The organism is Brevundimonas sp. Root1279, from assembly GCF_001425945.1.
Classification (GTDB): Bacteria; Pseudomonadota; Alphaproteobacteria; order Caulobacterales; family Caulobacteraceae; genus Brevundimonas.
In genome coordinates, this window is sequence record NZ_LMEB01000006.1 from 165,150 (window position 1) to 220,484 (window position 55,335).

General features: G+C 69.6%; 55 protein-coding genes (2 of these 55 running past the window's edge). 20 read left to right on the plus strand and 35 right to left on the minus strand.

What is annotated here, in order from left to right:
- The 11 genes from nadC to ASC65_RS08860 all read right to left on the minus strand — a co-directional run.
- A protein-coding gene (gene nadC / locus ASC65_RS08810) for a carboxylating nicotinate-nucleotide diphosphorylase (RefSeq protein ID WP_056451743.1) crosses the window boundary here: on the minus strand, positions 1-10 show its 5' end (the start). 842 nt of this gene lie to the left of the window's left edge; only the first 10 of its 852 coding nucleotides appear in the window; the start codon lies at positions 8-10; its stop codon lies beyond the left edge, outside the window.
- A 5-nt stretch (positions 11-15) separates the two neighbouring features.
- A complete protein-coding gene (locus ASC65_RS08815; RefSeq protein WP_056451745.1) occupies positions 16-1,521 on the minus strand; it encodes an L-aspartate oxidase in 1,506 nt (501 codons plus the stop codon).
- The gene (locus tag ASC65_RS17125; RefSeq protein WP_056451747.1) at positions 1,518-2,387 is read right to left on the minus strand and encodes a metalloprotease; all 870 of its coding nucleotides are present in this window, start codon (positions 2,385-2,387) and stop codon (positions 1,518-1,520) included. Before ASC65_RS17125 ends, ASC65_RS08815 begins: the two co-directional genes overlap by 4 nt.
- Positions 2,388-2,496: 109 nt before the next feature.
- Entirely contained in the window at positions 2,497-3,576 is a 1,080-nt protein-coding gene (nadA, locus tag ASC65_RS08825) for a quinolinate synthase NadA (protein ID WP_056451749.1), read from the minus strand.
- 223 nt (positions 3,577-3,799) lie between these two features.
- A complete protein-coding gene (locus tag ASC65_RS08830) occupies positions 3,800-4,318 on the minus strand; it encodes a methylated-DNA--[protein]-cysteine S-methyltransferase (RefSeq protein ID WP_056451751.1) in 519 nt (172 codons plus the stop codon).
- Entirely contained in the window at positions 4,299-5,402 is a 1,104-nt protein-coding gene (locus tag ASC65_RS08835; protein ID WP_056451753.1) for a bifunctional transcriptional activator/DNA repair enzyme AdaA, read from the minus strand. Before ASC65_RS08835 ends, ASC65_RS08830 begins: the two co-directional genes overlap by 20 nt.
- Positions 5,403-5,464: 62 nt before the next feature.
- Positions 5,465-6,370 (minus strand): DUF6999 family protein, encoded by a 906-nt coding sequence (locus ASC65_RS08840; RefSeq protein WP_235561451.1) that lies wholly within the window; start codon positions 6,368-6,370, stop codon positions 5,465-5,467.
- Positions 6,367-7,050 (minus strand): iron-containing redox enzyme family protein, encoded by a 684-nt coding sequence (locus ASC65_RS08845; protein WP_056451755.1) that lies wholly within the window; start codon positions 7,048-7,050, stop codon positions 6,367-6,369. Before ASC65_RS08845 ends, ASC65_RS08840 begins: the two co-directional genes overlap by 4 nt.
- Complete coding sequence (locus ASC65_RS08850) at positions 7,050-8,198, minus strand: StlD/DarB family beta-ketosynthase (RefSeq protein WP_056451757.1); 1,149 nt, start codon at positions 8,196-8,198, stop codon at positions 7,050-7,052. Before ASC65_RS08850 ends, ASC65_RS08845 begins: the two co-directional genes overlap by 1 nt.
- Before the next feature lie 59 nt (positions 8,199-8,257).
- Positions 8,258-9,385: an HAAS signaling domain-containing protein gene (locus ASC65_RS08855; protein WP_056451760.1), complete on the minus strand. Its 1,128-nt coding sequence runs from the start codon at positions 9,383-9,385 to the stop codon at positions 8,258-8,260.
- Positions 9,386-9,395: 10 nt separating this feature from the next.
- A complete protein-coding gene (locus tag ASC65_RS08860) occupies positions 9,396-9,725 on the minus strand; it encodes a PadR family transcriptional regulator (protein WP_156459623.1) in 330 nt (109 codons plus the stop codon).
- 203 nt (positions 9,726-9,928) lie between these two features.
- On the opposite strand from ASC65_RS08860, the gene ASC65_RS08865 reads away from it, so the two are divergent.
- On the plus strand, positions 9,929-11,779 hold the full coding sequence (locus tag ASC65_RS08865; RefSeq protein WP_082525953.1) for a type I secretion system permease/ATPase: 1,851 nt from the start codon (positions 9,929-9,931) through the stop codon (positions 11,777-11,779).
- Positions 11,776-13,188, plus strand: coding sequence for an HlyD family type I secretion periplasmic adaptor subunit (locus tag ASC65_RS08870; protein WP_235561452.1), 1,413 nt, complete (start codon positions 11,776-11,778; stop codon positions 13,186-13,188). The genes ASC65_RS08865 and ASC65_RS08870 overlap by 4 nt, the downstream gene beginning before the upstream one ends.
- Before the next feature lie 74 nt (positions 13,189-13,262).
- On the opposite strand, the gene ASC65_RS08875 is transcribed toward ASC65_RS08870, so the two are convergent.
- Positions 13,263-15,374, minus strand: coding sequence for a malate synthase G (locus ASC65_RS08875; RefSeq protein WP_442854121.1), 2,112 nt, complete (start codon positions 15,372-15,374; stop codon positions 13,263-13,265).
- Between the two features lie 116 nt (positions 15,375-15,490).
- Between ASC65_RS08875 and ASC65_RS08880 the strand changes: the two genes are divergently transcribed.
- The 3 genes from ASC65_RS08880 to ASC65_RS08890 all read left to right on the plus strand — a co-directional run bounded on the left by ASC65_RS08880 (position 15,491) and on the right by ASC65_RS08890 (position 18,889).
- Positions 15,491-16,126 carry a DUF1345 domain-containing protein gene (locus tag ASC65_RS08880; RefSeq protein WP_056452595.1) on the plus strand — a complete coding sequence of 212 codons (636 nt, stop codon included), beginning with the start codon at positions 15,491-15,493 and terminating at the stop codon, positions 16,124-16,126.
- A gap of 297 nt (positions 16,127-16,423) precedes the next feature.
- Positions 16,424-17,905 (plus strand): DEAD/DEAH box helicase, encoded by a 1,482-nt coding sequence (locus ASC65_RS08885; protein ID WP_056451764.1) that lies wholly within the window; start codon positions 16,424-16,426, stop codon positions 17,903-17,905.
- Between the two features lie 57 nt (positions 17,906-17,962).
- The gene (locus ASC65_RS08890; protein ID WP_156459603.1) at positions 17,963-18,889 is read left to right on the plus strand and encodes an oxygenase MpaB family protein; all 927 of its coding nucleotides are present in this window, start codon (positions 17,963-17,965) and stop codon (positions 18,887-18,889) included.
- 1 nt (position 18,890) lies between these two features.
- On the opposite strand, the gene ASC65_RS08895 is transcribed toward ASC65_RS08890, so the two are convergent.
- Positions 18,891-20,195 carry an OmpP1/FadL family transporter gene (locus ASC65_RS08895; protein ID WP_056451766.1) on the minus strand — a complete coding sequence of 435 codons (1,305 nt, stop codon included), beginning with the start codon at positions 20,193-20,195 and terminating at the stop codon, positions 18,891-18,893.
- A 292-nt stretch (positions 20,196-20,487) separates the two neighbouring features.
- Between ASC65_RS08895 and ASC65_RS08900 the strand changes: the two genes are divergently transcribed.
- Positions 20,488-21,159 (plus strand): dioxygenase family protein, encoded by a 672-nt coding sequence (locus tag ASC65_RS08900; protein WP_056451768.1) that lies wholly within the window; start codon positions 20,488-20,490, stop codon positions 21,157-21,159.
- Here ASC65_RS08900 and ASC65_RS08905 read toward each other — a convergent pair.
- Positions 21,152-21,715, minus strand: a complete 564-nt coding sequence (locus tag ASC65_RS08905; protein ID WP_082525954.1) for a winged helix-turn-helix domain-containing protein — start codon at positions 21,713-21,715, stop codon at positions 21,152-21,154. The genes ASC65_RS08900 and ASC65_RS08905 overlap by 8 nt on opposite strands.
- A 92-nt stretch (positions 21,716-21,807) precedes the next feature.
- Here ASC65_RS08905 and ASC65_RS16735 point away from each other — a divergent pair, with 92 nt between their 5' ends.
- Positions 21,808-22,179 carry a UrcA family protein gene (locus ASC65_RS16735; protein WP_162245665.1) on the plus strand — a complete coding sequence of 124 codons (372 nt, stop codon included), beginning with the start codon at positions 21,808-21,810 and terminating at the stop codon, positions 22,177-22,179.
- A gap of 71 nt (positions 22,180-22,250) precedes the next feature.
- On the opposite strand, the gene ctrA is transcribed toward ASC65_RS16735, so the two are convergent.
- Positions 22,251-22,958: a response regulator transcription factor CtrA gene (gene ctrA / locus ASC65_RS08915; protein ID WP_056451774.1), complete on the minus strand. Its 708-nt coding sequence runs from the start codon at positions 22,956-22,958 to the stop codon at positions 22,251-22,253.
- Between the two features lie 299 nt (positions 22,959-23,257).
- On the opposite strand from ctrA, the gene ASC65_RS08920 reads away from it, so the two are divergent.
- Both ASC65_RS08920 and ASC65_RS08925 read left to right on the plus strand, forming a co-directional pair.
- Complete coding sequence (locus ASC65_RS08920) at positions 23,258-23,614, plus strand: chromosomal replication initiator DnaA (protein WP_235561453.1); 357 nt, start codon at positions 23,258-23,260, stop codon at positions 23,612-23,614.
- Positions 23,611-24,309 (plus strand): DUF6456 domain-containing protein, encoded by a 699-nt coding sequence (locus tag ASC65_RS08925; RefSeq protein WP_056451776.1) that lies wholly within the window; start codon positions 23,611-23,613, stop codon positions 24,307-24,309. Before ASC65_RS08920 ends, ASC65_RS08925 begins: the two co-directional genes overlap by 4 nt.
- Before the next feature lie 11 nt (positions 24,310-24,320).
- On the opposite strand, the gene ASC65_RS08930 is transcribed toward ASC65_RS08925, so the two are convergent.
- The gene (locus ASC65_RS08930; protein WP_056452605.1) at positions 24,321-24,755 is read right to left on the minus strand and encodes a SufE family protein; all 435 of its coding nucleotides are present in this window, start codon (positions 24,753-24,755) and stop codon (positions 24,321-24,323) included.
- A 154-nt stretch (positions 24,756-24,909) separates the two neighbouring features.
- Between ASC65_RS08930 and ASC65_RS08935 the strand changes: the two genes are divergently transcribed.
- Complete coding sequence (locus ASC65_RS08935; RefSeq protein WP_235561454.1) at positions 24,910-26,613, plus strand: sensor histidine kinase; 1,704 nt, start codon at positions 24,910-24,912, stop codon at positions 26,611-26,613.
- 15 nt (positions 26,614-26,628) lie between these two features.
- On the opposite strand, the gene ASC65_RS08940 is transcribed toward ASC65_RS08935, so the two are convergent.
- Positions 26,629-27,777, minus strand: coding sequence for an acyl-CoA dehydrogenase family protein (locus ASC65_RS08940; RefSeq protein WP_156459604.1), 1,149 nt, complete (start codon positions 27,775-27,777; stop codon positions 26,629-26,631).
- Positions 27,778-27,927: 150 nt separating this feature from the next.
- Between ASC65_RS08940 and ASC65_RS08945 the strand changes: the two genes are divergently transcribed.
- Positions 27,928-28,632 (plus strand): winged helix-turn-helix transcriptional regulator, encoded by a 705-nt coding sequence (locus ASC65_RS08945; RefSeq protein WP_056451780.1) that lies wholly within the window; start codon positions 27,928-27,930, stop codon positions 28,630-28,632.
- On the opposite strand, the gene flhB is transcribed toward ASC65_RS08945, so the two are convergent.
- The 3 genes from flhB to fliQ are packed head-to-tail and all read right to left on the minus strand — an operon-like array spanning position 28,607 to position 30,718.
- The gene (flhB, locus tag ASC65_RS08950; protein ID WP_056451782.1) at positions 28,607-29,683 is read right to left on the minus strand and encodes a flagellar biosynthesis protein FlhB; all 1,077 of its coding nucleotides are present in this window, start codon (positions 29,681-29,683) and stop codon (positions 28,607-28,609) included. The two genes, ASC65_RS08945 and flhB, sit on opposite strands and share 26 nt — an antisense overlap.
- Complete coding sequence (fliR, locus tag ASC65_RS08955; RefSeq protein WP_056451784.1) at positions 29,676-30,446, minus strand: flagellar biosynthetic protein FliR; 771 nt, start codon at positions 30,444-30,446, stop codon at positions 29,676-29,678. The genes flhB and fliR overlap by 8 nt, the downstream gene beginning before the upstream one ends.
- Positions 30,447-30,454: 8 nt before the next feature.
- Complete coding sequence (gene fliQ, locus ASC65_RS08960) at positions 30,455-30,718, minus strand: flagellar biosynthesis protein FliQ (protein WP_056451786.1); 264 nt, start codon at positions 30,716-30,718, stop codon at positions 30,455-30,457.
- Between the two features lie 1,467 nt (positions 30,719-32,185).
- Between fliQ and folE the strand changes: the two genes are divergently transcribed.
- A complete protein-coding gene (gene folE / locus ASC65_RS08970; RefSeq protein ID WP_056452610.1) occupies positions 32,186-32,749 on the plus strand; it encodes a GTP cyclohydrolase I FolE in 564 nt (187 codons plus the stop codon).
- A gap of 231 nt (positions 32,750-32,980) precedes the next feature.
- Here the strand turns inward: folE and ASC65_RS08975 are convergent, their stop codons facing one another.
- Positions 32,981-33,805 (minus strand): alpha/beta fold hydrolase, encoded by an 825-nt coding sequence (locus ASC65_RS08975; protein ID WP_056451790.1) that lies wholly within the window; start codon positions 33,803-33,805, stop codon positions 32,981-32,983.
- 241 nt (positions 33,806-34,046) lie between these two features.
- On the opposite strand from ASC65_RS08975, the gene ASC65_RS08980 reads away from it, so the two are divergent.
- Positions 34,047-36,359: an arylsulfatase gene (locus ASC65_RS08980; protein WP_056451793.1), complete on the plus strand. Its 2,313-nt coding sequence runs from the start codon at positions 34,047-34,049 to the stop codon at positions 36,357-36,359.
- Positions 36,360-36,362: 3 nt separating this feature from the next.
- Here ASC65_RS08980 and ASC65_RS08985 read toward each other — a convergent pair whose 3' ends face one another.
- Entirely contained in the window at positions 36,363-37,601 is a 1,239-nt protein-coding gene (locus ASC65_RS08985; RefSeq protein ID WP_056451795.1) for an ankyrin repeat domain-containing protein, read from the minus strand.
- A 471-nt stretch (positions 37,602-38,072) separates the two neighbouring features.
- On the opposite strand from ASC65_RS08985, the gene ASC65_RS08990 reads away from it, so the two are divergent.
- A complete protein-coding gene (locus ASC65_RS08990) occupies positions 38,073-39,179 on the plus strand; it encodes an acyltransferase family protein (RefSeq protein WP_235561455.1) in 1,107 nt (368 codons plus the stop codon).
- Here ASC65_RS08990 and ASC65_RS08995 read toward each other — a convergent pair.
- The 6 genes from ASC65_RS08995 to flgB all read right to left on the minus strand — a co-directional run bounded on the left by ASC65_RS08995 (position 39,176) and on the right by flgB (position 41,772).
- On the minus strand, positions 39,176-39,625 hold the full coding sequence (locus ASC65_RS08995) for a GFA family protein (RefSeq protein ID WP_056451798.1): 450 nt from the start codon (positions 39,623-39,625) through the stop codon (positions 39,176-39,178). The two genes, ASC65_RS08990 and ASC65_RS08995, sit on opposite strands and share 4 nt — an antisense overlap.
- The gene (locus tag ASC65_RS09000) at positions 39,625-40,017 is read right to left on the minus strand and encodes a VOC family protein (protein WP_056451800.1); all 393 of its coding nucleotides are present in this window, start codon (positions 40,015-40,017) and stop codon (positions 39,625-39,627) included. Before ASC65_RS09000 ends, ASC65_RS08995 begins: the two co-directional genes overlap by 1 nt.
- A gap of 78 nt (positions 40,018-40,095) precedes the next feature.
- On the minus strand, positions 40,096-40,482 hold the full coding sequence (locus ASC65_RS09005; protein ID WP_056451802.1) for a VOC family protein: 387 nt from the start codon (positions 40,480-40,482) through the stop codon (positions 40,096-40,098).
- Between the two features lie 136 nt (positions 40,483-40,618).
- The gene (locus ASC65_RS09010; RefSeq protein ID WP_056451804.1) at positions 40,619-40,918 is read right to left on the minus strand and encodes a flagellar hook-basal body complex protein FliE; all 300 of its coding nucleotides are present in this window, start codon (positions 40,916-40,918) and stop codon (positions 40,619-40,621) included.
- Between the two features lie 9 nt (positions 40,919-40,927).
- Complete coding sequence (flgC, locus tag ASC65_RS09015) at positions 40,928-41,347, minus strand: flagellar basal body rod protein FlgC (RefSeq protein ID WP_235561456.1); 420 nt, start codon at positions 41,345-41,347, stop codon at positions 40,928-40,930.
- 20 nt (positions 41,348-41,367) lie between these two features.
- Positions 41,368-41,772: a flagellar basal body rod protein FlgB gene (gene flgB / locus ASC65_RS09020; RefSeq protein WP_056451806.1), complete on the minus strand. Its 405-nt coding sequence runs from the start codon at positions 41,770-41,772 to the stop codon at positions 41,368-41,370.
- A gap of 167 nt (positions 41,773-41,939) precedes the next feature.
- On the opposite strand from flgB, the gene ASC65_RS09025 reads away from it, so the two are divergent.
- From ASC65_RS09025 to ASC65_RS09035, 3 genes are all read left to right on the plus strand, one after another.
- Positions 41,940-42,215, plus strand: coding sequence for a flagellar biosynthetic protein FliO (locus ASC65_RS09025; protein ID WP_056451808.1), 276 nt, complete (start codon positions 41,940-41,942; stop codon positions 42,213-42,215).
- A gap of 20 nt (positions 42,216-42,235) precedes the next feature.
- The gene (gene fliP / locus ASC65_RS09030) at positions 42,236-43,036 is read left to right on the plus strand and encodes a flagellar type III secretion system pore protein FliP (RefSeq protein WP_056452616.1); all 801 of its coding nucleotides are present in this window, start codon (positions 42,236-42,238) and stop codon (positions 43,034-43,036) included.
- Between the two features lie 103 nt (positions 43,037-43,139).
- Positions 43,140-43,436, plus strand: coding sequence for an HU family DNA-binding protein (locus ASC65_RS09035; RefSeq protein ID WP_268750061.1), 297 nt, complete (start codon positions 43,140-43,142; stop codon positions 43,434-43,436).
- A 12-nt stretch (positions 43,437-43,448) separates the two neighbouring features.
- On the opposite strand, the gene ASC65_RS09040 is transcribed toward ASC65_RS09035, so the two are convergent.
- Both ASC65_RS09040 and ASC65_RS09045 read right to left on the minus strand, forming a co-directional pair.
- The gene (locus ASC65_RS09040) at positions 43,449-46,310 is read right to left on the minus strand and encodes a tetratricopeptide repeat protein (protein ID WP_056451812.1); all 2,862 of its coding nucleotides are present in this window, start codon (positions 46,308-46,310) and stop codon (positions 43,449-43,451) included.
- A gap of 77 nt (positions 46,311-46,387) precedes the next feature.
- On the minus strand, positions 46,388-46,900 hold the full coding sequence (locus tag ASC65_RS09045) for a CinA family protein (RefSeq protein WP_056451814.1): 513 nt from the start codon (positions 46,898-46,900) through the stop codon (positions 46,388-46,390).
- A 100-nt stretch (positions 46,901-47,000) separates the two neighbouring features.
- On the opposite strand from ASC65_RS09045, the gene ASC65_RS09050 reads away from it, so the two are divergent.
- On the plus strand, positions 47,001-47,417 hold the full coding sequence (locus ASC65_RS09050) for a DUF983 domain-containing protein (RefSeq protein WP_156459607.1): 417 nt from the start codon (positions 47,001-47,003) through the stop codon (positions 47,415-47,417).
- A gap of 4 nt (positions 47,418-47,421) precedes the next feature.
- On the opposite strand, the gene ASC65_RS09055 is transcribed toward ASC65_RS09050, so the two are convergent.
- The 5 genes from ASC65_RS09055 to ASC65_RS09075 form a co-directional block, all read right to left on the minus strand.
- Entirely contained in the window at positions 47,422-49,008 is a 1,587-nt protein-coding gene (locus ASC65_RS09055; RefSeq protein ID WP_056451816.1) for a sensor histidine kinase, read from the minus strand.
- Positions 49,005-49,706 carry a response regulator gene (locus tag ASC65_RS09060; RefSeq protein WP_056452622.1) on the minus strand — a complete coding sequence of 234 codons (702 nt, stop codon included), beginning with the start codon at positions 49,704-49,706 and terminating at the stop codon, positions 49,005-49,007. Before ASC65_RS09060 ends, ASC65_RS09055 begins: the two co-directional genes overlap by 4 nt.
- A gap of 11 nt (positions 49,707-49,717) precedes the next feature.
- Positions 49,718-51,313 (minus strand): DUF4153 domain-containing protein, encoded by a 1,596-nt coding sequence (locus tag ASC65_RS09065; RefSeq protein ID WP_056451818.1) that lies wholly within the window; start codon positions 51,311-51,313, stop codon positions 49,718-49,720.
- Positions 51,314-51,420: 107 nt separating this feature from the next.
- The gene (locus tag ASC65_RS09070) at positions 51,421-52,380 is read right to left on the minus strand and encodes an NAD-dependent epimerase/dehydratase family protein (RefSeq protein WP_082525958.1); all 960 of its coding nucleotides are present in this window, start codon (positions 52,378-52,380) and stop codon (positions 51,421-51,423) included.
- Positions 52,381-52,487: 107 nt separating this feature from the next.
- Complete coding sequence (locus ASC65_RS09075; protein WP_056451822.1) at positions 52,488-52,757, minus strand: hypothetical protein; 270 nt, start codon at positions 52,755-52,757, stop codon at positions 52,488-52,490.
- A gap of 205 nt (positions 52,758-52,962) precedes the next feature.
- On the opposite strand from ASC65_RS09075, the gene ASC65_RS09080 reads away from it, so the two are divergent.
- Both ASC65_RS09080 and ASC65_RS09085 read left to right on the plus strand, forming a co-directional pair.
- The gene (locus ASC65_RS09080) at positions 52,963-54,099 is read left to right on the plus strand and encodes an amidohydrolase family protein (RefSeq protein ID WP_082525959.1); all 1,137 of its coding nucleotides are present in this window, start codon (positions 52,963-52,965) and stop codon (positions 54,097-54,099) included.
- Positions 54,086-55,335: the 5' portion of a hypothetical protein gene (locus ASC65_RS09085; protein ID WP_200939815.1), read on the plus strand. 352 nt of this gene lie beyond the right edge of the window; only the first 1,250 of its 1,602 coding nucleotides appear in the window; the start codon lies at positions 54,086-54,088; the stop codon falls past the right edge of the window. Before ASC65_RS09080 ends, ASC65_RS09085 begins: the two co-directional genes overlap by 14 nt.

Consider the following 55,335-nt stretch of genomic DNA (forward strand, 5'->3'; position numbering starts at 1 on the left):
GACGGATCATTCGGCTCATCCGGTGGCGGCGAGGGGCGCGGGCGCGCCCAGCCGGGTGTGGCGGGCGACGGCGTCGCGCTCCGGGAAATCGCGGCGATAGTGGCCGCCGCGGCTCTCGCGCCGGGCCAGGGCGGCCTCGGCGATCAGGCGGGCGGCGACGAGCGGCAGGGCGCCGGGGGCGTCGCGCTCGAGGGCCGCGATCAGATCGAGCGCCCGCCCCAGGCCGGCGGCGTCGCGGACCACGCCGACATGGTCGCTCATGGCCGCGCGCAGGGCCGCCAGTTGCATCGGCGACAGGTCCGGCTGGTCGGCAGGCGACAGGATTGGTCCGGAGGCGGCGGTCTCCCCGGCGGCGGCGCGGCCGGTGCGGCGGCCGAAGGCGGCGGCCTCGAGCAGGGAGTTGGAGGCCAGGCGGTTGGCCCCGTGCACGCCCGTTGCGGCGCATTCGCCGACCGCGAACAGGCCCGGCAGGCTGGTGCGGCCGTCCGGCCCGGCGGCGATCCCGCCCATGTGGTAGTGCGCCGCCGCAGCGACGGGGATCGGGCTTTCGCGAGGGTCCAGACCGGCGCGCATGCAGGCGGCGAATACGGCGGGGAATTCTTCCGGGAAGCGCTCGCCCACAGCGGCGCGGGCGTCGAGGAAGGCGCCGCGGCCGTCGGCGCGGGCGGCGTGGACAGCGCGGGCGACCACGTCGCGCGGCTGCAGGTCGGCGTCGGCGGCCTCGCCGAGCAGGAAGCGCTCTTCCCCGTCGATAAGGCGGGCGCCCTCGCCGCGCAGGGCCTCGGTGGCCAGCGGCATGGGATCGAGGCCGACGTCGATGGCGGTCGGGTGGAACTGGACGAACTCGGGGTCGAGGATTTCGGCGCCGGCCTCGAAGGCGGCGGCCATGCCTTCGCCGAGCAGGGCGGACGGCGTGGTGGTGCGGGCGTAAAGCCCCCCGGCGCCGCCGGTGGCCAGGACCACGGCCGAGGCCAGCACCTCGATCCGTCGACCGGCGCGCTCGATCACTGCGCCCCGCACCCGCCCGGAGCCGTCGCGGATCAGGCCCCGCAGGCGGCCGTCTTCCCAGACCTCGACCTGGGGCGAGGCGCGGACGGCGGCGACCAGGGCGGACAGGATGGCGCGGCCGGCGCCGTCGCCGCCGACGCGGGCGACACGGGCGCGGGAGTGGGCGGCCTCCAGGCTGACCGCGAAGCCGCCGCCGGCCTCGCGGTCGAAGGGCGCGCCGAGCCCGGCCAGCCATTCCACGGTCTCGCGCCCATCGGCGGTGAGGCTGCGCGCCGCCTCGGTCTCGACCAGGCCCGCCCCGGCCGCGGCGGTGTCGGCGGCGTGCAGTGCGGCGTCATCGCCCGGCGCTACGGCGGCGGCGATGCCGCCTTGGGCCCAGGCGGACGAACAGGCTTCAAGCAGGGGAGCGGGGGTGACCAGCAGCACCTTGCGCGGACCGGCCTCGAGCGCCGCCGACAGGCCTGCAAGCCCGCCGCCGATGATCAAGGGCCCGTCATGCGCGACGCGTGTCACTGACCGAATCCGAAGTAGCGGCCGCCGAGGTAGAGGGCGTCGGCCAGATCGTTGCTGATCGGAATCAGGGCGGTCAGGGCGACGCCCGCGCAGGCGGCGGCGGTGAGCAGGAACAGGCCGACGCTCTTGGCCGACTCGCCGCCGGTCAGCGGACGACCCTCGGGACGCCAGGCGCCGCGGCGCAGGTGGCCGTACAGCGCGAGCGCGAGGAAGGCCGCGAAGAGGTAGCTGCCGTTGATCAGGCCCCAGGCCACGACCACCACGCCGATCAGGACCATGGCCGCCTTCTCCACCATCGGATGGATGCGGGCGAGCACGGGCCCCAGCGCCTTGGAGCCGTCCAAAGGCGGGGCCGGGGCCAGGTTCACCAGGTTGATGATGGCGATGGCGAAAATGCCCTCCAGCCAGAGCGGATGGCCCTGGATGGCGAAGCCGGCGAGGAAGGGGATGGCGGCCAGCAGGCCGAAGGCGGGTCCGGCAAGGGAGACCAGCACTCCGTGCCATTCGCTGTCCGGCAGACGCTGGCTGCGCGCCACGCCGCCGAGGAAGGGGATGATGTAGATGCGCGCCGGGCCCATGCCGAGGCGGTTCATCGCCAGCACATGGCCGTACTCATGGACCAGCAAGCCCCAGATGGCGGCGACGGCGATGACCCAGCTCTGGGTGAACACCCAGATCATGCCGCCGAGCAGGAGGGTCGAAACAACCGCCCAGACAGGGTTCTGGCCCTTGTCGAGGGGCGGTTCGGCCGCCTGCACTCTCACCGGGGCCGGGGCGGGCGCGGGCTTGTGCGAGGGCGCGACGGCGGCCTCATCGGGCTTACGATCCCAGGGACCAGGGGTGCGGGGCGTGTCGGAGTCGCTCATATCTTCGACGTGGCCTTTTCCGAGCGCAGCCACAAGGCCAGCAGGGCGAGAAGCCGCAGCGATTTCCGGTCCATGTGCGCCACGACGCGGACCGGGGCGACGTAATGCATCAGATCAGCTCCACCGCCACGTGGTGGCGGGCCTTGATGAGATCATAGCGGGCCGGGATCGCCGGCGGGGGCAGGTCGATCATGCGCTGAACCGCCAGACGGGCCCGCTCGGCCATGTCTTCCGGCACGGTGACCTCGAACTGCATGTTGAGCAGGCAGTCGCGGATATTCTCCAGCGTGATGCGCTTCATGTGCGGGCACAGGTTGCACGGGCCGATGAACTGGACGCCGGGGACATCGCCCGCGACGTTCGAGGCCATCGAGCATTCGGTGATCATCACCACCTGCTTGGGCTTCTTCGCCTCGACGAAGTCGATCATGGCCGCGGTCGAGCCGGCGAAGTCCGAGGCCGCCAGCACGTCCTCGGGGCATTCCGGGTGGGCCAGGATCTCGGCGCCCGGATAGGCGGCGCGCATGTCGGCGATGTCGGCAGCGGTGAAGCGCTCGTGCACCTCGCAGCGGCCCTTCCAAGCGATGATGCCGACCGTGGTCTGGGCGGCGACGTTGCGGGCCAGGTATTCGTCGGGGATCAGGATGACGCGGTCGACGCCCCATTCCTTCGCCGCCCACTCCACCACCTGAACGGCGTTGGCGCTGGTGCAGCAGATGTCGGTCTCGGCCTTCACGTCGGCCGTGGTGTTCACATAGGTGACCACCGGCAGGCCCGGGTAGCGCTGCTTGATCAGCCGCACGTCGGCGCCGGTGATCGAGGCGGCCAGCGAGCAGCCGGCGCGCAGGTCGGGGATCAGCACGGTCTTCTCGGGCGACAGGATCTTCGAAGTCTCGGCCATGAAGTGCACGCCCGCCTGGACGATCACCTTGGCCTTCGACTTCGCCGCTTCCTTGGCCAGGCCGAGGCTGTCGCCGACGTAGTCGCCGACGCCGTGGAAGATCTCGGGCGTCATGTAGTTGTGCGCCAGGATCACCGCGTCGCGCTCTCGCTTCAGCTGGTTGATCTCGTGGATCAGCGCGGCCTGGGTCGGCCACTCCATCGGCGTGACGTGGTCGCGGACCTTGGCCCAGACGGAGGCGGTCTCCCGCTCCAGTTCCTTGGTCAGTCCGAACGCGCCATCAGCCATTTCAACCCCCTTTTGCTCGAAATGAGCAAATCAGAGACCCGAAGAACGGCGGCCGGAAAGTCCTCCGCCGCCGACTTATGCTCAGTTTCAGCATAAGCAGGGACAATCTAGGCCGATTGCCGAGGAAAGCAAGAGGGGGAGGAAGGTTCTAGGGGTTAGGTTCTAGGGGGTAGGCGCGCGCACGCGCCGTGCAAATGCTTCCCTAGAACCTAGAACCTGGAACCTACCCCCTCGCCTCATGCGCCAGCAGCCAGCGCTTGCGCTCCAGGCCTCCGGCATAGCCCGTGAGCGTGCCGTTCGCGCCGATGACGCGGTGGCAGGGGACGATGACGGCGATGGGGTTCTGGCCGTTGGCGAGCCCCGCCGCCCGCACGGCCTTGGGCGAGCCGATCGCGGCGGCCAACTGGCCGTAGCTGCGGGTTTCGCCGGCCGGGATGGCGCGCAGGGCGGCCCAGACGGACTTCTGGAAGGCGGTGCCGCCGGTCTTGACGGTCAGGCCGTCGAGGGCCCGGACGTCGCCGGCGAAATAGGCCTCGACCGCTCGGCGAAGCGCCTCGGGCGCCCGGCCTTCGACCAGCGCCGCGCCGGGTGCGTGGCGGGCGAGCAGGCGCGTCATCCGCGCCTCGTAGCCGGCGAAGTCCAGGGCGCGCACGGCCCCCTCCCCGTCCGTGACCAGCAGCACCTCGCCGACCGGCGTAGAGACGCGGTCGAGGGTCAGGGTCTCAGGCTGCCCGTTTGGCATCGGTCTTCTCCATTAGATCGGCCGCCGACAGGCCCGCCTTGGCCAGATGCAGGGCGCCGTAGGCGCGCCAGGGCCGCCAGGCCTCGGCGCGCGTGGTCAGGGTGTCGTCTTCCAGTCGGTCGCTCGGCGTCTCGACGCCGTCGTCGACCCAGGCGCCGGGCAGGCGCAGGCCCGGCCGGGTCTCGACCACCGACGCCAGGACCGGGTCTGCGGACAGGTCCCGGGCGATGGCGTCAGGGTCGGCGGACAGGTCGAACACCCGCCGCACCCGCGCCAGCACGCCCGGCAGCGACTTGAGGTCATTGGCTTCGACCGTGACCGCGACGCGGCCGGCCTCGGCCGCCTCGACCGCGACCGAGCCCTCGGCCCCGTCGATTGCCGGATCCAGGACGCGCGACCAGCGGCGCCCCTCGACGGCGTCGCCGCGGGCGGCCAGGGCGGCGAGCATCGCCTCCCAGTCGTAGGGCGGGCGATATGGCAGGCTGAGGCTGACGCCGCCCTGGTGCTCGCGTTCGCCGCGGCGACGCAGGGCCGAGGGCGGACGGCCGTACAGCGCCTGGAAGGTCTCGTTGAAGCGTCGCACGCTGCCGAAGCCGGAGCCGAGGGCCACCTGGGCCATGGGCAGGTCGGTCTGGTGGATCAGGGCCTTGGCCAGCAGCACGCGACGGGTCTGGGCCACGCTGACCGGCGCGGCGCCGAGGTGCTGGCGGAACAGACGGCGCAGGTGGCGCTCGCCGACGCCGAGGCGTCCGGCCAGGCCGTCGACGTCGCCCTCGTCCAACGCGCCGGCCTCGATCAGGGCCAGGGCCCGGCTGACGGTGTTTGACGTCCCGCGCCAGGCGCCCATGTCCGGCGCGGTCTCGGGGCGGCAGCGCAGGCAGGCCCTGAAGCCCGCCTCTTCGGCGGCGGCGGCCGTGGGCACGAAGATCATGTTCTCGCGCTTGGGCGTGCGGGCCGGGCAGACCGGGCGGCAATAGATGCCCGTGGTCTTGACGCAGCCGAAGAAGCGGCCGTCGAAGCGCGCATCCCGCGTCAGCACCGCGCGGTAGCAGGCCTCCTGGTCGAGCTCGAGGGCGTTTTCCATGCCCCCCAAGATGGGGGAACGTCCCGCCGAAGTCTCGCGGTTTTCGGACATCGCCGTGACCGTCAGACCGCGCGCGGGTCCACCGGCAGGCCGGCCGCCTGCCTCGCCTTCATGGTGCGAAGCCAGCCGTGCAGGGCCTCGCAGTCCAGGCCGTGCATCATCAGCCGATAGCCCGACTGCAGCGTCGACAGGGCGATCATCGGGTGGCCGTTCTTGATGAAGTTCAGGTGGTAGTCCGTGCCCAGGATGCGGGCGATGTAGATGGCCACCGTCTCGTCCAGTTGCAGCGAATGTGACGCGCGGACGAAGTCGTTGCGGGGGAGCATCAGGGCGTAGAGGGGGGTGTAGAACTCGACCGCCGTCTGCACGTCGATCTTGTTCAGCGGGCCGCGCGGGAAGGGCTCGAAGGCCGGGAATTCGTCGGAGATCATCGAGAAGTCCAGCGTCTCGGCCGGCATGATCTCGCGGCCCTCGGCGCGCAGGCGCTGGTTCAGGTCGATGATGAAGTTGAAGACGTTCAGGTCATGCTGGAGGAAAAGATTGTCCTCGATGTCCTTCAGCTTCGTCGGGCGCAGCGGCCAGCTGGGAATGTCGCCTGCGCCGGCGTTGACCCGCATGAAGGCCAGCAGCTCGGTGCCGACGTGGAAGTGTCGCAGGATCAGGGTGTTGGTCTCGGGACTGCCGAAGAGGCGCAGCCCCCAGTGAATGGTCTTGTGCAGCAGGCCGTTGAGGTTGGGGAAGCGCGGCGAGATGGCGCGCAGCACCTTCACCACGCAGAACCACAGGATCACCAGCGGCCGCGACACCGGAAAGAGCCAGCGCCGCGACCACGAGCGGGCCCCGACCAGCAGGCAGCGCTTGGCCTCCGAATCGATCGGCAGACTCTGGTCGAGGTAGAGGGCCAGCCACGGATCCGGGTCCCGCGGATCGTGCGCCATGGTCGCGAAGGGATCGTGGACCGCGCTCAAGCGGCGATCTCCTCGATCTGCAGGGCATAGAGGCGGGCGGTGACCCGGGCGGTCATGACGATGCGCTCGGCGACGGGCGGGTCGGGCAGGACCATGGCCAGCATCTCGCGGAACTCCTCCATGTGCTCGACGTCGTTGTCGCCGTGATAGAGCAGGAATTTCAGCGCCTCATCGGGCAAGCCAAGTCGCTCCTTGACCTTCAGGCCCCAGGGCTTGGCCTTGATCGAACCCAGGCCCTCGATGATCCACATTGCGCCCAGCAGGCCGAACGGATCGGGCCTGGAGGCCTCATGGAACATCCAGGCCGACAGGGCCTCGGAGCCGACGTTCTTGGGGGCCGAGAGGATGTCCTCCAGCCGCCCGCCCGCGGCGACGTAGTCGGACTCCAGCAGGCGGAAGTCGCGGTGCTCGGTCACCGCGTGGCGCATCAGGGTCGAGCGCAGTTCGAGGTGGGCCTCGCCGATGTTCGAGGCCGCCCGGCTCATCCACAGCGACCCGTCCTTCACCTGCTGGCGCAGATTGACGAGGAAGGCGTGATAGTCCGCCAGCTCGAAACGGCCGCGGGTCAGCTTACGGATCAGCGGCGTGGCTTCGAGCCGCTGTTCGAAGTCGGCGAAGACCACCGCCAGCTTGCGCAGGGTGTCGGCGACCGCGTCGTCGACCATCGCACCGTCCGCCATCACACCACCTCCAGCATCATGAAGCCGATCATCGCCCGTCCGCTCTCGGGCACGATCAGCAGGACCTTGTCGCCACGCTTGGGCCGCCCGCTCTTCATGAAGGCCTCAAGCATGACCCAGATCGAGGCCGAGCCGATGTTGCCCGTGTCCGGCAGGGTGGTGAACCACTTCTCTTCCGGGATCATGGCGGCGGTGTTCCTGAGCAGGCCGACGATCTCCTCGCGCAGCGATCGCGCCGAGTAGTGGCACAGCAGGTGGTCGACTTCGTCGGGGACGATGCGCCCCTGGTCGACCTTCTCCAGCCAGACGCCGATCCAGGCGCGGATGACGATCTTGAGCAGTTCGAAATCCTGCAGCAGGGCCACGGCCCCGGCGGCGTGGGCGGCGGCCGGGCCGGCGTGGCTCCAGGCGCTGGCCATGTCGGCCCGGTCAGCCTTGGTCGAGCCGGCCCACATGCAGGGATCGAAGCGGCCCGCCAGGGACGTCAGGTCGATCCAGTCGATCTTCAGGGACAGGCCGTCGACGCGCGGACGCGGCTCCATGATCACCGCCCCCGCCCCGTCGGACAGGGTGAAGCGCAGGAAGTCGGCCTCGGTGGCCAACCGCCCTTTGGCGTCAACCAGGGCTGTGCCCTCGTAGAAGCCCGGACGGAACCAGCGCGAGGAGAACTCGCCGCCCGCGGCGGCCGCCACCTCGGCCTCGCCGGCGCGGACTTGCAGCCAGGCTCCCTTGGCGGCCATCAGGGCCGAGGCGCAGACCGACTGGTAGCTGGCGATCTCCATCGGCCCGGCGCCCAGCTCGGCCTGCACGGCGGCGGCGTGGCCGGGAACCAGGTAGTCGCCCTGGGTGGTCGCGGTGGCCAGATGGTCGAGATCGCCGACTCCCAGCCCCGCACTGTCCAGGGCCGCCGAGACCGCCCGGGCGGTCATGCCGGCGTTGGTGTCGGTGACCGTCCCGTCCGGCGCCATGGCGTAGTGGCGCGTCTCGATGCCGTTCCAGCGCAGGGCTCGACGGCCGACCACGGAGTCCCGGCCGCCGATGCGACCGATGTGGTCCTCCATGCGGTCGACCCCGACCGGATCCCCGGGGAGCCAGGCGCCCACGCCGGTGATGTACACGTCCCGCAGCGCGGGTTCGGAGGTGCTCATCGGCTGAGCTTGCCTGACAACCCTTGTCGGAAGAAGGGCGATGCGATGAACGCCGGTGTTCAGGCGATCTGGGGCCGGCGCTCGGGCTGCGCCAGGCGGAACAGATTGGTCAGCGCCTTGAAGACCATGCCGATCATCATGGCGACCAGCATCCAGGTGAAGATCACCGACAGCAGGCCGGCGACAGCCTCGAGGTCCCGGCCGACGGCGTTGAAGCGTTGCAGGCTCTCGAAATTGACCAGCGACCAGTCGCCGCCGACCCGGGCGGTTTCACCGTGCGCCGACAGGGTCAGCCAATGGCCCGCCTGGAAGAGGGTCCAGGCCAGCCAGAAGCCGACGCCGGCGATGACGATTTGGGCCGCGGCCCGCATGCGCACGGCGTAGGGCCGGGCGAGGCTGGCCAGGTCCACGGCCATCTGGGCGATCGCATAGAGCAGGATCGGGCCGTAAAGGACGGCCCAGATCGGCGCGCCGCTGACCACGGCGTCCTCGCCCCGCAGCTCGATATGCAGCAGACCCGGGAAGCGCAGGACACCCACCCACCACAGCACGAAGACGCCGACGGCCAGGAAGGAGAAGAGGTATTCGCCGCCGGGCCAATGCGGAGCCTTGGGCGCACGGGGCGCGGCCCAGGCGCTCTTGGCGCCCTGCGAGCTGGACATCGAAGCGCCCCAGGCGGCCGGATCGGACAGGCCGAAGGCGCCCAGGTCCTTGACCCGCCATTGGGTCAGGAATTTCGGCCGCACGCCGTAGTGTTCGAAGATGGCGGCGGTCAGGGTGGCGGCGCCGATCAGGGTCAGGGCCGAGCCGAAGAAGCCGTGGAAGGCCTGGGCGACCAGCTGGCCCCCCTCGGACGGTCCGCTGACCAGATTGATCAGCAGGACGACGCCCTGAATGGCCAGCATCAGCAGCAGGCCGGCCTTCACGCCGAACAGCCAGTAGGGGAACAGCTCCGGTCCAACGAGCGAGTCCGGTCCCTTGCGATAGCGGGCGGCGACGACCAGCGGATGGCCGATTTCGCGCAGGATGGCCTCCTTCTCGTCATCGGTCAGGGCGCGGCCGAGCTCGGACTCGCGGTCCTCGAAGCGGCTCAGAATGAGGTCGCGCAGCTCGGCGACGATGTCCTCGCGCTCGTTCACCGGCAACTGGGCGGCGACGGCGGTCAGGTAGCGATCGATCAGGTCCATCTCTTTTCCCCTAGAGAAGCTTGTCGAGCGAGGCCGAGATGCCTCGCCACTCGTCGGCCAGCGCCGACAGCATGGCTTCGCCTGCGGGCGACAGCCGGTAGAAACGCTTCTTGCGCTTGTCCTCTTCACGCCACTCGCTGCTCAGCAGCCCCTGCCCCTCCAGCCGGCGGAGCAGCGGGTAGAGGGTGCTTTCCTCCATCTCGAGCCCATCGCCGGCCAAGGCCTGACGCAGGGTGTAGCCGTACCGCTCCTCCCGCAGGCGGGCGAGGACGGCCAGCACCAGCGACCCGCGCCGAAGCTCGAGCCGCATCGATTCAAAAAGGTCGGCGTCGACGGTCATGAGAACCACGCAGCACATAGTGTGTGACATACAGTGTATGCGACATACTGTGCGAGGCTGTCAAGCGAACATCGTGAGGCGAGGGTTTGTGGCGAACGGGCCGCGGCCGAAAGCTTGCGGTTGTGGAGCCGCGATCTGCCGCTATCTGTTGAAGCAACAAGCCGTTAGAGTGGTGTCCCAGACGGCCCAGGGAACGACGCTTCGTGTTGAAACACCTCCTTCCGAGCAAACCCGGAACCGAACCGCTGGCCGAGGCCCTCAGGGCCTGTAAGTCCCATTTCCTGTGGGCGGCCGTGTTCTCGGCGCTGGTCAACCTGCTGTACCTGACCCCGACCATCTACATGATGCAGGTCTACGACCGCGTCGTGCCGACGGGGGGCCTGACCACCCTGGTGCTGGTCACCGCGGTCGCGGTCATGGCCCTGGCGGCGTTGGCCGGGCTCGACTGGCTGCGCGGCCGGATCATGCTGCGCGCCGGCCTGCGGCTGGACCGCCTGCTGTCGGGCAAGGTGCTGGCGCGGGTCGTCGACCTGCAGGCCAAGTCGCCGAACACCCAGGCCATGCGCGAGTTCGACAATGTGCGCGGCGCCATCAGCGGCCAGGGCATGCTGGCCCTGTTCGACGCCCCCTGGACCCCGATCTACCTGGCCTGCTGCTTCCTGCTGCACCCGGCGATCGGCGTGCTGACCCTGCTCGGCGGCATCATCCTGTTCACCCTCGCCTGGCTGAATGAGCGCGACACCCGTCCGCGCCTCGGCAAGGCGATGAACTCGCAGAACCAGGCCTACGCCTCGCAGGAGGCCGTCGCCGGCCAGGCCGAGGTCGTTCGCGCCCTCGGCATGCGCGCCTCGTCGATCGCCCGGCAGGTCGAGCAGCGCCGCCAGGCCACCGCGGCCCAGGCCGACGCCCAGCTGGCCGGCGGCCGCTACTCCGGCGCGATCAAATTCCTTCGCCTGGTCATGCAGTCCGGGGCCCTCGGCCTGGCCGCCCTGCTGGCCGTGAAGGGCGAGATATCCCAAGGCTCGATCATCGCCGCCTCGGTGCTGCTGAGCCGCTCGGTCGCCCCCATCGAGACCCTGGTCGGCGTCTGGCCGTCCCTGGTCCAGGGCGTGGCCAGCTGGAAGACCCTGACCGAACTGTTCGCCGGAACCGCCTCGGTCGAGAAAGAACGCACCACCCTGCCGGACCCGAAGGGCAAGCTGCAGGTCGAGGGCGTGTCTGTGAAATTCCCCGAGACCGAGAACCCCCAGCTGCGCGCCGTCAGCTTCGCCCTCAAGCCGGGCGAAACCCTGGGCATCGTCGGGGCCAGCGGCTCGGGCAAGACCACCCTGGCCCGCGTCATCGCCGGAGCGCTGAAGCCGCAGCAGGGCGCGGTCCGCCTGGACGGCGCGGAATACGAGTCCCGAGAGGGCGACGAGCTCGCCCGCTGGATCGGCTATCTGCCGCAGGTGCCGAGCCTGTTCGCCGGCTCGATCAAGGACAACATCTCCCGCTTCCAGTCGGCGGCGGGAACGGACCCAGAGACCGCCGATCTGGGCGCGGTCCAGGCGGCCCAGGCGGCCGGGGCCCACGAGCTGATCCTGCGCCTGCCGAACGGCTACGACACCATCCTGGGCCCGTTCGGCCAGGGCCTGTCAGCCGGCCAGGCGCAGCGCGTCGCCCTGGCGCGCGCCCTCTACAACAACCCGGTCCTGCTGGTGCTGGACGAACCCAATTCGAACCTCGACCAGGAAGGCGAAGCCGCTCTGATGCAGGCCATCCTCGGCGCCGCCGCGCGCGGCGCCGCCGTGGTCGTCATCGCCCACCGCGCCGGCGTGCTGGCCCGCGTCGACCGCCTGCTGATGATGCGCGACGGCATGGTTCAGCTGGAAGGCCCGCGCGAGGAAGTGCTGGAGAAGATGCGCGCCGCCACGCCGCCTGCCCGAGGACCAGGGGGCCCTGCTCCCGCCGGTGAAGCCCCTGCCGGGCACGCGCCGCAGGGCGGCCAGCCGCAGCAGGCCGGCGGCGTCCGCATGGCCAATCCGGCCGCCCAGCCGCAACGACGCGCCCAATGACCGAAGTCGCCGCCCCGCCCGCCAAGCCCGAGCCGGAAACCCAGCCGGAATCGTTCGGCCCGATGGCCCCGCCCGCCCCGCCGCCGGAGCCCCCGCCCCCGCCGTCTCTGGTCACCGACAATCCCCGCCGCGAGCTGATCGTCGGCGGCACCATCATCCTGCTGTTCTTCGGCCTCTTCCTCGGCTGGGCGGCCTTCGCTCCGCTCGACGCGGGCGCCTACGGCACCGGCCAGGTGGCGGTGTCCGGCAACCGACAGGCGGTGCAGCACCGCGAAGGCGGCGTCGTCAGCGCCCTGCACGTGGCCGAGGGCGACACCGTCCAGCGCGGCCAGATCCTGCTGACCCTGTCGAGCGGCGACCTGCGCGCCACCGAACGCGGCGTGTCCAGCCAGGTCTACGCCCTGATCGCCCAGCGCGCCCGTCTCACCGCCGAGCGGGACGGCCTGCGCGGCATCCCCCTGCCGGAAGACTTCAAGAACCTGCCCCCCGAGGACTCGCTCCTGGCTACCGAGTCCCTGCGCATCCAGCAGCTGCAGTTCGGCGCCCGCCGCACCGGCCGCTCGACCGAGACCGGCGTGCTGCAACAGCGCGTCGCCCAGCTGAACGAGCAGATCCTCGGCTATGAGCGCCAGATCGCGGCCAATGAAGAACAGCAGCGCCTGATCCAGGACGAACTGCTGGGCATGCGCAGCCTAGCCGAGCAGGGCTACGCCCCGCTCACCCGCGTGCGGGCCCTGGAGCGCAACGCCGCCCAGCTGGAAGGCGAACTCGGCTCGCTGCGCGCCCAGATCGCCCGCTCGCAGGAGGCCGTCGGCGAGACCCGACTGCAGATGTCGGGCGTGCGCACCAAGCTGGGCGAGGACGTCGCCGACCAGTTGCGCCAGATCGACGTGCAGCTGAACGAACTTCGCCCCCGCATGAGCGAACTGCGCTCGCAGATCGCGCGCAGCGAGGTCCGCTCCCCCGCGTCCGGCGAGGTGGTCGGCCTGACCATCTTCACCCAGGGCGGGGTGATCCAGCCCGGCCAGACGCTGATGGAGGTCGTCCCCAAGGACGCCTCGCAGGTCATCGTCGCCCAGATCAGTCCGACCGACGTCGACAACCTGCGCGTCGGTCAGCAGACCGAGATCCGCTTCCCGGGCCTGCGCGAGCGCAATCCGCCGACCATCCACGGCCGGGTGACGCGCATCTCGGCCGACAGCTTCACGGTCGAGGAGACCGGCGCGACCTACTTCCGCGCCGAGATCGTGGTGCCCGCCGAAGAGCTGACCAAGCTGGGCCGGTCGGCCGCGACCCTGCGCCCCGGCGCTCCGGTCGAGGTCATCATCCTGCTGCGCAAGCGCACGGCCCTAGCCTATCTGCTCGAGCCGCTGACCAACAACCTGTGGCGGTCGGGCAGCGAACAGTAGGCAGACGCCAGGTTCTAGGGGGCTAGGGGCTAGGGGCGCTCGCTCCGCGCCCAGCCTTCCCTAGAACCTGAAACCTAGCCCCTAGAATCTTCCTTCGCCCGCCGCCGGTACCGGTGCAGCAACGGCTCGGTGTAGCCGTTGGGCTGGGCCTCGCCCTCGAAGATCAGGGCGCGGGCCGCCTGGAAAGCGAGGCTGCCGGCCGGGTCGGACGCCATCGGACGGTAGAGAGGATCGCCGGCGTTCTGGGCGTCGACCTTGGCGGCCATGCTTAGGAGCGAAGCCTCGACTTGGGGCCGGGTGAGCACGCCGTGGCGCAGCCAGTTGGCGATGTGCTGGGACGAGATGCGCAGCGTCGCGCGGTCCTCCATCAGGCCGACGTCATGGATGTCCGGCACCTTGGAACAGCCGACGCCCTGATCGATCCAGCGCACGACGTAGCCGAGCAACCCTTGCGCATTGTTGTCGAGTTCGTCGGAGATCTCGTCGGCGCTCCAGTTGCGGCCGGTTGCAAGGGGCGCGGTCAGCAGGGCGTCGAGGCCCGGCGTGGGGCGGGCGGCGATCTCATCGCGCAGGGCGAAGACCTCGGTCTGGTGATAGTGGAGGGCGTGCAGGGTCGCCGCCGTCGGGCTGGGGACCCAGGCGGTGTTGGCCCCGGTCCTCGGATGCGCCGCCTTCTGCGCCAGCATCTCCGCCATGCGGTCCGGCGCGGCCCACATGCCCTTGCCGATCTGCGCCCGGCCAGACAGGCCGCACTGCAGGCCGATGGCGACGTTGCGCGCCTCATAGGCCGACAGCCAGGCGGCGGTCTTCATCTCGCCCTTGCGGACCACCGGCCCGGCCCGCATCGCCGTGTGGATCTCGTCACCGGTGCGGTCGAGGAAGCCGGTGTTGATGAACACCAGCCGCTGGGACACCGCACGGATGCAGGCCGCCAGATTGGCCGAGGTGCGACGCTCCTCGTCCATCACCCCGACCTTCAGGGTGTGGCGCTCCAGGCCGAGGATGGCCTCGACCCGGCTGAACAGGCCGTCGGTGAAGGCGACTTCATCGGGGCCGTGCATCTTGGGTTTGACGATGTAGATCGAGCCTTCGCGGCTGTTGCGGAACCGGCCGAGGCCACGCAGGTCGTGCATGCCGATGGCCGCGGTGACCAGGGCGTCGAGGACGCCCTCGAAGGCGTCCGAACCGTCTCCCAGGCGCACCGCGGGCGTGGTCATCAGGTGGCCGACGTTGCGCACGAACAGCAGCGACCGCCCCGGCAGGATCCCGCTGGAGCCGTCCGGCGCCGTGTACGGGAGATCCGTCGCCAGCGTGCGGGTCAGAGTCCGGCCGCCCTTGGCGAAGGTCTCCTCCAGGTCGCCGCGCATCAGGCCCAGCCAGTTGCGATAGGCCGCGACCTTGTCGGCGGCGTCGACGGCGGCGATGGAGTCCTCCAGGTCGACGATGGTCGACAGGGCCGCCTCGAGCACCACGTCGGCGATGCCCGCCGGGTCGGAGGCGCCGATCGGACTTGAACGGTCGAAGACGACCTGAATGTGCAGGCCGTTGTGGCGGAACAGGCGGCCGCGCTCGTTTTGGCCGACGTACTGGCCCGGATCGCGGATCGCGATGCCCCGCTCCGGTTCGGTCAACTCGGCCCACGATCCGTTTTCCAGCGGGACGGCCTCGTCCAGAAAGGCCTTGGCGCGGGCCACGACCCGGGCGCCGCGGGCGGCGTCGTAAGGACCGGGCGGCGGCAGGTCGCCGAGCGCGTCCGTGCCGTAGAGGGCGTCATACAGACTGCCCCAGCGCGCGTTGGCGGCGTTGAGCACGAAGCGCGCATTGAGCGCCGGCGCCACCAGTTGCGGCCCCGCCAGGGTCGCCACCTCGGCGTCGACGTTTCGCGTGCCGATGGCGAAGGGCTCGGGTTCGTCGACGAGGTAGCCGATCGACCGGAGGAACGCCTCGGTCGCTGCAGGGTCCTGGGTCTGCCCGACGCGGCTCGCATGCCAGTCGTCGATCCGGGCCTGCAGCCGGTCCCGCGTCGCCAGCAGGGCCCGGCACTCGACGGCGGTCTCCTCGAACAGCTTAGCCGCCTCGCTCCAGAACCGGTCGAGATCGATTTCCAAGCCGGGAAGCACCTCCTGTTCGAGGAAGTCTGCGAGGACCTGGTCGACCTGCAGTCCGGCGCGGGGCGTCATCGGCATGGGCGGCTCCGTGGGATGAGGCTGTAACATTCCGTGATGACGCCGGGGAAGTCGAGCGTCATTTCGCGGGTGCGAACAGGACTTGCGCGGATGGCGGCGGCGCGCACCATATGACGATGAAATCCCCTGCCTGGCTCAGCCTGCACTGGCCGCTCGCCGTCGTGGCCGCGACCGTCCTGTCGAGCCTGATCTGGCCGATCCACTACGGCTGGATGACCCGGCTGGCGCTGGGCTGGGACGTCGGCGTCGCCCTGTTCCTGATCGTCAGCTCGGTGCAGGTGTCGCGGACGCCGTCGACCGACCAGATCCGCACCCGCGCCGCCGCCCTGGACCAGGCGGGCCCGGCGGTTCTGCCGCTCGCCCTGCTGGCCGGCGCGACCAGCGTCGGCGTGGTCGTGGCCCAGGCGATCCAGCAGTCCGACAACCTGTCGGTGCTAGCCCTGGCCACGGTGGCCCTGTCCTGGCTGTTCGTGCACGTCATCTTCGCCTTCCACTACGCCCACGCCTTCTACAGCCGGGCAGCCGACGGGACGGACTGCGGCGGCCTGGAGTTCCCAGGCGAGCAGGAGCCGGACTACTGGGACTTCCTGCACTTCGCCCTGATCATCGGCGTGGCGTCTCAGACGGCGGATATCCAGATCGCCAGCCGGCGGATGCGGCGCACCGCGAGCGTGCACTGCCTGACCGCCTTCGTCTTCAATACCGTGGTCCTGGCCCTGGCGGTGAACACGGCGGTCGGTTTGCTCGGCTGAACGGCGGTCTCGGCAACAGCCGTGCCTTGACGACGCCGTATTCAAGGTCCATTTGCTGCTGCATCGCACCAATTGCGAACTCCGGCGTCTCCAGCGCGTGTGGGTCTTCCTCCCCGAAGATCTGTCTGTAGAAGCCGCCGGCCCATCAAGATTTCATTCGCTGCCCGGACACGCGGGGCGGCGCCCGATCCACCCCGACGGTCTCGGCTGAGACTTTATCGGGACTGGCGGTGCGCGGCCCTTTCGGCGTTGAGCCATGGCTGTTGCGCGTCGCCGCATGCGAAAGAAAAACGCTCCGTGAGCAACAAGACCTTCGAATCCTTCGGCCTTAACCCGGCCCTCCTTCAGGCCCTGTCGGCTGAAGGCTATACGACTCCGACCCCGATCCAGGCCCAGGCGATCCCTGACGTCATGGCCGGCAAGGACCTGCTGGGCATCGCCCAGACCGGCACCGGCAAGACGGCGGCCTTCGCCCTGCCGATCCTGCACCGCCTGGCCGCCAACCGCGTCGCCCCCCTGCCGCGCACCACGCGCTGCCTGGTCCTGTCGCCGACGCGCGAACTGGCGACCCAGATCGGCGAGAGCTTCAAGGCCTATGGCAAGCACCTGGGCTTCCGCGTCGCCGTCATCTTCGGCGGCGTGAAGTACGGCGGGCAGGAGCGCTCGCTGAACCAGGGCCTCGACATCCTGGTGGCCGCCCCCGGCCGCCTGCTGGACCACATCCAGCAGAAGAACCTTGACCTGTCGGCGACCGAGATCTTCGTCCTCGACGAGGCCGACCAGATGCTGGACCTCGGCTTCATCAAGCCGATCCGCCAGATCGTGTCGCGCATCCCGGCCAAGCGCCAGAACCTGTTCTTCTCGGCCACCATGCCGTCGGAGATCGGCAAGCTGGCCGGCGAGCTGCTAAAGGACCCGGTCAAGGTCCAGGTGACGCCGCAGTCGACCACCGTCGAGCGCATCAACCAGTCGGTCATCCACGTCGAGCAAGGCCGCAAGCGCGCCCTGCTGACCGAGATGTTCAGCGACCCCGAGTACACGCGCTGCCTGGTCTTCACCAAGACCAAGCACGGCGCCGACAAGGTTGCGGCCTATCTGGAAGCGGGCGGCGTCGAAGCCGGCGCCATCCACGGCAACAAGAGCCAGCCGCAGCGTGAACGCACCCTGGCCGCCTTCAAGGCCGGCAAGCTGCGCGTGCTGGTCGCCACCGACATCGCCGCCCGCGGCATCGACGTGGACGGCGTCTCGCACGTGGTGAACTTCGAACTGCCCTTCGTGCCGGAAGCCTATGTCCACCGCATCGGCCGGACGGCCCGCGCGGGCAAGGACGGCTCGGCCGTCAGCTTCGTCGCCGGCGACGAGATGAAGCTGCTCAAGGACATCGAGAAGGTCACCCGCCAGAAGATCCCTTCGGCCGACCGCCGCAACGACAAGTCGCTGGCCCTGCTGGACCAGTCGATCATGGCCTCGGGCGTCAAGTCCAAGGCGTCGATGCCGGATGACGGCCGCGGCGATCGCCAGCAGCAGCGCGGCCCGCGCAACCCGCGTCGCGAGGGCGTCCGCCCCGAGAGCGGCGGCCAGCCGCATCGCCAGCGCAAGGCCGGCGGCCAGCGCGACCGGACGCATCACGCCGAACGTCCGGCGGCGGCCTACAATCCGCTGGCCGGCGAACGGATCACCCCGAGCGCGCCCAAGACGACCGCCGAGGGCGAGATCAAGCGCCGTCCGCGTCGCCGCCGCCCGTCGAACGGCGGCAAGGGCTACGTCGCCAAGGCCTGAGACCTAAGGCCACACGGCTAAACGGAACGGCAAGCGGGCCCATGTCTTGAGAAAGGCATGGGCCCGCATCGTCTTCCCTCTCCGCTCCAGCGTCGCATCGAGGCCATGGCCGGGGCGCTGATGAGCGCTGACGGAATCGCCGTCGACTTCACCGCTCCCGCCGGCGCGCCGGCCCTTGTGGCGGCGGACTCGGTATCCTGGCGGCTGTTCAAGAACCCGGTGTCGCTGTTCATCGGCGGCGTCGCGGCCGTGCTGCTGGAGTTGGCAGAGCCCAAGGTCCGCGCCGGGGTCTGGGACCACACCAGCTTCAAGACCGATCCCGTCACCCGGCTGAGGCGCACCGGCCTGGCCGCCATGGTCACCGTCTACGCCCCGCGCGAAGTGGCCGAGGCCATGATCGCCGGGGTCAACCGCCGCCACGCCAAGGTGACCGGCGTGACCGAGGACGGCTCGGCCTACGCAGCCGATGATCCGGATCTCCTCGACTGGGTGCAGGCCACGGCGTCCTGGGGCTTCATCACCGCCTACGACCGGTTCGTGGAGCCGCTGCCCCCGTCCGCGCGAGACCGCGCCTGGGCCGAGGCGGCGCCGGCGGCGCGGCTCTACGGCGCGCTGAACGCCCCGGCCAGCCAGGCGGCCTGGGAAGCGACCCTGGCCGCCATGGATGCGCGGCTGGGCCCCTCGCCGGTGATCTTCGAGTTCCTGGACATCATCCGCAAAGCCCCCGCCCTGCCCGCGGCTGCGCGTCTGTCGCAGCCGCTGCTGGTCAAGGCGGCGGTCGATCTGGTCCCCGCCCCGCTCAGGGCGCGCCTCGGACTGGAGGCGGCCGGGCTGTCGCGCCTGGAGCGGCCGCTGGTCAAGGCCATGGGGAGAGCCGCGGACCGGCTGGTGCTGGAGAGCGCCCCGCCGGCCCAAGCGTCCGTTCGCATGGGGCTGCCGGCGGACTGGCTGTACCGCCCGCCGACACGCGCCTCCGCGGCCTAGATCAGAAAGCCCAGCGCACGCCGGCCGAAGCCACCACGCCGTAGCCGGTGACGTCGCCGCGCAGGTGCGAGGTCGTGGCCGCCGGCGTGCCGGAATAGAAGGTCCGGTCGCTGTGGATCTCGGTGTCCGAGAAGGCGATGTAGGTCAGGCCCAGATCGATGGTCGCGCTTTCGCTGGCCTTGATCGAGGAGCCCGCGGAGAACAGCCAGCGGTCGGCGTCCGGAATACGGGCGGTGCGCTCGTCGTCCCGGGTCGGGGTCGGGTCATAGCCGACGCCGCCGCGGACGGTGACGCGATCGGTCGCCTGATAGTCGAAGCCCACGGCGCCGGTGGTCACATCCGTGTAGTTCTGGGCGATGGTGTCGCCGCCGGTCGGATAGCTGACCCGAATGGCGTCGAACTCGGACCAGCCGATGCGGTTCACCTGGGCGTTCAGGGTCAGGCGGTCGTTGACGGCGTAGCGCGCCGAGACCGTGGCGAACCACGGGGTGTTGAAGGCCGCGACGCCCTCGGACTCGACATTGGCGCCGGCCAGCGGGCCCAGCAGGCCGGAGATGGCGATATCGCCGTCCAGTTCATGCTCGATCGACGACCGGTAGCTGAGGCCGAGGTCCAGCTTGCCGAAGTGCGCCTGGGCGCCGGCGTTCCAGCCGAAGTCCCAGCCATCGCCTTCCAGCGAGGAGTGGCCGTCCGGAAGCGCCGGCGAAAGGTTGGGCAGGGCGGAGGTCAGCTTGGCGTCGACGTGCTGTGCGTCCAGCCCGACGCCGACATCGAGCCAGTCGGTGACCTGCATCGCCGCGGTCAGGCCGGCGTCGACGGTGCGCAGCTCCGAGGTCAGGGCGTCGTATCGGGCGAAGGAGGCGGGGGCGTATTTGGTGGTGAAGTTGTAGGGCGCGGCGATGCTGAGGCCGACGGCGAAGCGGTCGCCGATCGGCGTGGCGACGGCGAAGTTCGGCGCCAGGCCGCTCTCGATCGGATCATTGGCGCGGTCCAGCCCGCGGACCGGGGCGGTGATCCCGCCCGGATAGGTGATGCTGGAGCCGGCGTTTTCGACCGTCGAACGCAGAAGCAGGCCGTGCAGGCCGACAGAGGCCTCGCGCCCGCTGCGGGCGATGGCGGCGGAGTTCCACCACATCGAGGCGACGCCGCGGTCGGCGCCCTCGCCGGAGTAGGCGCGTCCGGCGCCGCGCGCCGACTGTTCCTGGAGGTAGAAGGAGCCGGCCATGGCCGGGGCGGCGACGGCGCTCACGAGAGCGGCGACGGCGACGCCGGCGGAGACCGCGGCGCGCGACTTCGGGATGATCATGGAAACTGCTTTCAGACGCGGCCGAGGGGAGCGGCGCGGTTGAGATAAGCCCGGGGAGGCAGGGCGGAGGTGCGCCCGCGTACACGCGTACGCAACGCCTGTCAGACAGGCTCGCGGCAATGTGATCAATGATAACTTGATCGACGAACATCGTGCGGCCGAGGTGCGGCCGGGCCGGGATGCTGCGCCGGAGCCGACCGGGAAGAGCGCAGCAAACTGTCCCCGATTTCATCGAACGTTGATTCCGGAGCGATCTAGGCGCATCACCGACGCCTCGCCAGGAGGACGGCGCATGACGGTGATCGACAGGAGGGGTCTGGTCGTCGGCGGCGGCGCCCTTGGACTGGGCCTGGTTCTGCCTGGAGGCCTTTCCGCCCGGCAGGCGCGTCCACTGACCCCGCCCCAGATCGAGGGACCCTTCTATCCGTACGATCTGCCGCCGATCTACGACACCGACCTGGTGAAGGTGCGCGCCGGCGACGCCGCGGCCCTGGGCCAGGTGACGCACGTGACCGGGACGCTCTGGCGGCCCGACTCGACGCCCGTGGGCGACGCCCTGGTCGAGATCTGGCAGTGCGACGCCAACGGCCGGTACCGGCATCCCGACGACCAGGAGGCCTCGCGCACGCCGGATCCTCGCTTTCAGGGCTATGCCCGGACCACGACGGGCCCTGACGGGGCCTTTCATTTCCGCACCATCAAGCCGGTGTCGTACACGGTCACGGCGGCAAGCCCGCCGTTGGTGCGGGCGCCGCACATCCATGTCGCGGTCTCGACGCACGGCGCCCGGCGGCTGACCTCCCAACTCTACGTCGCCGGAGAGCCGCTGAACGACGCCGACATGGCGCTGGCCATGGTGACCGATCCGGTGCTGCGGGCCGGCCTGGTCCGCCCGTATGGCGACGGCTCGGCCTTCGAGGCCGGAGCCTTGGCCGCGCACTACGACCTGGTGATCCTCACCTGAGCGACGACCGCAGCGTCGGGGCGAGCCGGACGATCACCAGCAGCGCCGCCACGCTGCCGAGCGCGAGCGGCACGACGAAGCCCCAGCGACGGGCCAGGCGGCGAGCCCCGACCCGGCTGCGCAGGCGCGCCGTTCGGCCGGCCGACACGCGCGGCGTCGCGGCCGTAAAGGCCAGTCGATAGCCGATGCGCGGCACCGTCTCGATCTGAAAGCCCGCGCCCTCATGGTTCGACAGCCGCCGCAGCTTGCTGATGATCCGGCTGACCGCGTCATCGCCGACGATGACGCCGTCCCAACAGCGAATGATCAGATCGTCCCGCGACAGCACGGCGCCCTCCGCCCGCACGAGGGCGACCAGGACCCTCATCACCCGCGGTTCGAGATGTTGGGTGGCGCCGTTCGCGCCGACTTCTCCGAGCGACGGGCGGACCAGCAACTCGCCCAGATGGAAGTCCGCTTCGTGCGCCAGGACGGTCGGCTCGGAAGTCGTTGAGGTAGATGACATTTTTTTCACGTAGATGACATTTCGGTCACTCGGAAAGCATCGGGATTTCATCGGGCCTCGGCCCTATCGGTTGGGCGGCGGGGCGGTCATCCATGAAGTACGCCGGATCGCGGCGGAGCAGCGGGGGCTGCAGGAGACCGAACATGAAGACCACCCTGATGATGTTCACCCTAGCAGCAGTAGCCCTTTCGGCGCCTATGCTCGCCTCTGCACAGGGTCAAGACACGCTTCCGTCAATCCAGGTCACGCCGCGGCAAATGGTGGTCAGCTACGCGGACCTCGACACCAAGACGGATTGGGGCATGCGGTTGCTGGATCGGCGCCTGAACACGGCCACCGCGCAGGTCTGTCGCTTCTACGACAACCGCCTCGAGGACGTGCAGGTCGAGAACCGCTGCCGGCGCGGCGCCAAGGTCGACGCGATGGCCCAGTTCCGGGCCAATGAGACGCGGCGGATCGACCAGGCGTCGGCCCGATCGCCGGAGACGGCGTCCGTGACCGTCACCTCGCACTGAGCCCCGCCTGCAAATGAAAACGCCCGCCGGAGCAATCCGGCGGGCGTCTTCTTTGTCGTTTTTCGCGGGGATCAGGCGGCGGCGGTGATCGGGGCGCCGACTTCGGACGGATCGCGCAGGACGTAGCCGCGGCCCCAGACGGTCTCGATGTAATGCTTGCCGCCGGCCGCCGTGGCCAGCTTCTTGCGCAGCTTGCAGATGAAGACGTCGATGATCTTCAGCTCGGGCTCGTCCATGCCGCCGTACAGGTGGTTCAGGAACATCTCCTTGGTCAGGGTCGTGCCCTTACGCAGGGAGAGCAGCTCCAGCATCTGGTATTCCTTGCCGGTCAGGTGGACGCGGTGACCGTTCACCTCGACCGTCTTGCCGTCCAGGTTCACCGCGATCTCGCCGGTGTGGATGATCGCCTGGGCGTGGCCCTTCGAGCGGCGGACCACGGCGTGGGTGCGGGCGATCAGCTCGTCCTTGTGGAACGGCTTGGTCATGTAGTCGTCGGCGCCGCCGCCGAAGGTCTTGACCTTGGTCTCGATCTCCGAGGTGCCGGAAAGGATCATGACCGGGGTGTTCACCTTGCCCACGCGGAGCTGGCGAAGCACTTCGAGGCCGTTCATGTCAGGCAGGTTCAGGTCGAGCAGGATAAGATCGTAGTCGTAGATCTTGCCGAGATCGATGCCCTCTTCGCCGAGGTCGGTCGTGTAGACGTTGAAGCCTTCCGACTTCAGCATCAGTTCGATGCTCTGCGCGGTCGCGTGATCATCTTCGATTAGCAGGACGCGCATGAGTGCCCCTCCAGGCAAAGCTTGGCCGTAGACGTTACTGTCCCGTTTCCGGGTAACCTTGTTCGGACGTTAACCCCTCAAAAACTTAAGAAGGGTTAACGCGACTGGTTAATAGCGAATCTAGGCTGATTTGCGAATCGCCGTCGAGAGTCCCGAGTCAAGTCGCCGATATTTTTCGGCCAAGCCCCTGAATCCACGCGTGGCGGGGCCCGTGCGACCGATTTAGACGCCTCTTAGACATATATTCCTATTCGTTAACGACCGGCCGCTGCGGCCGTCGCGCGAAATGGGAGAAGAATGTGGCGGAGACGTACCAAGTGCCGGTGCGCGAGGAGGACCGCATCAAGGCGGAGCTGGCCATGCAGCTGGTGGCCGCCTCGACGGGGGTGTCGAAGGATCGGATGGAGACGCGGGCCCGGCTGGAACGGCAGGCCTGTCGGGCGCGGTGGCTGGCCATGTACCTGGCCTATGTGACCTTCGGCTGGCCCATGGACCGGGTCGGCCACGCCTTCGGCCTGAACCGGGCGACCGCAGCGGCGGCCTGCCGCTGGGCTGAAGACGGACGCGACCGTCCGGCAGTCGATGATCTACTGGATCGCCTGGAGCGCTGCGTGCGCGAGGTGATCGACTATCCGGCCTGCGAGCTGCCGGCATGACGGTCCGGGTTCAACGCCTGCTGGAGCAGAGGGACGTCTGGCTGGACGAAACGCCCGGCGGCTACGCGCTGCGACGCGGCGGCGACCGTCGCACGCGCGTGTTGACGGTCATCGACGAGGCGTTGTTTCGCACCCTCGTGGCCCAGCCCGGGCTAAGACCGCGCCCGGGCGGCGGCTGGACGTTGCGCGCAGGCGGCGCTGAGGGCGCGCCCGTCCCGCCGCCCGGACCGGGCGTAATCGCGGGCGACCGCCTGCTGGTCCAGCCGGATGGACGGATCACCCGCCACCCCGCCAACCTGGCGCACTCGCCCGTCGTCTGGCTGGCCGCACGCAAGGACGCCGACGGACGGACCTTCCTGGATCCGTCCGAGGTGGCGGCGGCGGAGCGCCTGGCGTTCGACGCCGAAACCGCGCTGAAGGGGCCGTCGCTGACGATGCGCTGGGACGCCCTCCCCCGCGCCCGAAGGGGCTCGGCGGCGAAGGCCGAACCAGGCGACCGGGCGCTGGCGGCGGCCCGTCGGGTGGAGGCCGCCCTGACCGCCTGCGGGCCGGCTCGGGCGATGATCGACCACATCTGCATCCGCGCCACGACCCTGCAGGCGGCGGAACAGGGGCTCGGCCTGCGTCGACGCGAAGGCAAGGCCCTGCTCCGCCAAGGCCTCCGGGCGCTGGCCGAATACTACCGCATCGGCTGAGCGAGCGGCTGCTAGGGGTGGGCCGACTCCAGGGCCGCGGCCTCGCGGATGCGGCCGACCATGGCGTTCAGACCGTTGGCCCGCTGGCGGGTCAGGGCAGACGGCAGGCCTAGGCGGTCCAGCGCCGCTCGGGCGTCGAAGCCGAGGATCTCCTCAGGCGTTCGATCCGAGTAGAGCTTCAGCAGCAGAGCGATATTGCCCTTGGAGAGGGCGCTGTCGCTGTCGGCCAGGAACTGCAGCCGGCCGTCGCCGCGACGCACCGCGAGCCAGACCTGCGCCGCGCACCCGGACACCTTGTTCACGTCGATCCGATCCGCCTCCGGCAGGGGAGCCAGTCCCTTGCCGAGGTCGATGACGTATTCGATCCGCCCTTCCCAGTCCCCCAGGAGGTCGAATTCCTCGACCAGTTCGGCGAGGACGGCGTCGATGGGCGGGCGGTTGGTCATGCGGGGCAGATAAGCCGGAGCGAAGCCGGGGACAACCACGCCTCCAGGCGCATTCCGTCCGGGCTCCGCCATACAATCCCCTCATACGGGTGGAGGCTTTGGACGACTCGCTGCGGGGGCTAGGCTCGCGCCCCCACTCCTGCCCCCGGATTCCGTGAACGCACCCGTCCACCTCGAAGTCTCGCCGGCCGCCGACGCCGCACCGGGCCGCCCGTCGGGCGATCGCCCGGCCTTGGCGGCATGGCATGCAGGCTGGGCCGTGACGGCGGCGCTGCTCGCCCTTGGCGGTCGCTGGGCGGGCCAGATCGACGGCACGGTCTTCTACGGCGTGCTGGCCATGATCGTCCCGGGCATGGCGGGTCTTGGCCTGCTGCAGCAGGACGGGCCGCGCGAGCGGCTGGCCCTGCTCGGGGTCTGGACCCTCGCCGCCATGCTGGCCGCGGCCCTGTCCGGCGGCATGACCGGCCCGATCGCCGGCTTCGTCTTCCTGCCCCTCGCCGCCGGCTTCGCCCTGGGCGGCGCGCGGCTGGCGCAGGTCGGAGCGGTTGCGACCGGCGCGGCGATCCTGGCCGGCCTGATTTCGGCCAGCTTCGGCGGCGGCGCCCCGGCCTCTCCGCTGATGGCCGCCGTCTCCGCCCTGATGAGCGTCGGCGGCGCGGCCTTGGCGACGCGGCTGTCGTGGCGGCAGCGCGAGAGCCGCCTCGCCGCCGCCGAAACCGAGTGCGCCCGGATCGAACAACTGATCGCGGCCCAGCCCGGCCTGACCCTGGTGCTCGAGCCCTCGGGACGCGTGCTGGCGGCCTACGGCGCGCCGCCGAGCTGCCTGCCGGTCGATCCCCTGTTCGCGCAGGGGCTGGTCGCCGCAGTGCACGCACCGGACCGTCCTCGCCTGCTGGCCGCCATCGAACAAGCCCTGCAGGGCCAGGACGCCGCCGCCCTGTTCGCGCCGCGGCTTGCCCTGGACCGGCGGGTGCAGATGCTGTTCCGCCGCTTGGACGACGCCACCGCCCCGCGCCTGATCGCCCAGGCCTACGACGCCACCGGCCAGTACGCCCGCGAGCTGGGCCTTGAGGTCGCGCGGACCGAGGCGGAGAGCCGCGAGGCCGGCAAGGCCCGTTTCCTGGCCAATATGAGCCATGAGCTGCGCACGCCGCTGAACGCCGTGCTGGGCTTCTCGGACATCATGCGCCAGCGGCTGTTCGGGCCGATGCCCGAGCGCTATGCGACCTATGTCGACAACATCCACGAGGCCGGCGGCCACCTGCTGGACCTGATCAACGACGTGCTCGACGTCTCCAAGATCGAGGCCGAGCGCTACGTCCTGACCCTGGAGCGGTTCGACGCGCGGGAAACCGTCTCGGCCGCCATCGCCCTGGTCCGGGTCGGCGCCGAGGACAAGGGCGTGACCCTGTCCGGCGTCCTGCCCGCCGATGTGCTGGAGGTCTCGGCGGATCGCCGGGCGCTGAAGCAGATGGCGCTGAACCTGATGTCCAATGCGGTGAAATTCACCCCGCCGGGCGGCTCCGTCACGGTCACGATCGAGGCGGTCGGGCCCGAGCTGGAAATGGTCGTCGCGGACACCGGCGTGGGCATCGCGCCCGAGGACGTCGCGCGGCTGGGACGTCCGTTCGAACAGGCCGGCGAGATGGAGCAACGCCGCCAGGGCACCGGCCTGGGCCTGTCGCTGGTGCGCGCCTTCGCCGAACTGCACGGCGGCCGGATGAGCATCGAGAGCACCCTCGGCGAGGGCACGGCGGTGACCGTGCGCCTGCCCGTGGCCCAGGCGCAGCGCGCGCCGGCCCCCGAAGGCGGGGCCGTGATCATCCCGCTTCCGGTGGCCGGCGGCGGCCAGGGCTAGACCCAGACCCAGACCTCAGCCGTCGACGTCGAGACCCAGGGCGACGCGGCCGGTGTAGCGCAGCTGCGGCTTGCGCTGCAGCGGGTGGAAGCGGGCGCCCTGCACGTCGCGGAAGGCGCGCTCCAGGCCCAGGGAGCGGTGGAAGGCGGGGCCGCCCGCGACCTCCATGGCCAATTCGACCGTGCGGATCGCGGCCTCGCCGGCCAGGGTGCGGCCGATCATGGCCTTGCTGGTGGTCAGCTCGCCCGGCATCGCCGTCTCGGCCTGGGCGATCATCGCCTCGACCGCATTCTCGGCGGCGGCGAAGGCGTTCTCCATCTCGCCGACCAGCTGGACCAGGCCCTCGTCGGCCGGCTTGCGCTTGGCGATCTCGATCGCCAGAGCCCGCGCCCCCTCGGCGACGCCGAGATAGGCGGAGTAGATCAGCGGGAAGGCCAGCATGGCGATGGCGTGGAAGAGCGGGTGCCACGGGCCCTGCGGGCGGCGGCCCGAGATGCCCGCGTCGGCGACGAAGACCTCGCTCAGCTCGACGTCGTGCGAGCCGGTGCCGCGCATGCCCATGACCCGCCAGGTGTCGTGGATCTTCACCCCCTCCGCCTTGAAGGGCACAGCGAAGTGCAGGACCGTCGGCCCGGCCTCGGGGTCCTCATAGACGGCGCTGGTCATCAGCAGGTCGCCGGCCAGGCAGCCGCTGGAGAAGATCTTGCGGGCGTTGATGCGGAAGCCGCCGTCGACCTTGGTCGCCGTGCCCGCACTCTTCAGCCAGTCGGTGCCGCCGCTGGAGACCAGGATCAGATCCTCGGCCGCGACGCGCTTGAGCAGGCCATCGGTGGGGGCGTTCTGGTTCCGCCAGCGCCAGGCGGCGACGGCGATCAGGTGCGAGTGCATCGAATAGGTCAGGCCGGTCGAACCGCAGGCGGCGCCGAGGCGGCGGATGACCTGCGCGATCTCGCGATACTCGGCCCCGCCGCCGCCCAGCTCGGCCGGGACATGGGCGGAGAAGAAGCCCTCGGCCTTCAGCCGGTCGTAGCTGTCGGCGACGAAGCTGTCCTCAGCGTCGTGGCGGGCGGCTTCGGCCGCGATGGAGTCGGCGAGCCGATCGGCGCGGGCCAGCCAGTCGATGGGAGCGTGAGCATCCATGGCGATCACCGGAGAAACGGACATCGGAAACCTCGTCTGGTTCAATCAGGAGAGGTCGTTCTGACGGACCGCTCCAGACCTCTCCAGTTCAGGAACTGAATCGAGGTGGTACAGGAACTGAACTGTCACTCACGATCGTTCGGACGTATCCTTCGGAGACGGAGGGTAAGATCTATGGCCCAGGGAAGCTATCGTCAGTTCTGTCCGGTCGCCATGGCGGCCGAGCTCTTGTGCACCCGCTGGACGATCGTACTGCTGCGCGAGCTGGTCGCCGGTTCGACGCGGTTCAACGACCTCAGGCGCGGGGTGCCGCGGATGTCGCCGGCTCTGCTCTCGCAGCGGCTCAAGGACCTGCAGGCCGCCGGGGTCGTGGCCAAGGTCACCGGCCAGGGCGGGACGGTCGAATACCACCTCACCGAGGCGGGCAAGGAGCTGCAGCCGATCATCGAGGCCTTCGGCATCTGGGGTCAGCGACGCATCAAGGCGGACGTCTCGCTGCAGCACCTCGATCCGCAGTTGCTGATGTGGGACATGCACCGCAACCTGAACACCACGCCCATGCCCCAGCGGCGGAGCATCGTGCAGTTCATCTATCCCGACCTGCCGCCGGCCCAGCGCCACTTCTGGCTGATCGTCGACCCGCAGGAAGGCGTCGACCTCTGCTCATCGGACCCGGGCTTCGACGTCGACCTCTATGTGACGGTCGACCTGCGGACCATGACGGCCATCTGGATGGGCTATGAAACCGTCCGACGGGCCCTGGCCGACCAGCGCATGACCCTGACCGGCGACGACCGGCTGGGCACGGAGATGCAGACCTGGCTGGGCCTGAGCCCCTTCGCCCCCTATGCGGTCAGCGCTTCGGGCGCCGCTGCATGACGAAGCCGATGACCTTGGCCGCGGCCTCGAAATGCTCACGCGGGATGATGTCGTCGACCTCGACCGCAGCGTAGAGGGCCCGGGCCAGGGGCACGTTCTCGACGATCGGCACGGAGTGCTCGCGGGCCACTTCGCGGATGCGCAGGGCCAGGGCGTCGACGCCCTTGGCGACGCAGACCGGGGCGGCGTCGCCCTCGTTCGGCTCATAGCGCAGGGCCACCGAATAGTGGGTCGGGTTGGTGACGATGACCGTGGCCTTGGGCACGTTCTGCATCATCCGCTGACGGCTGCGCTGGGCGCGGATCTGCTTCAGCTTGGCCTTGACGTGCGGGTCGCCCTCGGACTGCTTGTAGTCCTCCTTCAGCTCTTCCTTGGACATCTTCATCCGCTCGTTGAAGCGGAAGCGCTGCCACAGGTAGTCGGCGCCGGCGGTGAAGCCGAGGAAGATCAGGGCCGACATCATCAGGGCCAAGGCCAGGTCGCGGGCCATGGGCAGGATCATGGCCGGAGGCATGGCGGCCATGTTCTCGAACTCGCGCATGTGCGGCTTGAGCACCATCCAGCAGATGGCCCCGACGACCAGCAGCTTGAGGAAGGTCTTGGCGAACTGGACCAGGCCGTCCGGGCCGAAGATGCGCTTGAACCCGGCCATCGGGTTCACCTTCGACCAGTCGGGCTTCAGCTTCTCGGCGGTGAACAGCAGGCCCGACTGGGCCAGGTTGCCGCCGGCCCCGCCGATGATGGTGGCCAGCATGACCGCGCCGAGGAAGGGGGCGATGGCCCATAGGGCGTGAGCCCCGATCTCGACCCCGGCCCCGGCCTCGAGCCCCCCCGTCATGGTGTGCGGCGAGGCGATGAACGGGAGCAACTGCTCGGCGATCGAAGTGGCGAACCAGCCGCCGGCCATGAGGATCACCGCTGCGGCGCCCGCCAGCGATAAGGCAGAGCCGACATCGGCGGACTTGGCGACGTCACCCTTCTTGCGCGCGTCCGCAAGTTTTCGTGGGGTGGCCTCTTCTGTCTTCGACTCGGGATCCGCGCCTTCAGCCACCGGCGGCTCCAGCGAAGATGCGAGCCAGGTCGCGGTAGCGGTCGATGAAGACCGTCCCGAGCGCGCCCAGGCTCATGGCGAAGATCGACAGGCCGAAGATGATGCTCAGCGGCGCTGCGGCGAAGAAGACCTGGAACTGCGGCATGACGCGGCCGACCAGGCCCGAGGCCAGGTTGAAGATGAGGGCGAAGACCAGCAGGGGCGCCGACATCTGCACCCCCAGCATGAAGGCGTCGCCGAGGGTCTTCACCGCCAGGGAGGTGAAGTCGCCGGTCACCAGGGGCTTGGCGGGCGCGATCAGCTCATAGGAGCCGACCAGGCCGGCGATGAACAGGTGATGGGTGTTGGTGGCGAAGATCAGGGTCGTGCCGAACAGCATCAGGAAGGCCGAGATCGTGGTGCCCGGCTGGGCCTGCATCGGGTTGGCGGTCTGGGCGAAGCTGAGCGTGGTCTGCAGGGCGACGATCTCGCCGGCGGTGGCCAGGGCGGTCAGGAAGCTGCGCAGCAGGGCGCCGATGGCCAGGCCGACGATGACCTCCCGGATGATCCAGCCCGCCATGCCGCTGAGCGTCGCCGGCAGGGCGGGCAGCGCGTCGGAGACCACCGGCCACAGGGCCAGGGAGACGACCAGGGCCAGCGATAGGCGGATGCGCGGCGGCACGTAGCTCTCGCCGACGCCGGGCAGCATCAGCAGCACGGCCCCGATGCGGGCGAAGATCATGGCCCCCTGCCAGACCTGGTCGGATGTCGCCCAGGGGTCCAACGGTCAGATCACATGCCGGCGATGCGGGCGGCGATGGTGCGCATGAAGCCGCCCAGCAGGGCGCCCATCAGCGGCAGGAACAGCAGCAGGGAGACGAAGATGGCGATGATCTTGGGCGCATAGATCAGGGTCTGCTCCTGGATCTGGGTCAGGGCCTGGAACAGGCCGATGACCACGCCGACGATCAGGCCGACGATCAGGATCGGCGCGCACAGCTGGATGGTCAGCCACAGGGCGTCGCGGCCCACGTCCAGAACTTCCGCCCCGTTCATTCCCAACTCCGAAACCACCACGCGCGGGGCCCGCGGCGCTCCCGCCGACGCACTCCCCACTGGGCAAGGAATGCCGGGTGCGTGGTTAACGGCGCGTTAGCGAAGCCGTTAGCGGGCGCGCGAGATGGGTGTGTCGCCTCGGAAAAATTGTCGGACCGGAAAATTTGCCGCGCCGAGGCGCAGGCTGCGGCCAGAAAGCCGCGGCGCGAGGCGGACGACGATGAGAAAGACCCAGGCGCGGCGGCTATTTGAGGCTTCTGCGCGTCCAGTTGAATGTGGGAACGGCGACGCGTCCGGAAAAGCGGTCGGAGCGGCCTCTTCGGGGTGCAGGATGTCCTCGGAAGGCGCCGTAGGTGCGCGAGATGGCAGTATCGAGATGGTAGGGTTTCGGAGGCTCCAACTTGGCCGTTGGTTCGGCCCTCTGTTGAAGTGTCGGGGTCACCGACTGCCTCCCCCTCCGTGCGACTGCCGCCCTCCTTGCGGGACCGTTTCAGTCAACAATCATCCGGATCGACATCCATCGACATTGACGGCGACAGCGACGGCGTGATGGACATGTCGATCATACTCAGGGGCGTGACATCCGGGATCGGCGGGGAGGCCGTAGCGTCATGATCGGCATCAGTAGAAGTCTTCCAGTCGCCGCGTGTCTGGCGCTGGTCTCGGCCTGCTCGGTCTCACAGGGCCCGACAGCCTCAGACGACGCGCGGCCCGACGGCCAGGCAGCAGCTTCCCCAGATCCCGCGTCCAAGGAAGAGGTGATCCGGTATCTCGAAAAGGAGGCCGCCGTGCAGACGCGCGCCTATCCGGGGGTTCGACTTACACACATCCGGTTCAACTCGGATCAGTCGTTTGCATGCGGTCTAATGGAGCACCCGGGGGAGCAACCCCTCGTCTTCATGTCGGTGGACGCTAGCCCTCACTCGGTCGAGCGGTCGCTGGCGCTGGGATATCTCCATCGCGCGGGCGAATGGCGTCACGAACGGACTCAAAGCCGTCAGGACCGTGTTCGGCGCAGGTGTGAAACGGAGGGACTGCTGCCCGACGTCGCCCCCGACGTCGCCCCTGCCATCTCTCCTGCCGTCGCGGAGGCCCAATAGCTTCGCAAACAATCCCGGCCTTCCGCTGGCATAGCCATCTCATGGCGATCGGTCTGCGGCTCAACCGAACCGAGTGCACGACCAGTTCTGTTCGTCCACGACCGCTCGCCGGCCATCTGCCAGCGCGCCGAATGGGTCCCCGACGACCTCGGACTGGAACTCCCGGCCGCTTCGGGGTCTAAGGGCGCATAATCAGAACACGACCTCCGCTTCGGCGGAGCGCCCGCTACAGGATGCCGCCATGGACGACCACCGCCACTCCGCCGCCGACCACGACTGCGACGGCAGCTGGGTCGAGCGCGAGGCGCTGGCGCGGGCGGCCGGCACGCCCCTGCCCAAGCGCGGCGGGCGGCGGCCCAACCAGGACATGCCCAGCGCCGACGAAGTGCGGTCGGCCGTGCGCACCCTGATCCGCTGGACCGGCGACGATCCCGAGCGCGAAGGCCTGCTGGACACCCCTGACCGGGTGATGCGCAGCTATCGCGAGATGTACGCCGGCTACGACGTCGATCCGCGCGAATACCTGGAGCGGACCTTCGAGGAGGTCGGCGGCTACGACGAACTGGTCGTGCTCAAGGACATCCGCTTCGTCAGCGTCTGCGAGCACCACATGCTGCCGGTGATCGGCCGTGCTCACGTCGCCTACCTGCCCACCGACCGCGTCGTCGGCATCTCCAAGCTGGCCCGGGTGGTGCGCGGCTACGCCCGGCGCCTGCAGATCCAGGAGAAGATGACCGCGGAGATCGCGCGCGCCATCCAGGAAGTGCTGAAGCCCCAGGGCGTCGGCGTGGTCATCGAGGCCGAGCACAGCTGCATGACCCTGCGCGGCGTCAACGCCCCCGGCACCAGCCTGACCACCAGCCACCTGCTCGGCGTCATCCGCGACGACGCCCGCACCCGCGAGGAATTCCTGCGCTTCGTGCGGGGCTGACGCTCACTGCTGACCTCTGACCGGCGCCTTGTCATCCCGGCCGAGCGAAGCGAGAGCCGGGACCGATCGCGCGCACGAACAGACTCCCGGAAATCGCAGCGCGATTATCCGGGAGACAGCCAAGGGTCATTTCCTTCCCCCGGATAGCGGCTCGCGCCGCTTCCGGGAGGGCGAACATTGTCGGGCGCCCGGTCCCGGATCACCGCTGCGCGGTGTCCGGGATGACAAGGCTCAGCTCCGGAAGAATTCCAGCAAGTCCGCGTTCGCCACCTCGGGATGCGTCGTGCACAGGCCGTGCGGCAGGCCCGGGTAGACCTTGAGCGTGCCGTGCTTGAGCAGCTTGATCGACTTGAGGGCGGCGTCGGCGATGGGGACGATCTGGTCGTCGTCGCCGTGCATGACCAGGACGGGCACGTCGATGGCCTTGAGGTCCTCGGTGAAGTCGGTCTCGGAGAAGGCCTTGATGCACTCGTAGTGGGCGTTGGCCGCGCCCATCATCCCCTGCCGCCACCAGTTGTCGATGACGCCTTCGGAGATTTTCGCGCCCGGACGGTTATAACCATAGAAGGGCCCCGTCGGGACGTCGCGGAACAGCTGGGCGCGATTGGCGGCGAGGCCGGCGCGGAAGCCGTCGAACACCTCGATCGGCAGACCCTCCGGGTTCTTGTCCGACTTGACCATGATCGGCGGCACGGCCCCGATCAGCACCGCCTTGGCGACCCGGCCCTTGCCGTGTCGGGCGACGTAGCGGGTCACCTCGCCGCCGCCGGTGGAGTGGCCGACATGGATGGCGTCCTTCAGGTCGAGATGGCGCGCCAGGACGGCGACGTCGGCGGCGTAGGTGTCCATTTCATGCCCGCCCGAGGTCTGGCTCGAGCGACCGTGGCCGCGACGGTCATGGGCGATGACGCGGTAGCCCTGGGCCAGAAAGAACAGCATCTGCGCGTCCCAGTCGTCCGCGCTGAGGGGCCAGCCGTGGTGGAAGACGATCGGCTGACCGCTCCCCCAGTCCTTGTAGAAGATCTCGGCGCCGTCGTCGGTGGTGATGGTGGGCATCGCAGTCGGCCTTTCGAATATGGGCCGCGCGGGCCCGGACGGATCGGGGAAGCCAGCCATCCGTAGCACCGTGAGATGACATTGATCAGTCATCCAGAAGTAGGAGACGGGCGGCCCGCTGGCGGGTCAGGAGTCCCGGCGGATGGGCTCGGGGGATTCCCCGATGCCGGGTCAGCGGGGCGGCCCATACGTTGACGCCTCCCGCGCTCGCCGGAGCGCGACTCTGCCCGGAGTATCCGTAATGGCTTCCAAAGCGCCCCCCGCCAATCCCGCCAACGGCTCGACCCCCGAAATCCTGCCGCGGCCCGACTTCCACTTCACCGGCGAGGTGGGACGGACGCAGTCGGACTCCGATCCGGCCCAGTTTCCCCAGCCGGTGCAGCCGCCCGCGGGGGCGCCGAACATCGTGCTGATCCTGCTGGACGACGTCGGCTTCGGCCAGTTCTCGACCTTCGGCGGCGGGGTGCCCTCCCCGACCATGGACCGCCTGGCCAAGGAGGGACTGCGGTTCAACTGCTTCCACACCACCGCCCTGTGCAGCCCGACGCGGGCGGCCCTGATCACCGGCCGTAACCATCACTCGACCTCGTTCGCCGGCATCACCGAACTGGCCACGGGCTATGACGGCTACTGCTGCGTCCTGCCCAAGGACTGCGGCACGGTCGGCGAGGTGCTTCGCCAGAACGGCTACATGACCGCCTGGATCGGCAAGAACCACAACACTCCGACCTGGGAGACCAGCGCCGCGGGACCGTTCGATCGCTGGGCCAACGGCCTGGGCTTCGACTATTTCTATGGGTTCAACGCCGGGGACATGAACCACTGGAACCCGTTGCTGTTCGAGAACCGCGACCTGGTCCCGGCCTCGGACGATCCGGACTACCACCTGACCGAGGACTTGGCCGACAGGGCCATCGCCTGGGTGCGCAAGGTCAAGGCGATCGCGCCGGACAAGCCCTATTTCCTCTATGTCGCGCCCGGGGCCACCCACGCGCCGCACCAGGCGCCCGCGGCCTGGATCGACAAATTCAAGGGCCAGTTCGACATGGGCTGGGACGCCTATCGCGAACAGACGCTGGAGCGGCAGAAGAAGCTCGGCGTCGTGCCCAAGGACACCAAGCTGACCGAACGGTCCAAGGGGCTGCCGGCCTGGGAAGGGCTCGATCCCGAGGAGCAGCGCCTCTACGCCCGGATGATGGAGGTCTTCGCCGGCTACGGCGCCCAGGTGGACGACGCCATGGGCCGGGTCATCGACGCGGTGAAGGCCCTGCCCGACGCCGACAACACCATCATCATCTACATCGCCGGTGACAACGGCTCGAGCGCCGAAGGCGGGCTGGAGGGCTCGCTGAACGAGAACCTGTTCTTCAACGGCGTGAAGGAACGCTGGCAGGACAATCTGAAGGTCATCGACGAGCTGGGCGGGCCGAAGCATTTCAACCACTTCCCGTCGTCCTGGGCGCACGCGATGAACACGCCCTTCCAGTGGACCAAACAGGTCGCCAGCCACTTCGGCGGCACGCGCAATCCGATGATCATCAGCTGGCCTGACCGCATCAAGGACAAGGGCGGGCTGCGCGAGCAATTTCTGCACACCATCGACATCGTGCCGACCCTGTACGAGTTGTGCGGCGTCACCGCGCCGCGTGAGCTGAACGGGGTGCAGCAGAAGCCGATCGAAGGCGTCAGCTTCGCCTTCGCGTTTGACGAGGCGGCGGCGCCGAGCCGCCGCAAGACCCAGTATTTCGAGCTGGGCTGCAACCGCGGTCTCTATCATGAGGGCTGGATGGCTTCGGCGCCCGCCTTCGCCCCCTGGGAGCCGGTGCGCGACGAGAACTGGAACCCCGACAATGCGGTCTGGGAGCTCTACAAGCTGGACGAGGACTTCTCGCAGGCCAAGGACCTCGCGGACAAGGAACCGACCAAGCTGCGCGAGCTGCAGGATCTGTGGTGGATCGAGGCGGCGAAGTACAACGTCCTGCCGCTGGACCCGCGCGCCATCATCCGCATGAACGCCGAGGCCATGGGTCGGCCCAGCCTGGTCGGCAAGCGGACCCGCGCGACCTACTACGAAGGCATGGTCGGCCTGCCCGACGCGGCCTGCCTGCCCATGCTCAACAAGTCCTGGACGATCTCGGCGGAGGTCGACCTGCCCGACGACCACGCCGAAGGGATGATCGTCACCCAGGGCGGTTCGGAGGGCGGCTACGGCCTCTACCTGAAGGATGGGCGGCCGACCTTCGTCTACAACTTCCTTGGCCAGGAGCGCCCGACCTTCGCGGCCGAGGACCCGCTCCCGCCGGGCGAGCACAAGCTGGAGGTCGACTTCGCCTACGACGGCGGCGGCATGGGCAAGGGCGGCAAGGTCACCCTGAAAGCCGACGGCAAGAAGATCGCCGAGGGCCGGCTGGAGAAGACGGTGCCGATCCAGTTCTCGATCGGCGAGGGCCTGGACGTCGGCATGGACAACGGTTCGGCCGTCGACTGGACCTATCAGCTGCCCTTCGCCTTCACGGGCAAGATCGACAAGGTCGAGGTCGAGATCCGGCCCTAGCCGTCAGCGGGCGCCGACGCTGCGCAGCCACGCCGCCTGCTCGGAATCCGTCCCGGCCTTTTGCTCAACCGCGGCCAGCAGGCTGCGGCCCTGCCAGCGGGCGTTGAAGTCCATGCCGCGCGCTGAGAGCTTACGCACGAGGTCCGCTGTGATGAAACTCGGGTCGAAGACATCATTGTCGAAGCGCGCCGGAAAGAACAGCCGCCAGGATGGCGGGAGGCCGTCAGCGTCAGGCAGGTTGATGTCAGCGCCGGCCGCGATCAGCAGATCGATGATGCGCAGCGCACGCCCGTCGAAGGCATCGACTTCGCCGTCCAGCTTCAACGAGTCTATCGCCTCGCGGAGTGCGCGCTCGCGGTGAGCGATACGGTTCGGGTCGGCGCCGGCCTTGAGCAGGATGGCGATCGCCTCGGGTGAGTTGGCCCGAATGCCGTCGGCGAGGGTCGACAGTGGCGTTTCATAAGACGCCACCCGATCCGGATCGGCGCCGGACTTCAATGCAAGCCGGAGGAGGTCCAGCCGGACCTCCCCGCCATGGGCCGCCGCGACCTGCATCAAGAACTGATCCTTGAACTCCTGCGGTGCGGACCGCAGGACGCGGGCCATAATCCGCTCGGACGGGAACGGATCCGACAGGCGCTGAGCCTGGAACAGCTCGTGCGGCTGGGAGAGCATGAGGTCGAGGATGCCGACGTCGCCGCCCTCGACGGCGGCTTGGACATACTCTCGCGGCCAGACGGGCTCGGCCGGGGATCCGCCGGCGGGGACTGCCGCGAGCAACCGGCGGAAGAGGCGCCCCTGCCCCGTGGCCGCGGCCCAGTAGAGCGCCGATCGTTCCTGGCTCCACGCGTCGGACCCGGCCGTGGGATCGGCGCCGGCGGCGAGCAGCGCTCGGATGGCGGCGTCGTTGCGACGAACCACCGCCCAACTCAGCGCCGTCGTCCCGAACAGATCCGTCGCGTTGACGGGGTTGGTGCGCAACAGTCGGCCGATGTCCTCGGCGTCGCCCCGGCGCGCCGCCTCGTGAAGGGTCGTTGGCGGCGTGGCGATCACCCCCGCCGGCGTGGCCAGCCGCAGGGGAAGGTCGGAGTAGTAGACGTCGTCGCCATCGCGCCGTTCGCGGCACAGCTCCGCGTCCGGATAGCCCGGTTGCGTGACCATCGCGAGGTTATAGGCTTGGGCGTAGCCGAGCACGTCACCGAGTTCCTGAACGATGTGGTCGCCGTGGGGAATCTCGGCCAAGGCAGGCACGCGGGACCGACCTGTCGGGGTGAAGCATGTGGCTCCGCGCGGGCCGACGTCGTACTGGCCCGTGTAGATCAACCCCGCCTCGCCCCGCGCCAAGGCGGCACGAGCATCTGCGGCCGGATCGGCGCCCGCCTGAACCCGCGCGAGAATAGCGTCGTACTTCAGCGGAGGCGCTTTCGCTTGATCCACGAGTTCGGAAGCGACGGACGGTTGCGGCGAGGCTGGGGGCGTGCCTGGGCCGCAGCCTGTGTTAACGACAGCCACGATCAGGGCGAGGGCTTGGCGGCGAAGCGGCATGGCGTTCCTGCGGCGGACTTGGGCAAGGATGCGCCGCCCGGCTCTCCGACGCGTTAAGCGGCTCGGTTAAGACGCGACGGCGGCCCGCTCCTTGCGGGGAGGACCTCGAAGGAGGCCCTCCCCTTGGCCTGGACCGCGATTTCGACCCGGAATGAGACACCGCCCATCGTGCGCGGCGGGTGGCTCGACGCCCTGCGTTTCATTGTGGCCGGGCTGATCATCCTGCACCACTTCCAGGGCGCCGGGCCGGTTCCGCTGGCCGAGGGCCTGCATCCGGTGTTCGAGCGGGGCGGCTTCCTGCTGACCAATTTCTTCCTGATCGACAGCGGCTATGTGCTGATGCGGGTCTATGGCGGCTCGCTCGCCAAGGGTTCGATGTCGCCCGGCGACTTCCTGCTCAAGCGCCTGCTGCGCGTCTGGCCGGCCCACCTGATGATGGGCGCGGCGCTGGTGGGGCTGGTCGTGGTCAGCGGACTGCTGGGCGTCGCCCCGCGCGCGCCGGAGTGGTTCCGCTGGGCTCAGCTGCCGGCTCAAATGACCCTGACCCAGGCCTTCGGCGTGCCCGGCGGCTACGGCTGGAATGCGCCCAGCTGGTCGATCTCGGCCCTGATCGGCTGCTACCTGGCCTTCCCGTGGATCCTGCGCGGCCTGGCCCGGTTGGGGCCGTGGACAGCGCTGGCGCTGGGGGTCGGCCTGTATCTGCTGGCCAACCAGCTGACCTGGGCCCTGCTCGGCTATCCGGTCTACCAGATGCCGATGGGCTTCGGCTTCTTCCGGGCCCTGCCGCTGTTCGTCCTCGGCATGGCCTTGGCCTGGTTCGCCCAGAAGGTCTGGATCGCACCCAGGCTGGCCGGCTGGGCCGGCATCGGCGCGGCGCTCCTGCTGGCCTTCGTCCAGTTTTTCGACAAGCACGCCCTGGTCTCGCTGGCCTGCATCTCGACCATCATCCTGGCGGCCGGCGCGATCCCGACGCCGCGACCGTCGAAATGGATCGAGATGGCGGCGCAGGTCAGCTTCTCGATGTTCATCACCAACGAGGTCGTGCGCATCGCCTGGTTCGGGGTGGTGAACGTCGCCGTGGCCCGCATGGGCCTGCCCGTCGCCGTGCAGTGGGGGCTGTGGGCGGCGGGCGTGGCGGCGGCCTTCGGCTTCGCCTTCCTGTTCCACTTCACGATCGACCAGCCGCTGCAGGATCGGATCCGGGCCTGGCTGAAGAGCCGCCGGACCAAGCGCCAGGCGCGGGCCCTGCAGCCGGTGGTCTCGCTCGAAGGCTAGAGGTAGCTCGTCACGGCGGGGGCGTGGTTCCAGTCGTCGTGCGCGCCGTCCTCGTAACGGATCGGGACCCGGGCGAGCTCTTCAGGCGTGACGTCGTCGAGGCAGGCGACATTCACGCAGACGAAGTCGCCGCCCATCGGCTCGAACGAGGCCGAGGCGAAGGGATAGACTCCGCAAGTCCGGCAGAAGGCGTGGTCGATGGCCCCCGCGCCGAAGCGATAGTGAGTCAGGTTTTCCGCCCCCTGCAGCAGGCGGAAGGCTTCGTCCGGGACGTGGTTCTTCCACATGCGGGTCTTGGCGCAGAAGGAGCAGTTGCAGCGCAGGGTCGAGGCGAACCAGGCCCCGGGTCGCGGTTGGGGCGACCGCTCGCCCTCGGGCGCCAGGTCGATGTCGCATTCGAACCGGACCGCGCCGCAGTGACAGGAGCCATGGCGGGTCCGGATCATCACATGCCCTCGATCAGGTGAAGGATGTTGCCGTCCGGATCCTTGAACCAGGCCAGCTTGGCGCCGCCGCCTTCGTGGACGCCGTCGCGCCATTCCATGCCGGGGAAGTCGTAGCGCTCGAAGGTCACCCCCTTGGCGCGGAGCTCGGCGACGGTCTCCGTCAGATCGCCGTCCATCGCCCAGGTGACGGCGTTGGCCTTGTTGGTTCCGGCGTAGTCGGACTTGTAGACCGTCAGGGCGGTGGTCCCGGTGCGGTAGCCGAGCACGTCGCCGCAGTCCTCGCCCTCGTGATCCTGGACGAGTTCGAGACCGAGGGTCTCACCGTAGAACTGTCGGGCGCGGGCCAGGTCGCTGACCGCGACGATGGCAGAAGAGTTGCGTTCCCTGAGCATGGCGCTCTCCCTTTCGAATGGGAAAGCCAGCGTCCGGACGGCGGGTCGGTTCCTACGGCAGCGGTTCGGCCAGAGCCGTCACACGCCCTCGGCGAGGTGCAGGATGTTGCCGTCGGGGTCCTTGAACCAGGCGAGCTTGACCGGGCCGGAGGAATAGACGCCGTCCTTGAAGTCGAGCCCTTGCAGCTGCTCGTACTCGTGGAAGACCACGCCCTTGGCGCGCAGTTCATTTACGACCTCGATCAGGTCGCCCTTCATGGCCCAGCTGACGGCGTTGCCCTGGTTCGTGCCGGCGTAGTCGGACTTGTAGACGGTGAGGAAGGTGTCGCCGGTGCGGAAGACGAGCACGCCGGCTTCCTCGTGGCGCTCGGCCAGGCGCAGGCCGAGAACGCCCTCATAGAAGGCCAGCGCGCGCTCTATATCGGCGACGGCGACGATGGCGGAGGAATTGCGGTCCTTCAGCATGGCGTCTCTCCGGGGAGGTGAGGCCTGCAAAGTACGTAGATTAGGGTACTGACACAACCACTGCTGGTGCACCGCGCGTCGGGAAGCATAGTGGCGGCGGCGCGGCCTTCTGCCCGTGAGTCAGGCGGAGACGCCGTCAGATCGGCATCCGCATGATTTCCTGGTAGGCCGAGATGACCTGGTCGCGGACGGCCATGACGGTCTCCAGCGAAGCCTCGGCCGAGGACACGGCGGTGACCACGTCGATCAGGCTGCCCTGGCCCTGGATGGTCGAGGTCATCTGGGTCTCGGCGGCGCGCGTCGTCTGGGTCATGTCGCCCATGACGCTTTGCAGCATGCCGGCGAAGCCGGTCTCGCCGGCCGAAGCCGCGGGCGCGGTCGGCGCGGCGCCGCCCTGGATCGAGGCGTAGGCCTTGGCCGCCATCAACGGGTTCATGGCTCAGTCCTACTTCTTCAGGATGTCGAGGGTGCGCGAGTCCATCGACCGCGCCGTCTCGATGACGTTCAGGTTGGCTTCGTAGGCCCGCTGCGCCTCGCGCATGTCCATGGCCTCGACCAGGGTGTCGACGTTGGGGCGGAGGACATAGCCCTCAGCGTTGGCCGCCGGGTGGGAGGGGTCGTATTCGGAGCGGAAGTCCGACTGGTCGGGGCGCACCTCGGCCAGGGTGACGCCCGTGGCGCCGTCGATCTCGCGCGCCTGGAACACCGGCACCTGGCGGCGATAGGGCTGGCCGCCGGCGACCGGCGAGGTCGACTGGGCGTTGGCGATGTTCTCGGCGATGACGCGCATGCGCGACTGCTGCGCCTTGAGGGCGCTGGCGGCGACGGCCATGGCGCTGTTCCGCGGCGGGACGGGATCCGGCATCGTCTACTCCCCCTGCTGTCTCAGCGGCCCGGCGCGCGGGCGGCCATGCGCAGCATCTGCATGGACTTCTGGTAGATGCCGATGGCGGCGTCATAGGCCATGCGGCTCTCGGACATCTTCAGCATCTGCTCCTCGACCACGACCGAATTGCCGTCGAGGGTGGTCTCGGAATCCGGCGACGCCGCGCTTTCGAAGCGCGCCTGCTGGCCCTGCGGCGCGATGTGCATGGCGCTGGTGCGGGCCATGCGCACGCCCGCGCCGTTGCGCAGGGCGGCGGCGAAGTCCGTCGGCTGGTTCAGGTCGCGCGCCGCGTAGCCCGGGGTGTCCGAGTTGGCGACGTTCTGGGCGATGACGCGCTGGCGCTCGTCAAGCCAGTTCAGGCGGCCCTTGATCTGGCCGAGCAGCGGCAGGTCGGCGATGCCCACGGGGCGTCCAGTTCGTCTTGAGGAAACCCCGGACGCGACGCGCCCAAGGTCTGATGGGCAGAAACTGCCGCCCCCATGGTTAACGGTCGGTTATCTCAATCTGGCATTAACCATGATCATCGAGTCTGGCGCGGCCGGGCACAGAGATTCGGCGGGACCTCGGGCGCATGAATTTCCTCGATCTGCTGCGGGCCTTGTTCGCCCTGGCCTTCACCCTCGGCATCATCGGCCTGGCCGCATGGGCGGCGCGCCGCTACGCCCCGCAGCTGATGGCCAAGCTCAGCGCCGAGCGGGGCGAGCGCCGCATGTCGGTGGTCGAGACCCTGGTGCTGGACCCGGCCCGCCGCCTGGTGCTGGTGCGAATCGACGATGAGGAGCGGCTGCTGCTGCTCGGCGAGGGCAAGGAGCTGCTCGAACCGCGCGGGCCGGAGCTGCGCAAGTGACGTTCCGCGACGTCTTCGTCATGCCGACGCGCGACGAGCTGAAGCGCGCAGCGCTGCTGTCGCTGCTGACCACCGGTTTCTGCATGCTGTGGCCGCTGGGAGCCCTGGCTCAGGACATCGCCGCCGCCGGCGGTCCGGGCGCGGCGATCAACATCGACCTGGGCACCGGCTCCGGCCTGACCGAACGCGTCGTGCAGCTGGTCGGCCTGATGACCGTCCTGTCCCTGGCCCCGTCGATCGTCATCATGACCACCAGCTTCGTGCGAATCGTCGTGGTGCTCAGCCTGCTGCGCACGGCCCTGGGCATGCAGCAGGCCCCGCCCAACGCCGTCCTGGTCTCCCTGGCCCTGTTTCTGAGCGCCATCGTCATGGCTCCGACGTGGCAGGACGCCTATGATTCGGGCATCCGACCCCTGCTGGACCAGCAGATGGAGCTGCCTCAGGCCTTCGATGCGGCGTCGGAACCTGTGAAGACTTTCATGCTGTCCCAGGTGGACCGCGACGACCTCGCCCTGTTCACCCGACTGTCCCAGGTGGAGGCGGATACGGCGCTGGTCGACCTGCCCCTGCGGGTGGTCACTCCGGCCTTCATGATCAGTGAGCTGAAGCGGGCCTTTGAAATCGGATTTCTCCTTTTCGTTCCGTTCCTTGTGATCGATTTGGTGGTCGCCAGCGTGCTCATGTCGATGGGTATGATGATGCTTCCGCCGGTGGTCGTTTCCCTGCCCTTCAAGCTCATCTTCTTCGTGCTCGTGGACGGCTGGAGACTGGTCGCCGGAAGCCTCGTCGAGAGCTTCCAGCGAGCGTCCGGTAGCGGATAAATCCCCACCCCGTGGGGGTTCCAGCGGCAAAGGCGCTTGCCAAGCTGCAGAAAAGCGGCGTCAATCCGCGGGTCATCGCCCTGAAAATGGGGGGCGAGCTTCAATCGGGAAACGACCCACAATGACCACTCAAGCCGAACTCATCGCCGCCGTCGCCAAAGACGCGGGTGTTTCGCAGGCCGACGCCGGCCGCGTCCTCGACGCCATCGTGAAGAACATCCACAAGTCGCTGACCTCGGGCGGCGACGTGCGCATTTCGAACCTCGGCGTGTTCGACACCGCGGCCCGCGCCGCTCGTGAAGGCCGCAACCCGGCCACCGGCGCGACCATCAAGATCGCCGCCTCGAAGGCCGTGCGCTTCCGCGTCTCGAAGCCGCTCAAGGATTCGGTGAACAAGTAAGACCTGACGGTCTTAGGCGGCGGGCCTCGCAGGGGGCGCCGCCGCCGGAGCTTGTGAACGGGCGGGGACCGCGGGTCGGTTCCCGCCCGTTTTTTGTCTGAGCTCGGTCTTCATCGTCGAGACCCAGCCGGAGAAGGTGTCCGCCGAGGCGGTCAGCGACGCGAAGTCGCCGGCCGAAGCCCCGCCGGCGCCGCCGGTGTCCAGCGCGATCGACAGGGCGGTCTTGGACTTGGCCCCGGCGACGAACGGCCGGTAGTTGCGCGACAGGCGGCCCAGGGCGGCCCCGTCGTTGGCCAGGGAATAGCCGACCCCGGCGCGGATCAGCCGCGCCTCTTCGTCCGCCGTCAGCGGCAGGGTGTTCTTGTACCGGTCGCCCAGCCGCGCCTCGTACAGCGCGGCCGCGGCGCCCCAGTTCTGCTGCTTCCAGAACACCTCGGCGCGCACGTCGCGGCCCTCGGCCGAGGCGTCATTGCCCAGCACTTCGAGCGCGTGATCGTAGCGGCCCAGGGCGGTCAGGGCGCGGGCCTCCAGCGCCCGGCGCTCGACCTGCAGCGCCGTCGGCAGCAGGGTCGTGCGCGACGACCAAAGGGCCTGCAGCGCCGCCTCGGGCTGGCGATCCATCAGATAGACGGTGGCCAGGTCGGTGGCGACCTGGGCCTTGGCGACGCCGTCGAGACGGTTGTCGACCTGGTATTTCAGCAGCTCGGCGGCCTGGTCGAGCAGATCGACGTCGACGAGGCGTCGGGCCAGGCGACGGACCATCTCGTCGCCGTCGGCGCCGATCGGGGTCAGTTCGCGGAAGTCGTAGAACAGGCCCAGCGCCTGCACCGGCTGCAGGCCGTCGGCGCCGCCCTCGAGGAAGAGCATGCGGAAGGCCTTGCCGAGGTCGGCCTGGATCTGGTCGGCCCCCTTGAGGCGAGCCAGGTTGGGGCCGGCGCCTTTCAGGGCGGTCAGGGCCTCGCGGTACAGGCCCTGGTCGAGATAGAGGCTGCCCAGCTGGCGGATGACGGCCAGTTCGGTGCCGTCCCCGCGCCAGCGCCAGCGCAGGCCCTCCAGCGTCGCCGCGGCGGCGTCGGGCTTCATCGTGCCCTTGGCCAGCGACAGACGCACCACGCCAAGCTTGGCGGGCACCGAAAGGGCGTCCAGCGGGGCGCGGCTGACGGCGGTGTAGACGTTCAGGGCGCGGTCGGTCTGGCCCTCCAGCTCGAACACCCGGGCCTGCACGATCCGTGCGGCCAGCTGGTCGGCCGGCGGGGCGTTCTGGCTGAAGCTGTAGGCCAGCAGCGCCTTGGCCCCTTCCAGGTCGCCGGTCTCCAGCGCCGACAGGGCGTGGGCGGCGCCGAAGCGGGCGCGCCACTCGGGCGGGAAGGCGTCGACGACGCCGGCCCCGGCGGCGAAGGCGTGACGGGCGGCTTCGTGGTCGCCCTGGTTCGAAGCGATGTAGCCGCGCCAGACCGCCGAAGCGGGATCGCCGGCGACGGCGGCCGAGGCGAAGTCGCCCTGCGCCTCCTCGAAGCGGCCGATCGAGGCACGGGCCGCGCCGCGCAGGCCGCGCAGCTCGGGCTCGCCGGCCATGTTCGGCGCCTGGGCGACGATGGCGTTGAGCACGCCGATGGCCTCGTAGCCGAGTCCGGAGCCGACGAGGAAGCGGGCCAGTCCGAGGCGGGCTTCGGCCGAGGCGCGCGGATCGTCGCCGGCCGCAGCGGCCTCGGCGGCGGCGGCGTCCTGCAGCTGGCGATAACGGGCCGGGAAGCCGGCATGGCCGACATCGGCCCACTCGGGCAGGATCTGGCCTGGATAACGCGCGCGCTGCGGGGCGCCGGTTTCCGGCGCCGCGGCTTCAAGCGCCGCCGAGGGCGGCGAAAGGGTCAGGCCGCCCGGACGGCTGAGGGTGACCAGATCGCCGTCGGCATGGACGGCCAGATCGTCGGTGGGGGTCTCTACGGCCAGGCCGTGGGCGGTCGGCAGAAGCTCCAGGTCGACGGTCTTGCGGCGATCCGCGAAGCCCTTGCCCGGCGCCAGGGCGGTGATGGCGGCGAAGCGGTCGCCGGCCAGGGGATCGGTCAGCCAGACGGCCTTGGTGGCCCCGGCCATGCGGGCGACCAGGGCCGGCTCGCCGGTGTCGTCGCGCCCGACGGTGACCCCCTCGACCGCAGCGGCGTGGCCGCCGATGGTCACCGACCAGGTCGAGCCCTGGACCGTGGCCGAGACGGCGGCGCTCTCGGGCGCTTCCAGGCGGACGGCGACGTGGTCGGAGCCGGCGGTCCAGTGGGCGTCCGACGCCGGGCCCAGCTTGGTCGCCCCGGTCATGTCCAGGCGCGCCGGGGTGTCGAAGACGATCCAGACGGCCTTGCCGCGGCGGAACACGGCGGCGCCGACCGACGAGGCCCATTGGAAGTCGAGGGTGACCTTGTCCGCGGCGGCGCGTGCGACGACGGGGACGGTCTGCGTCGCGGCCGGGCGGGCGGGCTGGGCCGGAGCCTGCGGGGCGCCGGCGTAGAGGTTCAGATAGACCGCGCCGTCGGCGCTGCCGGTGCGGGCGTCAGCGCCCTCGGCCAGGGTCAGGATCAGTTCGGTGCCGCCGGAGACGGCGCGGGTCTCGACCTTGGTCACGCCCTTGGGCGGGTCGACGCGCAGGCGCGAGACGTCCGGGGCGGCGGTGGCGCCGATGCGGACGACGACCTTGTCGCCCTCACGGCGGATGCGGGCGCGCGAGCCGACGGCCCCGGCGAACTCGACGCGGGTGAAGCCGGCGTTGGCCCCGATGCGGATGACGACCGGATCCAGGGCCGCGCCGTTCTCGCGGGCCACAGCGACGGCGCCCAGCGGCGCCACCGGCGCCAACACGACAGCGCCCGCCGCGGCGGCGGCCACGGTGGTCCTGAGAATTCGCCTGGAGGGAGAGCGAGCCATTCGCGCGCGACCTTGCCCGCGGCGGCCTTTAAACACGGTTAACGGTTAATAACCGCGGTTTCGAGAAGCGTCAGCGCGACCCGCAGGCATTCGATCCGCACAGGTCCGCGGCCGATGTCGCCGAAATGGTGCTCCTCGTGCCGGGTCGGGGCGCCCTGGGCGGCGACGGCGAAATGGACAAGGCCGGGCTCGTCTTCGGGACCCGCCTTGCCGGCGAAGCCCGTGACCGCCACGGCCACGCCGGCGCCGGAGGAGCGCAGCGCTCCCTCGGCCATGCACCGGGCCACGGCCTCGGACACGGCGCCGTGCTGCCGGATCAGGCGCGCAGGAACCGCCACCTCATCGGCCTTGGCGTCGTCGCTGTAGACGACATAACCGCGATCAAAGACGTGCGAGCGGCCCTCGACGTCGGTCAGCACCGAGGCCAGCAGGCCGCCGGTGCAGCTCTCGGCCGTGGCCAGGGTCAGGCCGCGCTCATCCGCCGCCACGAGCACCCGGTCGACCAGGGCTTCGATGTCATCGGTCAGCGCTGGACTGAGCGTCTCTGTCATGAGGGCGAAACGACCGCTGTTCGCCCGTGTTCCCCGCGACAAAGAGGCCGATTGTGAAACCGGGTCCGGAGGCCGACATGCATGCCTAACAAGCGTCTGGATGACCCCCGTGTCCGATCCCGAATACCCTCCGCTGAGCACCCTCAAGACCGGCCTTCACTGCCGCTGCCCGCGCTGCGGCGAGGGGCCGTTGCTGAAGGGCTTCCTGACCATCCGCGAGGCCTGTCCCGCGTGCGGCCTGGACTACGGCTTCGCGGAGCCGGCCGACGGTCCCGCCTTCTTCGGCATGAGCCTGGTGGGCGTGATCGGCATGGCGCTGTTCATGTGGTTCGAGTTCGCCGTCCACCCGCCGGTGTGGGTGCATATGGTGGTCACCATGCCGCTGCTGGTGTTGGGCTGTCTGGCCGTGCTGAGGCCGCTGAAGGGCTGGCTGGTTTCGGAGCAGTACGTGCACAAGGCCGCCCCGCCGGAGTGGGCCAGCGTCGGCAAGCACGGCGACGGATCGAAGTGGCGCTAGGCGCCTAATCCGCCGCCGGCAGGCCGATTTCGAACACCGCGCCCTTGCCCGAGGGCACCAGGTCCAGGGTCGCCTTGTTCGCGGCCAGCAGGGCGCGGGCGATGGACAGGCCAAGGCCGGCGCCGCCTTCCTCGCGGCGGGTGGTGAAGAAGGGCTCGAAGATGCGGCGGGCGTCGGCGGGGGCGATGCCCGGGCCGTCGTCGCTGATCGACAGGATGACCGCGTCGCCGGCGCGGCGGGCGGCGATGCGCACCGCCTCGGCCCCGGCCTGCCGGCTGTTCTCCAGCATGGTGGCGACGACCATCTCGAGCGTCGCAGCGGGGGCCGCGACCGGCGGCAGGTCCTCGGGCAGGTCGAGGAAGATTCGCAGATTGGGCGGTCGCGCGTCGACGGCCTTGGCCACCGACGGACGCAGCTCGGTCGCCAACCCGGCTTCGGGCCGGGCCATGTCGGCGCGGGCCAGGTCGAGCAGACGGCTGACCAGATCGGACAGGCGGCGGCCGTCGGCGGCGATGTTGTCGAGGAAGCGCCGCCGCTGCTCCGGCTCCATGTCGTCATGGTCCTGCAGCAGCTCGACGGCTCCCTGGATGCCGGCCAGCGGCGTCTTGAACTCGTGGCTGACGGCGGCGGCGAAGTCGCGCAGGTAGCGGGAGCGACGCTCGACCGCCTCGGCCATGCGGCCGAAGTCCTCGTACAGGGTGCGGATCTCGACCGCGGCGGTGCTGGGCGGCGGCGGCACCTGCCCGCCCCCGCCGTCGGCGACCTCGCGGGTGACCCGGCTGAGGGCCTCGATCGGCTTGGCGATGCCCCGGGAGATCAGCACCGCCAGGAGAGCGATGAAGCCGAGGGTGCCGACGATGCCCAGGCCGATCTTGATGCGGTCCTGGTAGATGCCGCGGAACAGGGCGCGCGGAGAGCGCGAGGCCAGGATGACGCCCTCGACCCGGCCGTTCACCCGCACCGGCCGGGCGTGGTGAATGCGCAGGCCCGGGGCGCGACTGAGCCATTCGAAGGAATACCGCGGCTGGTAGGCGGCGTTGCGGCGCAGGACCGTGCGGGGCCGACCGCCCAACGCCGAGCGCACTTCCGGCAGCGCCGCCCAGCTGCCGCCCTGACCATAGCCGCTGATGACCACGCCGTTGCGATCGAGGAAGATGATCGAGGCCAGGGTGGTGCGGCTGGTCTCCTCCATCACCGCGTCCAGTCGGGCGCCGACGGCGACCGCCTCCGGGGCGGGCGGGCCGCCGGGGCGGACGCCGGGACGGGCCGGGAATACGGGCGTGGAGCCCAGGTCGATGGTCGCCGGTTCGGGCCGATACCAGTCGGGCGCGGCGCGCTGCAGCTGAGTCGGCGGGGCCAGGGTCGAACCGGGCCACAGCCCCTCGGCGGTCGCCGACAGGGCCACGGCCTGGGCCACCAGCTCGGCCTCGGTCTGGCGCACCAGGGTGTTCTCATAGACGCGCAGGAAGATGGCGCTGAGCCCCGGCAGGATGCCGGCGAAGATCAGCACCGACAGCAGGATGGTCCGGAGCCTCAGCGCCGGCCAGTGGGCTCGGACGAACTGACGGAAGCGGCCGCTGTAGCCCGTCACGCCGCCTCGCCGAGGCAGGGCCCGAGCTGGTAGCCGAGCCCGGCGCGGGTCTCGATCACATCGCCGCCCCCGACCGCCGCGAACTTGCCGCGCAGGTTGCGGACATGGCTGTCGATGGTGCGGTCCGTCATGGCGAAGCCGGGTCCGTGAACGCGGTCGATGATCGCGTCGCGGGTGAAGACCATGCGCGGTTGGGCGGCCAGGACGCGGACAATGGCGAATTCGGTCACCGTCAGGGGCACTTCGGTTCCGCCCCAGGCGGCGCGCCAGCCCTCGGCGTCGAGGGTCAACCGGCCGTGCGCCACGCCCCCTTCCGGCAGAGGCGCAGGCTGGCGCACGGTGCGGCGCAGGATGGCGGCGACGCGGGCCACCACTTCGCGCGGGCTGAACGGCTTGACCACATAGTCGTCGGCCCCGAGCTCGATGCCCAGCACGCGGTCGATCTCGTCGTCGCGTGAGGACAGGAACAGCACCGGGGTGTCGTCCTTGGCCCGGATGCGGCGGCAGACCTCCAGCCCGTCCATGCGCGGCATGTTGATGTCCAGCACCACCAGGTCCGACGAATGCGCCTCCAGATCGGCCAAGGCGGCTTCTCCATCCCCGGCCTCACGCACGGCCAGTCCGGCCTTGCGCAGGGCGAAGGTGAGTAGGTCGCGGATGTGGGGGTCGTCGTCGACCACCAGGACAGTACGCTGCATGAGGGCCATGTTCAGACTCCGGGGGCCGAGGTCAACGGGGGAGCCGCGAGCGGCGGGGGCGGGAGCAGCGGCGGGACGACCGGCGGCGGCGGCGCGGGCTCGAGCGTGCCGTCCCACTCGCGGCGACCGGGCCGGGGCGTGACGAGGGGGCGATCGGCGGCCAGTTCCGCGACGCGATCCAGTCGCCGAGCGTCGCGCCATGTCCAGCCGTGCCAGTCGGAGCGCCGGTTGCGCGTCTCGACGTGGATCTCGCGGCGCACCGCGGCGACGCGGTCGCGGAAGCCGCTTTCCGGCAGAGCCCGCTCCAGCTCGACCAGGGACACGAGGGCCGAGGAGTCCAGGCTGCGCAGATAACCGAGATCCAGCTCGACGCCGCGCCCGCCTACCTCGCGGGCGTGGCGGACGTTCCACCAGGCCGCCATCGAGCCGAAGTCGACGACGCTGCAGACGGCCAGGACGACCAGCAGGACCCGGATGTTGGCGTCGATCAGCCAGTGGCCGTCGTGATTGCGCAGCAGACGCCAGCAGATCAGCATCAGGCCGACCCCGACCAGCACCATCCAGATCAGGGCGGCGATGCGGAAGCGCGTCAGGGCGTAGGCCTCGACATAGTCGGCGGTGCGCAGGATCGAGGAGGCCACCAGCAGCATGTTCTGGCCGATCCAGGCGACGACCAGCCCCTTCACCAGCGGCTTGCGGGCCGTCTCCGAGCCAGGGCGCAGGAAGACCAGGACGAACAGTCCGGCCAGCAGGGCGGTGACGATCAGGGCCCAGGCGCCGCGGTGGGCATAGTCGGCCAGCCCCATGTCGCCGGGCAGGGGCGCGCCGCTCCACAGGAAGGCGACGTCGAGGGCGTTCTGGATTGCGAACAGGGCGTTGAAGACCAGCAACGACAGGGTCACCGAAGCGACGCTTCCGCCCGGAAGGGCGCGGGCCGGCAGCGACGGCAGCTCGAACAGCTTGCGGCGCCAGCGCGGCCTCAGGGTGGAGGCGACGGCCACGGCGCAGGCGCCGAAGAAGATGAAGCGGGGCACGGCGTGCTCGGGCAGCGCCGGCAGGCGCAGGCGGCCGAGGAAGTCCGAGATCAGCGGATTGGCCGCCGCGAACAGGGCCAGGAAGATCGCGCCCCCGATGATCGGCAGGGCGAGGAGGCCCAGGACGGCCCAGGGCGACCGACGAACGGCGCGCGTCGCCCGCGCCGGCAGGCTGTTGACCTTGAACAGGTCCAGGGCGGGCCCGACGGTCATCACCGCGCCGTGGACGACCAGCCTCTGCGCCCAGCGCCAGGCGGGATCGCCGGACTTCACCCGCGCCGACAGGACCGCGACGGTCAGACTGAGGGCGAACAGCAGGCAGGCCAGCGGCCCCGGCCGCTCGATCATCAGCAGGCCGAACCCGACCGCTGCGACAAGGGCGAACAGGGCGCGGCGGTCGCGCAGCAGGCCGGGGCGCACGGCCAGGACGCAGGCGGTCCAGACCAGAGCGTGGGCGCCGATCGTGGCTCCGAACTCCTGATCGAACAGCAGGCGCTCTGCGGCGACGGCGAGCAGGACGGCGACGCCGACCTTGAGCCAGAACGATGCGCGCGACAGGCGGGTGTGAAGCATGGAACCTCCCTCGATGAGGGGGTCCTTGTCGCGTACGCCGGTTCAGTCCTGGCGGAAGGCTCGGAGGAGCTTCGGCGGATGGGCCATGCAGAAGCCGTGCAGACGGGTCAGTGGGCCGTCGGACCTGTATCGCGGTCGAGATACCAGCGGGCTGTGCGCTCGATGCCCTCGTCCATCTCGACCCGGGTGCGGCCGTGCACCTGCTCGATCGGGCTGACGTCGTAGACGTACTCGGTCAGCATGTTGTCGAGGCGCTGGCTGGTCAGGGGGAAGCGGACGCCGCGGCGGGTCAGGGCGTCGCCGGTGCGGGCCAGCGACCGGGCCACCGGCGCAGGCATGGTCGGGATTGGGCGGTGGAACCGGCGGCCGAAGCCCTTCGCCCAGGCGCGCAGGTCGATCGGGTCGCTGTCGGCCAGATAGAAGGTTCGCCGGTTGACCTGGGCCTCCGGCGCGACGGCCAGGGTGACCAGTTGCTCCGCCAGGTTGTCGATATAGCTGTAGGACTTCATCAGCGGCCGCCCGCCGACGTGGAAATAGAGCCCCCGGCGGATCATGCCGAGGATGGCGGCGTAGTGGTCGCTCATGCCCGGGCCCCAGATGGTGGTCGAGCGGAAGATCACCCACTCCTTGCCGCTCCCGTCGCGGTTGCGGACCATCTTCTCCCCCAGGACCTTGCTTTCGCCGTAGCCGCCCTCGGGATCGTAGTCGGTGTCGTGCTTGGGGACCTTGCCGGGCTTGCAGACCAGCTGGGAAGAGGCCCAGACCACACGTTTGACGGACGGCGCGTAGGCCAGGGCGTCCAGCAGGTTCTTCACCCCGATCGTGTTGGCCGCATAGCCGCCCTTGGCCTGACCCTTGAGGTCGGTCTCGGCGGCGAGGTTGAAGATGACGTCAGGCCGCACGACGCGCAGGGCCTCGGCGATCGAGTGGGGGTCGAGCAGGTCGCCCTGGAGCACCCCTTCCCCGCCCTTGCGGCTGAAGCCGACGGGGATGTGGCCCTGGGCGACGAGCTCGCGCATCAGCGCCTTGCCCACGAAGCCTGAGCTTCCGGTGACCAGTACTCTCATATCCCACGCCCCGGCGCGGCCCGTCCGCGCATGCCGGGCGAGCCCTCCCGCGCTCGGCGCAGGTCAACCGGGCGGTGTTGGAAATGTTCCCGCAGAGAGCGAGTGCGTCAGCCGGTCGGTTCGGGGGCGGGCTGCGTCGCCGGCTGTTCCGGCGGCAGGACCTGGGGCTCGGCGGTTGCAGGCGTCTGGCCCTCCACCTGGGCGGCGGCGGCGTTGGCGGCCGCGGCGGCGTCCGAGGCTGCGCCCATGTCGGGTGTCTGCGGCATCTCGGCGGCGACGGTCTCGCCCTCAGGCTCGGGCCGGTCCTCGCTTCCCCCGCAGGCGGACAGGGCGGCCAGGGCGGCGACGGCGAGGCCGGTCGTGATCAGCGTCTTCATGGAATCCTCCAGCGAAGCCGGAACAACCGGCGGCAGGCGCGACCGTTCCCGGCCGGCCAGGAACCGGTTTTTCGTCCGCCCCCCGCACCGTTGAGGAATGGGCACAGCCTGCCGTTGAAATCAGGGTTTCACCGGATTCAGAGCCCGCCCTCCGTGGCGTACGTCTTCAGGTGGGATCAGCGTTTAACGAACGGGGTGAGCTGAAATGGGGGGCGATCTACCCAAGGGCGAGCGGAAGCGGCCGACGGCGCTGTGGCTCGTGTGGGCGGCGATCGCCACGGCGGCCTCCGGATCGGCCGCAGCCCAGGAACCCGACGGCTACCTGTTCAGCGACTCCCACTTCCATCTGACGAACTACGTCCAGGAAGGGACCGACATCCGGACCTACCTGGAAATCATGGGGGACAAGGTCGAGCGCTCGACCCTGTTCGGCATCCCGCTGCAGCAGACCTGGGCCTACGCAAACTCGGGCGACTATGCGCCGACCTATTACCTGCAGTCCGACGCGCCCCTGTACTATTACAGTTTCACCGACGCCTTCATCGCCCAGCAGTATCTGTCCCTGCCGCCGGAGCAGCGGGCGCGGCTGGATCCGATGATCACCGGCTTCAACCCGTCCGACATGTATGCGGCGGATCACATCAAGCGGGTGCTGAAGACCTTTCCGGGGGTGTTCACGGGGATCGGGGAGTTCTCGATCCACAAGGAGTTCGTCTCGTCGAAGGTCGCCGGCGAGACCGCCAGTCTGACCAATCCCGCGCTGGACCGCCTGCTCGAGTTCGCGGGCGAGACCGGATTGGTCGTGATCCTGCACAACGACATCAACATCCCGTTCGGGCCGCTGGACCAGGAGCCGCTCTACCTGCGTCAGGCCAAGGACGTGCTGCGCCGGCACCCGAACGCGACGATCATCTGGGCCCACACCGGCCTCGGTCGGGTCGTTCGACCGACCCAGGCCAGCGGCAGCGCCTACCATGTGGTCGAGCGCAGCGAGGCCCACACCGATCTCCTTGCGGACATGCTCGCCGACCCGTCCCTGTCCCACGTCTATTTCGACATCTCGTGGGACGAGGTCGCCAAATACGCGGTCGACAACCCGGACTCGATCCGGCGCACGGCCGAGCTGTTCAACCGCTTCCCGGATCGCTTCCTGTTCGGCACCGACAACGTCGCGCCGCGCGACCAGGCGGCGCAGCTGCGGGTCTACCACTTGTGGGATCCGGTCTTCGCCGAGCTGACGCCCGAGACCAGCCACGCGATCCGCATCGGCAACTACAGACGCATCTTCGACGGCGGACGCACGCGCGTCCGAGCCTGGGAGGCCGCCAATGTTGTTCGGTAGCCATTCGGGCCGTGGACGCTTCCGGCTGTTGGCGGCCCTGGCGCCGCTCGCCCTGGCGGCTTGGCCGGTCCTGGCCACGGCCCAGGAGCAGACGCCGATCCAGACCCAGACCGACCCGGCCGGAGCCGCCCCCGCGGTGTCCGACACCGAGCGCCAGAGCATCGAGCGTCAGCTCGAGGAGATCCGCGCCATGAAGGCGCAGATGGCGGCGCAGATGGGCGAGCTCGACGCGCGCGTCCAGGCGCTGGAGACCGAGCTGCAGGCCACGGTTCCGGGCATCACCATTCCCCCGCAGCCGGTCGCGCCGCAGCAGCAAGCCAGCGCCGCTGACGCTCCAGTCTCGATGCTCGAGCCCAAGACCGGACCGGCGGGCCGCATAGTCGACGCCATCGACGAGATCTACGACCCCAACCGCGGCATCGTCCTGGCGGCCGGCGACTGGGGCGAACTGGACATGACGGTGGTGACCTACGCCCGCTACCTGAACCAGATGGGGCTGGAGGACAGCTACACGGACAGCTTCGGCCGGACCTTCGCTATCGACCGCCGCCAGGAGGCTCAACTCCAGAAGGTCAACATCTCCTTCAAGGGCTGGCTGTTCGATCCGAAATTCCAGTGGCTTCTCTTCGCCTGGACCGCGAACACATCCCAGGGCCTGGGCGCCCAGACTGTGGTCGAGGGCTTCCTTAGGTACAGGTTCAACGACCAGATCGCCGTCGGCGGCGGCCTGATCGCCCTGCCCACGTCGCGATCGCTCCTCTACACCTACCCTCACTGGCTCAGGGTGGATGCCCGTACGATCGCGGACGACTTCTTCCGGGGCGCCTATACGTCCGGTTTCTGGGTCGAGGGCGAGATCGTCGACCGCCTCTACTACAAGGCGGTCATCGCCAATAACCTCAGCACCCTGGGGGTCGACGCCGCCGAACTGGATGACGATTTCAGCACCGTATCCGTCGCGACGTGGTGGATGCCGACAACGGGCGAGTTCGGGTACGCCAACGGCTTCGGCGACTTCGATTGGCATGAGGAAGTCGCGACCCTGTTCGGCGCCAGCTTCACCCGCAGCCCAGAGACGGCCCAAAGTCAGCCGGGCGAGGATGAGGGCTTCGACAACTCCTATATCCGGCTCTCCGACGGTACCAACATCTTCGCGCCGAACGCCTTCGGCAACGGCGTTCAGGTCGATGCTGCGACCTACCAGATGGCGGCCGTCCACGCCGGTGTGAAATATCG

Bases quoted from the DNA above. Each gene is read 5' to 3' on its own strand.
- ASC65_RS08850 (WP_056451757.1), bottom strand. From the start codon at position 8,198: ATGAGCACCTCCGAACCCGCGCTGCGGGACGTGTACATCACCGGCGTG.
- ASC65_RS08995 (WP_056451798.1), bottom strand. From the start codon at position 39,625: ATGATCCGGACCCGCCATGGCTCCTGTCACTGCGGCGCGGTCCGGTTC.
- folE (WP_056452610.1), top strand. From the start codon at position 32,186: ATGCCCAGCGCCGACGAAGTGCGGTCGGCCGTGCGCACCCTGATCCGC.
- ASC65_RS09075 (WP_056451822.1), bottom strand. From the start codon at position 52,757: ATGAAGACGCTGATCACGACCGGCCTCGCCGTCGCCGCCCTGGCCGCC.
- ASC65_RS09050 (WP_156459607.1), top strand. From the start codon at position 47,001: ATGACCCCCGTGTCCGATCCCGAATACCCTCCGCTGAGCACCCTCAAG.
- ASC65_RS08880 (WP_056452595.1), top strand. From the start codon at position 15,491: ATGAAATCCCCTGCCTGGCTCAGCCTGCACTGGCCGCTCGCCGTCGTG.
- fliQ (WP_056451786.1), bottom strand. From the start codon at position 30,718: ATGAACGGGGCGGAAGTTCTGGACGTGGGCCGCGACGCCCTGTGGCTG.
- nadA (WP_056451749.1), bottom strand. From the start codon at position 3,576: ATGGCTGATGGCGCGTTCGGACTGACCAAGGAACTGGAGCGGGAGACC.
- ASC65_RS08900 (WP_056451768.1), top strand. From the start codon at position 20,488: ATGACGGTGATCGACAGGAGGGGTCTGGTCGTCGGCGGCGGCGCCCTT.
- ASC65_RS08855 (WP_056451760.1), bottom strand. From the start codon at position 9,385: ATGGACCTGATCGATCGCTACCTGACCGCCGTCGCCGCCCAGTTGCCG.
- ctrA (WP_056451774.1), bottom strand. From the start codon at position 22,958: ATGCGCGTCCTGCTAATCGAAGATGATCACGCGACCGCGCAGAGCATC.
- ASC65_RS09080 (WP_082525959.1), top strand. From the start codon at position 52,963: ATGGGGGGCGATCTACCCAAGGGCGAGCGGAAGCGGCCGACGGCGCTG.
- ASC65_RS09025 (WP_056451808.1), top strand. From the start codon at position 41,940: ATGAATTTCCTCGATCTGCTGCGGGCCTTGTTCGCCCTGGCCTTCACC.
- ASC65_RS08845 (WP_056451755.1), bottom strand. From the start codon at position 7,050: ATGGCGGACGGTGCGATGGTCGACGACGCGGTCGCCGACACCCTGCGC.
- ASC65_RS09010 (WP_056451804.1), bottom strand. From the start codon at position 40,918: ATGAACCCGTTGATGGCGGCCAAGGCCTACGCCTCGATCCAGGGCGGC.
- ASC65_RS09070 (WP_082525958.1), bottom strand. From the start codon at position 52,380: ATGAGAGTACTGGTCACCGGAAGCTCAGGCTTCGTGGGCAAGGCGCTG.
- ASC65_RS08860 (WP_156459623.1), bottom strand. From the start codon at position 9,725: ATGACCGTCGACGCCGACCTTTTTGAATCGATGCGGCTCGAGCTTCGG.
- ASC65_RS09005 (WP_056451802.1), bottom strand. From the start codon at position 40,482: ATGCTGAAGGACCGCAATTCCTCCGCCATCGTCGCCGTCGCCGATATA.
- ASC65_RS09045 (WP_056451814.1), bottom strand. From the start codon at position 46,900: ATGACAGAGACGCTCAGTCCAGCGCTGACCGATGACATCGAAGCCCTG.
- ASC65_RS08975 (WP_056451790.1), bottom strand. From the start codon at position 33,805: ATGCCCACCATCACCACCGACGACGGCGCCGAGATCTTCTACAAGGAC.
- ASC65_RS08905 (WP_082525954.1), bottom strand. From the start codon at position 21,715: ATGAAATCCCGATGCTTTCCGAGTGACCGAAATGTCATCTACGTGAAA.
- ASC65_RS09065 (WP_056451818.1), bottom strand. From the start codon at position 51,313: ATGCTTCACACCCGCCTGTCGCGCGCATCGTTCTGGCTCAAGGTCGGC.
- ASC65_RS16735 (WP_162245665.1), top strand. From the start codon at position 21,808: ATGAAGACCACCCTGATGATGTTCACCCTAGCAGCAGTAGCCCTTTCG.
- ASC65_RS08945 (WP_056451780.1), top strand. From the start codon at position 27,928: ATGGCCCAGGGAAGCTATCGTCAGTTCTGTCCGGTCGCCATGGCGGCC.
- flgC (WP_235561456.1), bottom strand. From the start codon at position 41,347: ATGCCGGATCCCGTCCCGCCGCGGAACAGCGCCATGGCCGTCGCCGCC.
- ASC65_RS08875 (WP_442854121.1), bottom strand. From the start codon at position 15,374: ATGCCGATGACGCCCCGCGCCGGACTGCAGGTCGACCAGGTCCTCGCA.
- ASC65_RS17125 (WP_056451747.1), bottom strand. From the start codon at position 2,387: ATGAGCGACTCCGACACGCCCCGCACCCCTGGTCCCTGGGATCGTAAG.
- ASC65_RS09000 (WP_056451800.1), bottom strand. From the start codon at position 40,017: ATGCTCAGGGAACGCAACTCTTCTGCCATCGTCGCGGTCAGCGACCTG.
- ASC65_RS08870 (WP_235561452.1), top strand. From the start codon at position 11,776: ATGACCGAAGTCGCCGCCCCGCCCGCCAAGCCCGAGCCGGAAACCCAG.
- ASC65_RS09060 (WP_056452622.1), bottom strand. From the start codon at position 49,706: ATGCAGCGTACTGTCCTGGTGGTCGACGACGACCCCCACATCCGCGAC.
- ASC65_RS08980 (WP_056451793.1), top strand. From the start codon at position 34,047: ATGGCTTCCAAAGCGCCCCCCGCCAATCCCGCCAACGGCTCGACCCCC.
- ASC65_RS08895 (WP_056451766.1), bottom strand. From the start codon at position 20,195: ATGATCATCCCGAAGTCGCGCGCCGCGGTCTCCGCCGGCGTCGCCGTC.
- ASC65_RS08940 (WP_156459604.1), bottom strand. From the start codon at position 27,777: ATGTCCGTTTCTCCGGTGATCGCCATGGATGCTCACGCTCCCATCGAC.
- ASC65_RS08830 (WP_056451751.1), bottom strand. From the start codon at position 4,318: ATGCCAAACGGGCAGCCTGAGACCCTGACCCTCGACCGCGTCTCTACG.
- ASC65_RS08835 (WP_056451753.1), bottom strand. From the start codon at position 5,402: ATGGAAAACGCCCTCGAGCTCGACCAGGAGGCCTGCTACCGCGCGGTG.
- ASC65_RS08925 (WP_056451776.1), top strand. From the start codon at position 23,611: ATGACGGTCCGGGTTCAACGCCTGCTGGAGCAGAGGGACGTCTGGCTG.
- ASC65_RS08930 (WP_056452605.1), bottom strand. From the start codon at position 24,755: ATGACCAACCGCCCGCCCATCGACGCCGTCCTCGCCGAACTGGTCGAG.
- ASC65_RS08890 (WP_156459603.1), top strand. From the start codon at position 17,963: ATGGGCCCGCATCGTCTTCCCTCTCCGCTCCAGCGTCGCATCGAGGCC.
- fliP (WP_056452616.1), top strand. From the start codon at position 42,236: ATGCCGACGCGCGACGAGCTGAAGCGCGCAGCGCTGCTGTCGCTGCTG.